This window comes from Variovorax sp. GW458-11-26-14-LB1 (assembly GCF_059423965.1).
In genome coordinates, this window is record NZ_JBWKYW010000018.1 from 1 (window position 1) to 54691 (window position 54691).

Annotated in this window: 59 protein-coding genes (1 of these 59 cut by a window edge); 39 read left to right on the forward strand and 20 right to left on the reverse strand. The window is 67.9% G+C overall.

Features of this window, described 5'->3' with window-relative positions; genetic code table 11:
- Nucleotides 1–127: 127 nt before the first annotated feature.
- A complete protein-coding gene (locus AC07YS_RS14065) occupies nt 128–592 on the reverse strand; it encodes a GNAT family N-acetyltransferase (protein WP_495268238.1) in 465 nt (154 codons plus the stop codon).
- Between the two features lie 123 nt (nt 593–715).
- Here AC07YS_RS14065 and AC07YS_RS14070 point away from each other — a divergent pair, with 123 nt between their 5' ends.
- Nucleotides 716–1744, forward strand: a complete 1029-nt coding sequence (locus AC07YS_RS14070) for an aldo/keto reductase (protein ID WP_495268239.1) — start codon at nt 716–718, stop codon at nt 1742–1744.
- Between the two features lie 6 nt (nt 1745–1750).
- Here the strand turns inward: AC07YS_RS14070 and AC07YS_RS14075 are convergent, their stop codons facing one another.
- Nucleotides 1751–2644, reverse strand: a complete 894-nt coding sequence (locus AC07YS_RS14075) for a LysR substrate-binding domain-containing protein (protein ID WP_070060857.1) — start codon at nt 2642–2644, stop codon at nt 1751–1753.
- Between the two features lie 77 nt (nt 2645–2721).
- Between AC07YS_RS14075 and AC07YS_RS14080 the strand changes: the two genes are divergently transcribed.
- The gene (locus tag AC07YS_RS14080) at nt 2722–3897 is read left to right on the forward strand and encodes an NAD(P)/FAD-dependent oxidoreductase (RefSeq protein WP_495268240.1); all 1176 of its coding nucleotides are present in this window, start codon (nt 2722–2724) and stop codon (nt 3895–3897) included.
- Here the strand turns inward: AC07YS_RS14080 and AC07YS_RS14085 are convergent.
- Nucleotides 3894–4988: an oxidoreductase gene (locus AC07YS_RS14085; RefSeq protein WP_495268241.1), complete on the reverse strand. Its 1095-nt coding sequence runs from the start codon at nt 4986–4988 to the stop codon at nt 3894–3896. The two genes, AC07YS_RS14080 and AC07YS_RS14085, sit on opposite strands and share 4 nt — an antisense overlap.
- Nucleotides 4985–5389, reverse strand: coding sequence for a RidA family protein (locus AC07YS_RS14090; RefSeq protein WP_495268242.1), 405 nt, complete (start codon nt 5387–5389; stop codon nt 4985–4987). Before AC07YS_RS14090 ends, AC07YS_RS14085 begins: the two co-directional genes overlap by 4 nt.
- 139 nt (nt 5390–5528) lie before the next feature.
- Between AC07YS_RS14090 and AC07YS_RS14095 the strand changes: the two genes are divergently transcribed.
- Complete coding sequence (locus AC07YS_RS14095) at nt 5529–6431, forward strand: LysR substrate-binding domain-containing protein (RefSeq protein ID WP_495268243.1); 903 nt, start codon at nt 5529–5531, stop codon at nt 6429–6431.
- An 8-nt stretch (nt 6432–6439) separates the two neighbouring features.
- Nucleotides 6440–7735: an acetyl-CoA hydrolase/transferase family protein gene (locus AC07YS_RS14100; RefSeq protein ID WP_495268244.1), complete on the forward strand. Its 1296-nt coding sequence runs from the start codon at nt 6440–6442 to the stop codon at nt 7733–7735.
- Nucleotides 7736–7754: 19 nt separating this feature from the next.
- Here AC07YS_RS14100 and msrA read toward each other — a convergent pair whose 3' ends face one another.
- The 4 genes from msrA to AC07YS_RS14120 form a co-directional block, all read right to left on the reverse strand.
- Nucleotides 7755–8459, reverse strand: a complete 705-nt coding sequence (msrA, locus tag AC07YS_RS14105) for a peptide-methionine (S)-S-oxide reductase MsrA (protein WP_495268245.1) — start codon at nt 8457–8459, stop codon at nt 7755–7757.
- An 85-nt stretch (nt 8460–8544) separates the two neighbouring features.
- A complete protein-coding gene (locus AC07YS_RS14110) occupies nt 8545–8796 on the reverse strand; it encodes a pentapeptide MXKDX repeat protein (RefSeq protein ID WP_159271664.1) in 252 nt (83 codons plus the stop codon).
- Between the two features lie 108 nt (nt 8797–8904).
- Nucleotides 8905–9699 carry a molybdopterin-dependent oxidoreductase gene (locus AC07YS_RS14115; protein WP_495268246.1) on the reverse strand — a complete coding sequence of 265 codons (795 nt, stop codon included), beginning with the start codon at nt 9697–9699 and terminating at the stop codon, nt 8905–8907.
- On the reverse strand, nt 9696–10319 hold the full coding sequence (locus AC07YS_RS14120) for a cytochrome b/b6 domain-containing protein (protein ID WP_495268247.1): 624 nt from the start codon (nt 10317–10319) through the stop codon (nt 9696–9698). Before AC07YS_RS14120 ends, AC07YS_RS14115 begins: the two co-directional genes overlap by 4 nt.
- Nucleotides 10320–10416: 97 nt before the next feature.
- Between AC07YS_RS14120 and AC07YS_RS14125 the strand changes: the two genes are divergently transcribed.
- From AC07YS_RS14125 to AC07YS_RS14135, 3 genes are all read left to right on the forward strand, one after another.
- Nucleotides 10417–11145 carry a response regulator transcription factor gene (locus AC07YS_RS14125; RefSeq protein WP_495268248.1) on the forward strand — a complete coding sequence of 243 codons (729 nt, stop codon included), beginning with the start codon at nt 10417–10419 and terminating at the stop codon, nt 11143–11145.
- A gap of 79 nt (nt 11146–11224) precedes the next feature.
- Nucleotides 11225–12700 carry a sensor histidine kinase gene (locus tag AC07YS_RS14130; RefSeq protein ID WP_495268296.1) on the forward strand — a complete coding sequence of 492 codons (1476 nt, stop codon included), beginning with the start codon at nt 11225–11227 and terminating at the stop codon, nt 12698–12700.
- 99 nt (nt 12701–12799) lie between these two features.
- A complete protein-coding gene (locus AC07YS_RS14135; protein WP_495268249.1) occupies nt 12800–13723 on the forward strand; it encodes a crotonase/enoyl-CoA hydratase family protein in 924 nt (307 codons plus the stop codon).
- Between the two features lie 22 nt (nt 13724–13745).
- On the opposite strand, the gene AC07YS_RS14140 is transcribed toward AC07YS_RS14135, so the two are convergent.
- The 3 genes from AC07YS_RS14140 to AC07YS_RS14150 are packed head-to-tail and all read right to left on the reverse strand — an operon-like array spanning nt 13746 to nt 16812.
- On the reverse strand, nt 13746–14657 hold the full coding sequence (locus AC07YS_RS14140) for a transglutaminase family protein (protein WP_223301327.1): 912 nt from the start codon (nt 14655–14657) through the stop codon (nt 13746–13748).
- Nucleotides 14658–14717: 60 nt separating this feature from the next.
- The gene (gene mnmC1 / locus AC07YS_RS14145; RefSeq protein WP_495268250.1) at nt 14718–16529 is read right to left on the reverse strand and encodes an FAD-dependent 5-carboxymethylaminomethyl-2-thiouridine(34) oxidoreductase MnmC1; all 1812 of its coding nucleotides are present in this window, start codon (nt 16527–16529) and stop codon (nt 14718–14720) included.
- A gap of 7 nt (nt 16530–16536) precedes the next feature.
- Complete coding sequence (locus AC07YS_RS14150; protein ID WP_013541095.1) at nt 16537–16812, reverse strand: oxidative damage protection protein; 276 nt, start codon at nt 16810–16812, stop codon at nt 16537–16539.
- A gap of 138 nt (nt 16813–16950) precedes the next feature.
- Between AC07YS_RS14150 and AC07YS_RS14155 the strand changes: the two genes are divergently transcribed.
- The 16 genes from AC07YS_RS14155 to AC07YS_RS14230 all read left to right on the forward strand — a co-directional run bounded on the left by AC07YS_RS14155 (nt 16951) and on the right by AC07YS_RS14230 (nt 32108).
- Nucleotides 16951–18000: a sulfate ABC transporter substrate-binding protein gene (locus AC07YS_RS14155; RefSeq protein WP_495268251.1), complete on the forward strand. Its 1050-nt coding sequence runs from the start codon at nt 16951–16953 to the stop codon at nt 17998–18000.
- Between the two features lie 99 nt (nt 18001–18099).
- Entirely contained in the window at nt 18100–18684 is a 585-nt protein-coding gene (gene ssuE, locus AC07YS_RS14160; RefSeq protein WP_070060842.1) for an NADPH-dependent FMN reductase, read from the forward strand.
- A gap of 122 nt (nt 18685–18806) precedes the next feature.
- The gene (locus AC07YS_RS14165; protein WP_159271669.1) at nt 18807–19844 is read left to right on the forward strand and encodes a sulfonate ABC transporter substrate-binding protein; all 1038 of its coding nucleotides are present in this window, start codon (nt 18807–18809) and stop codon (nt 19842–19844) included.
- 23 nt (nt 19845–19867) lie between these two features.
- Entirely contained in the window at nt 19868–20827 is a 960-nt protein-coding gene (locus AC07YS_RS14170) for a sulfonate ABC transporter substrate-binding protein (protein ID WP_495268252.1), read from the forward strand.
- Between the two features lie 152 nt (nt 20828–20979).
- Nucleotides 20980–22149 carry an FMNH2-dependent alkanesulfonate monooxygenase gene (gene ssuD / locus AC07YS_RS14175; protein ID WP_070060840.1) on the forward strand — a complete coding sequence of 390 codons (1170 nt, stop codon included), beginning with the start codon at nt 20980–20982 and terminating at the stop codon, nt 22147–22149.
- 8 nt (nt 22150–22157) lie between these two features.
- A complete protein-coding gene (gene ssuC, locus AC07YS_RS14180) occupies nt 22158–23018 on the forward strand; it encodes an aliphatic sulfonate ABC transporter permease SsuC (protein WP_062470015.1) in 861 nt (286 codons plus the stop codon).
- Nucleotides 23019–23029: 11 nt separating this feature from the next.
- On the forward strand, nt 23030–23989 hold the full coding sequence (locus tag AC07YS_RS14185; protein ID WP_495268253.1) for an aliphatic sulfonate ABC transporter substrate-binding protein: 960 nt from the start codon (nt 23030–23032) through the stop codon (nt 23987–23989).
- Between the two features lie 4 nt (nt 23990–23993).
- Entirely contained in the window at nt 23994–24824 is an 831-nt protein-coding gene (locus AC07YS_RS14190; RefSeq protein WP_095745458.1) for an ATP-binding cassette domain-containing protein, read from the forward strand.
- 37 nt (nt 24825–24861) lie between these two features.
- Nucleotides 24862–26151 (forward strand): O-acetylhomoserine aminocarboxypropyltransferase/cysteine synthase family protein, encoded by a 1290-nt coding sequence (locus AC07YS_RS14195; protein ID WP_495268254.1) that lies wholly within the window; start codon nt 24862–24864, stop codon nt 26149–26151.
- 16 nt (nt 26152–26167) lie between these two features.
- On the forward strand, nt 26168–26764 hold the full coding sequence (locus AC07YS_RS14200) for a malonic semialdehyde reductase (RefSeq protein WP_307635720.1): 597 nt from the start codon (nt 26168–26170) through the stop codon (nt 26762–26764).
- A 52-nt stretch (nt 26765–26816) separates the two neighbouring features.
- The gene (locus AC07YS_RS14205; RefSeq protein ID WP_007829250.1) at nt 26817–27032 is read left to right on the forward strand and encodes a TOBE domain-containing protein; all 216 of its coding nucleotides are present in this window, start codon (nt 26817–26819) and stop codon (nt 27030–27032) included.
- 467 nt (nt 27033–27499) lie between these two features.
- Nucleotides 27500–27982 carry a rhodanese-like domain-containing protein gene (locus AC07YS_RS14210; RefSeq protein WP_492697103.1) on the forward strand — a complete coding sequence of 161 codons (483 nt, stop codon included), beginning with the start codon at nt 27500–27502 and terminating at the stop codon, nt 27980–27982.
- 37 nt (nt 27983–28019) lie between these two features.
- Nucleotides 28020–28940 carry a serine O-acetyltransferase EpsC gene (epsC, locus tag AC07YS_RS14215; RefSeq protein WP_070060834.1) on the forward strand — a complete coding sequence of 307 codons (921 nt, stop codon included), beginning with the start codon at nt 28020–28022 and terminating at the stop codon, nt 28938–28940.
- Nucleotides 28937–29206, forward strand: a complete 270-nt coding sequence (locus tag AC07YS_RS14220; protein WP_062470032.1) for a helix-turn-helix domain-containing protein — start codon at nt 28937–28939, stop codon at nt 29204–29206. Before epsC ends, AC07YS_RS14220 begins: the two co-directional genes overlap by 4 nt.
- Nucleotides 29207–29270: 64 nt before the next feature.
- Nucleotides 29271–30203, forward strand: a complete 933-nt coding sequence (locus AC07YS_RS14225; RefSeq protein ID WP_042579703.1) for a family 2A encapsulin nanocompartment shell protein — start codon at nt 29271–29273, stop codon at nt 30201–30203.
- Between the two features lie 66 nt (nt 30204–30269).
- On the forward strand, nt 30270–32108 hold the full coding sequence (locus tag AC07YS_RS14230; protein WP_495268297.1) for a family 2A encapsulin nanocompartment cargo protein cysteine desulfurase: 1839 nt from the start codon (nt 30270–30272) through the stop codon (nt 32106–32108).
- Nucleotides 32109–32114: 6 nt separating this feature from the next.
- Here the strand turns inward: AC07YS_RS14230 and AC07YS_RS14235 are convergent, their stop codons facing one another.
- Complete coding sequence (locus AC07YS_RS14235) at nt 32115–33083, reverse strand: alpha/beta hydrolase family protein (protein WP_495268255.1); 969 nt, start codon at nt 33081–33083, stop codon at nt 32115–32117.
- A 132-nt stretch (nt 33084–33215) separates the two neighbouring features.
- Here AC07YS_RS14235 and AC07YS_RS14240 point away from each other — a divergent pair, with 132 nt between their 5' ends.
- Nucleotides 33216–34577, forward strand: a complete 1362-nt coding sequence (locus AC07YS_RS14240; protein WP_495268256.1) for an NAD(P)/FAD-dependent oxidoreductase — start codon at nt 33216–33218, stop codon at nt 34575–34577.
- A gap of 31 nt (nt 34578–34608) precedes the next feature.
- On the opposite strand, the gene AC07YS_RS14245 is transcribed toward AC07YS_RS14240, so the two are convergent.
- The 4 genes from AC07YS_RS14245 to AC07YS_RS14260 all read right to left on the reverse strand — a co-directional run bounded on the left by AC07YS_RS14245 (nt 34609) and on the right by AC07YS_RS14260 (nt 38552).
- Entirely contained in the window at nt 34609–35310 is a 702-nt protein-coding gene (locus AC07YS_RS14245) for an aspartate/glutamate racemase family protein (protein ID WP_495268257.1), read from the reverse strand.
- 14 nt (nt 35311–35324) lie between these two features.
- Entirely contained in the window at nt 35325–36257 is a 933-nt protein-coding gene (gene panE, locus AC07YS_RS14250) for a 2-dehydropantoate 2-reductase (RefSeq protein WP_495268258.1), read from the reverse strand.
- 65 nt (nt 36258–36322) lie between these two features.
- Nucleotides 36323–37549, reverse strand: coding sequence for an N-methyl-L-tryptophan oxidase (solA, locus tag AC07YS_RS14255; protein ID WP_495268259.1), 1227 nt, complete (start codon nt 37547–37549; stop codon nt 36323–36325).
- 19 nt (nt 37550–37568) lie between these two features.
- Nucleotides 37569–38552 carry an aliphatic sulfonate ABC transporter substrate-binding protein gene (locus AC07YS_RS14260; RefSeq protein WP_495268260.1) on the reverse strand — a complete coding sequence of 328 codons (984 nt, stop codon included), beginning with the start codon at nt 38550–38552 and terminating at the stop codon, nt 37569–37571.
- Between the two features lie 226 nt (nt 38553–38778).
- Here AC07YS_RS14260 and AC07YS_RS14265 point away from each other — a divergent pair, with 226 nt between their 5' ends.
- Genes AC07YS_RS14265 through AC07YS_RS14280 form a run of 4 tightly spaced genes read left to right on the forward strand, consistent with a single transcriptional unit; the run spans nt 38779 to nt 41706 of the window.
- Nucleotides 38779–39621 carry a transporter substrate-binding domain-containing protein gene (locus AC07YS_RS14265; protein WP_492676912.1) on the forward strand — a complete coding sequence of 281 codons (843 nt, stop codon included), beginning with the start codon at nt 38779–38781 and terminating at the stop codon, nt 39619–39621.
- Between the two features lie 31 nt (nt 39622–39652).
- Nucleotides 39653–40369 (forward strand): amino acid ABC transporter permease, encoded by a 717-nt coding sequence (locus AC07YS_RS14270; RefSeq protein ID WP_495268261.1) that lies wholly within the window; start codon nt 39653–39655, stop codon nt 40367–40369.
- Complete coding sequence (locus AC07YS_RS14275) at nt 40366–41100, forward strand: amino acid ABC transporter permease (RefSeq protein ID WP_495268262.1); 735 nt, start codon at nt 40366–40368, stop codon at nt 41098–41100. The genes AC07YS_RS14270 and AC07YS_RS14275 overlap by 4 nt, the downstream gene beginning before the upstream one ends.
- A gap of 48 nt (nt 41101–41148) precedes the next feature.
- Nucleotides 41149–41706 carry an NADPH-dependent FMN reductase gene (locus AC07YS_RS14280; protein WP_062470062.1) on the forward strand — a complete coding sequence of 186 codons (558 nt, stop codon included), beginning with the start codon at nt 41149–41151 and terminating at the stop codon, nt 41704–41706.
- 123 nt (nt 41707–41829) lie between these two features.
- Here the strand turns inward: AC07YS_RS14280 and AC07YS_RS14285 are convergent, their stop codons facing one another.
- From AC07YS_RS14285 to AC07YS_RS14295, 3 genes are read right to left on the reverse strand one after another with little or no spacing between them, the layout of a single operon-like run.
- A complete protein-coding gene (locus tag AC07YS_RS14285; RefSeq protein WP_495268263.1) occupies nt 41830–42156 on the reverse strand; it encodes a DMT family transporter in 327 nt (108 codons plus the stop codon).
- Nucleotides 42153–42752: a DUF3501 family protein gene (locus tag AC07YS_RS14290; protein ID WP_495268264.1), complete on the reverse strand. Its 600-nt coding sequence runs from the start codon at nt 42750–42752 to the stop codon at nt 42153–42155. The genes AC07YS_RS14285 and AC07YS_RS14290 overlap by 4 nt, the downstream gene beginning before the upstream one ends.
- Before the next feature lies 1 nt (nt 42753).
- Nucleotides 42754–43749, reverse strand: coding sequence for an SLAC1 anion channel family protein (locus AC07YS_RS14295; protein ID WP_495268265.1), 996 nt, complete (start codon nt 43747–43749; stop codon nt 42754–42756).
- Between the two features lie 222 nt (nt 43750–43971).
- On the opposite strand from AC07YS_RS14295, the gene AC07YS_RS14300 reads away from it, so the two are divergent.
- Entirely contained in the window at nt 43972–44925 is a 954-nt protein-coding gene (locus tag AC07YS_RS14300) for a GlxA family transcriptional regulator (protein ID WP_495268266.1), read from the forward strand.
- A gap of 164 nt (nt 44926–45089) precedes the next feature.
- Here the strand turns inward: AC07YS_RS14300 and AC07YS_RS14305 are convergent, their stop codons facing one another.
- On the reverse strand, nt 45090–45737 hold the full coding sequence (locus AC07YS_RS14305) for an FMN-dependent NADH-azoreductase (RefSeq protein WP_487846851.1): 648 nt from the start codon (nt 45735–45737) through the stop codon (nt 45090–45092).
- 135 nt (nt 45738–45872) lie between these two features.
- Here AC07YS_RS14305 and AC07YS_RS14310 point away from each other — a divergent pair, with 135 nt between their 5' ends.
- From AC07YS_RS14310 to macB, 10 genes are all read left to right on the forward strand, one after another.
- Complete coding sequence (locus AC07YS_RS14310) at nt 45873–46841, forward strand: LysR family transcriptional regulator (RefSeq protein ID WP_495268267.1); 969 nt, start codon at nt 45873–45875, stop codon at nt 46839–46841.
- A 78-nt stretch (nt 46842–46919) separates the two neighbouring features.
- On the forward strand, nt 46920–47561 hold the full coding sequence (locus AC07YS_RS14315) for a peroxiredoxin (RefSeq protein ID WP_062470070.1): 642 nt from the start codon (nt 46920–46922) through the stop codon (nt 47559–47561).
- Nucleotides 47562–47583: 22 nt separating this feature from the next.
- Complete coding sequence (locus AC07YS_RS14320; protein WP_056580397.1) at nt 47584–48159, forward strand: RBBP9/YdeN family alpha/beta hydrolase; 576 nt, start codon at nt 47584–47586, stop codon at nt 48157–48159.
- Nucleotides 48156–49172 carry a sulfate ABC transporter substrate-binding protein gene (locus AC07YS_RS14325; RefSeq protein ID WP_062470072.1) on the forward strand — a complete coding sequence of 339 codons (1017 nt, stop codon included), beginning with the start codon at nt 48156–48158 and terminating at the stop codon, nt 49170–49172. Before AC07YS_RS14320 ends, AC07YS_RS14325 begins: the two co-directional genes overlap by 4 nt.
- Nucleotides 49173–50060 carry a sulfate ABC transporter permease subunit CysT gene (cysT, locus tag AC07YS_RS14330; RefSeq protein ID WP_495268268.1) on the forward strand — a complete coding sequence of 296 codons (888 nt, stop codon included), beginning with the start codon at nt 49173–49175 and terminating at the stop codon, nt 50058–50060.
- A gap of 1 nt (nt 50061) precedes the next feature.
- Nucleotides 50062–50964: a sulfate ABC transporter permease subunit CysW gene (gene cysW, locus AC07YS_RS14335; RefSeq protein ID WP_492727024.1), complete on the forward strand. Its 903-nt coding sequence runs from the start codon at nt 50062–50064 to the stop codon at nt 50962–50964.
- 20 nt (nt 50965–50984) lie between these two features.
- On the forward strand, nt 50985–52082 hold the full coding sequence (locus AC07YS_RS14340; protein WP_062470081.1) for a sulfate/molybdate ABC transporter ATP-binding protein: 1098 nt from the start codon (nt 50985–50987) through the stop codon (nt 52080–52082).
- Nucleotides 52079–52582, forward strand: a complete 504-nt coding sequence (locus AC07YS_RS14345) for a disulfide bond formation protein B (RefSeq protein ID WP_062470083.1) — start codon at nt 52079–52081, stop codon at nt 52580–52582. Before AC07YS_RS14340 ends, AC07YS_RS14345 begins: the two co-directional genes overlap by 4 nt.
- 201 nt (nt 52583–52783) lie before the next feature.
- Nucleotides 52784–53944: a macrolide transporter subunit MacA gene (gene macA / locus AC07YS_RS14350; RefSeq protein WP_495268269.1), complete on the forward strand. Its 1161-nt coding sequence runs from the start codon at nt 52784–52786 to the stop codon at nt 53942–53944.
- Nucleotides 53941–54691, forward strand: the 5' portion of a protein-coding gene (gene macB, locus AC07YS_RS14355; RefSeq protein ID WP_495268270.1) for a macrolide ABC transporter ATP-binding protein/permease MacB. The gene runs 1232 nt beyond the window's last position; only the first 751 of its 1983 coding nucleotides appear in the window; it begins with the start codon at nt 53941–53943; its stop codon lies off the right edge, out of view. Before macA ends, macB begins: the two co-directional genes overlap by 4 nt.

The following is a 54691-nucleotide window of genomic DNA, read 5'->3' on the forward strand; positions in this document are numbered from 1 at the left end:
GCCGCAACCTGACAACCCCAGCAGCAGGGCGCAGCCCGCTGTGAACATGAGCCGGCGAAGAATCCCTCTTGTCTGCATGTGGTGTTCCTTGTTGGTGAGAACCGTGGTGGCGGAAGCCGGGGCGATCTTAGGGGGTATGGGCTGCCGCCGTCTTCTGCATGAACACACTCAACGGATCGTCCGGATAGTCCCCGAAGCGCTCGCGCCGCGCATACCCCGCACGCGCATAGAAGGCCAGCGCCTCGGGCTGGCTCACGCCCGTCTCCAGCCGGAACATCGCGCATCCGCGCGCTGCCGCTTCGGCTTCGAGAAAGCCCAGCACCTTCGCCGCGACGCCTTGCCCGCGGTTCTGCGGGCGCACGTACATGCGCTTGAGTTCGCCGTAGCCGGGGTTCATGACGACGGCACCGCAGCCGATGGCCGTGCCGGCCGCATCGCGCGCGACGGCGAACAGCACATGGGCCGCCGACAGCGCGTCGATGTCGATGCCGTAGTGGCTCTCGGGCGGGTACAGCGGCTTCTGGTACGCATCGAGGTCGTCGATGAGCTGGATGACGTCGGGCTGGTTCGGGTTTTCGATCGAGATCTGCATCGTTCGATCGTAGCGAGCCGACGCGCTGCAAAGCCCGACGCGCGACGGGGTTCTGCGCGGCGGCCAACAATGGCCGCGTCATTCATCTTGTTCGTCTGTTCGTTCGATTCAAGGAGTAGAACTTTGGAATACCGTCATCTTGGCAAATCAGGTCTCAAGGTCCCCGTGTTGAGCTTCGGCACCGGCACCTTCGGCGGCAAGGGCGAGTTTTTCAGCGCATGGGGCAGCACCGACGTGGCCGAGGCGCGCACGCTGATCGACATCTGCATGGACGCTGGCGTGAACATGTTCGACAGCGCCGACATCTACTCGGGCGGCGCCGCCGAATCGGTGCTGGGCGAGGCGATCAAGGGCCGGCCGCGCGACCGGCTGCTGATCTCGACCAAGGCCACCTTCCGCAGCGGCGAGGGGCCGAACGACGTGGGCTCGTCGCGCCACTACCTCGTGCAGGCGGTCGATGCGTCGCTGAAGCGGCTGGGCACCGACTACATCGACCTGTTCCAGCTGCACGGCTTCGACGCCAGCACGCCGGTGGAAGAAACGCTGTCCACGCTCGACGACCTCGTGCGCGCGGGCAAGCTGCGCTATGTGGGCGCGTCGAACTTCTCGGGCTGGCACCTCATGAAGTCGCTGGCGGTGTCGGAGCAGCGCGGCTATGCGCGCTACGTGGCGCACCAGGCCTACTACTCGCTGGTCGGGCGCGAGTACGAATGGGAGCTGATGCCGCTGGCGCAAGACCAGGGCGTGGGCGCGGTGGTCTGGAGCCCGCTGGGCTGGGGCCGGCTCACGGGCAAGATCCGCCGCGGCCAGCCGCTGCCCGCCAACAGCCGCCTGCACGTGACGGCCGACATGGGCCCGCCGGTGCCCGACGAGCTGCTGTACCGCGTGGTGGAGGCGCTCGAAAAAGTCGGCGCCGAAGTCGGCAAGACGGTGCCGCAGGTCGCGCTCAACTGGCTGCTGCAACGCCCGACGGTGTCCAGCGTGGTGGTCGGTGCGCGCGACGAGGCGCAGCTGCGCCAGAACCTCGGCGCGGTGGGCTGGAGCCTCACGCCCGCGCAGGTCGCCGAGCTCGACGCGGCCAGCGCGACGACGCGCACGTACCCGTACTGGCACCAGCAGGGCTTCCAGGAACGCAACCCGAACCCCGTCTGACCGGGCTCAGTCGGGTGTCAGCCCCAGCACCCACTGCTTGAACTGCTCCAGCGCCCCGGAGGCCGGCCGGCCTTCGGGGTAGGCGAAGTAGTAGCCCTGGTGCACGTCCAGGTGCCGGTCCACCGGGATCACGAGTTCGCCGGTGCGCAGCTCCTGCTCGACCAGGATGCGCGGCGCCAGCCCCACGCCCATGCCCGCCGCCGCGGCGGCCACCACCATGGTGAACAGCTCGTAGCGCGGCCCGCGCGAGGCGTGCACCGTGTACTCCCATTCCTGCTGCGCGTACCAGTCGCGCCAGGCATGGGCGCGCGTGCTCAGGTGCACGTGGCGACAGCGCTCGAAGCCGGCTTCGTCCCACCGGGCCTGCGCGTCGCGGAACGCGGGGCTGCAGATGGGCACCATCTCGCCTTCGGAAAAGATCAGCCCGCCGCGCGTGTTCGGCCAGAACTGGTCGCCGAAGTAGATCGCCGCGTCGTAGGCGTTTTCCTGGAACGAGAAGGGCTGCGAGCGCGCCGACAGGTTCACCGTGATGTTCGGGTGCAGCCGGCTGAAATCGGGCAGCCGCGGAATGAGCCATTGCGTGGCAAAGGTCGGCACCACGGCCAGTTCGAGCACGAAGCCCATCTCGTGGCCGGCGCTGATTTCCAGCGTGTCGCGGCGGATCTGGTCGAGGTGGCGGCGGATGCGCGCGGCGTACTCGCGGCCCACGTCGGTGAGCGTGAGCCGCTTGCGCACGCGCGAGAACAGCGGCACGCCCAGGCGCTGCTCCAGCATCGCCACCTGGCGCCCGACCGCGCTTTGCGTGAGCGCCAGCTCGGTCGCCGCGCGGGTGAAGCTCCCCAGGCGCGCCGAGGCCTCGAAGGCCTGCAGCGCGCCGAGGTTGGGAATGTCTTTTCTCATCGCGCTATTCTGGCGGGAGCGTGCGCGGCCCGGGCAACGGCCCGGGCCCGCACATCGAAGACACGGAAAGGCATCTCATGCGGCGTGTGGCGATCATCGGCGGCGGGGCCATCGGCTCGGCCATCGCGTACTTCCTGGGCGCCGACCCGACGGGCGAGGCCTTCGACATCACGGTGGTGGAGCGCGACTTCTCGTACCGGCAGGCCTCGTCGGCGCTGTCGGCCAGCTCGATCCGGCAGCAGTTTTCCACCGCCATCAACATCGAGATGTCGCTCTACGGCATCGAGTTTTTCCGCTCGCTGGGCGAGACCCTGCGCGTGGGCGACGACGACGCGCCGGACATCGGTCTGGTCGAGCCGGGCTACCTGTACCTGGCCTCGCCGGCGGGTGTCGAGGTGCTGCGCGAGAACCACGCGACGCAGAAGGCGCACGCGGTGGACGTGGCGCTGTTGACGCCCGAGGAACTGAAGGCGCGCTTCCCGTGGCTCTCGACCGAGGGCATCGCGCTCGCATCGCTCGGCCTTTCGGGCGAGGGTTGGTACGACGGCTACAGCCTGCTGCAGGCCTTTCGCAAGAAGGCGGTGTCGCAAGGCGTGCGCTATGTGCAGGCGCAGGCGACGGGCCTGCAGCGCGAGGGCCGCCGCGTCACCGGCGTGCAGCTCGACGGCGGCGACACGCTGCATGCGGACATTGTCGTCAACGCGGCGGGCGCGTGGGCGGGGCCGGTCGCGCAGTGGGCCGGCATCGCGCTGCCGGTGCACGGGCGACGCCGCAGCGTGTTCAGCTTTTCATGCCCGAGCACCTTGCCCGGTTGCCCGCTGGTCATCGACACCTCCGGCATCTGGCTGCGGCCCGAAGGCCGCCAGTTCATCTGCGGCTTTGCGCCGCCCGAAGGCCGGGACCCCGACGACGCGCCGCTCGAAGTCGACCACGAGGCCTTCGAAAGCTTCATCTGGCCGGCGCTGGCCGAACGCATCCCGGCCTTCGAGGCCGTCCGCATGACGGGCGCCTGGGCCGGCTACTACGAGATGAACGTGTTCGACCACAACGCGATCCTCGGCCAGCATCCCGACTGCGACAACCTCTACTTCGCGAACGGCTTCTCGGGCCACGGGCTGCAGCAGTGCCCGGCGGCGGGGCGCGGCATCGCGGAGCTGATCCGCTTCGGCGGCTACCGCAGCCTCGACCTGTCGCCGCTGTCGTTCGCGCGCATCCTGGAGAACCGGCCGCTGCGTGAGAAGAACATCATCTAGGGTTGCTGCTCCGCCGGCTTGATGTCCCCCACGGGCGACAGCAGCGCCGGGTCGAAGGTGGCGAGCGCGCGGCCTTCCTTCAACCGCTTCGGCCAGTCGGGGTTCGACAGCGCGCCGCGTCCCAGCGCCACGAAGTCGGCACCGCCCGCGAGCGCCGCTTCGGCGCGCCCCGGGTCGTGCAGGCCGCCGTTGGCGACGATCGCAAGGCCGGGCGCGTGGCGGCGCGCGAGCTGCAGCAGGCTCGGTCCTGCATCGCCGAAGGCCGGTCGCCAGGCTTCGAACTCGGTGACGTGCAGGTAGTCGATGCCGCTGTGCGCCAGGGCCCCGAACACCGTCGCCGCGCCGGCCTCGGCTTCCGGCCACTTGTGGCCGAAGTCGTTGACCTTGCCTTGCGAGATGCGCACGCCGACCGGCGCCGAGGCGCCCAGCATCTGCCGCACGGCGCGCGCCACCTCGACCGTGAGCCGCACGCGCTGCGCGAGGGCGCCGCCCCAGTGGTCGGTGCGCGTGTTGGTGTGGCCGCTCAGGAACTGGTCGAGCAGGTAGCCGTTCGCGCCGTGGATCTCCACGCCGTCGAAGCCCGCCACTTCCATCGCCAGCAGCGCAGCCCGGGCGAAGCCGCGAATCGCCTCGGCGATGTCGGCATCGGTCATCGCGCGGGGCACCGGGTACTCGCCTTCGCCGCGGTAGGCCGTCATCTGCGTGCCCAGTGGGCGAACGGCCGACGGCCCCGCCGTGTGGTCGCGAAAGCGGTTGAACTGCGACAGCGCGCCCGCATGCATGAGCTGCGCGATGGCGCGCCCGCCCGCGCCCTGGATCGCCTTCACCACCGGGCGCCACGCGCGGGCCTGTTCGCCGTCGCTCAAGCCGGGCTGGCGGGCATAGCCTTGCGCGTACGCCGCGTCGGTGTAGATGCCTTCGGTGATGACGAGCCCGAAGCCGCCCCGCGCAAAGCGCTCGTAGTAGCGAACCATGGTGCCGTTGGCGTGGCCCTCGGGCGAGGCGCTGACGCGCGTCATCGGCGCCACGGCGAGCCGGTTGGGCAGCTGCAGGCCGTGCAGCTTCGCCGGCGCGAGCAGCGGCGTGCTCATCGGGCGTCTCCGGGCGCGACGGCGATGGCCTCGATCTCGATCATCGCGTCGGGCGAGTACAGGCCCGAGACTTCCACGATGGTGTCGGCCGGGTAGGGCGCCGAGAACCACTGACGGCGCAGTTCGACGATCTTCGGAAAGTGCTTCATCGAGGTCAGGAAGATCGTCACCTTGACCACGCTGCCCAGGGTTGTGCCTGCGGCTCTCAGCACGCGGTCGAGGTTCTTGAAGGCCTGCTCGGCCTGGCGGTCGAAGTCGCCCTTGCCGACGATCTCGCCGTCGTCGCCGATCGCGGCCTGGCCGGACACGAAGACCAGGTTGCCGAGCTGGATGGCCTGCGACAGCAGGAAGGGGGCGTAGGGGTCGGGTTGCGTGTGGATCTGCTTGGGTTGGAGTTGCATGACAGGTGCCTTTGATGGTGAATTTCAGATCAGCCGTGGAAGTGGTTTCTTCCCGCGACCACTGAAATTTAGGGATGAAGAGGGCGTCCGACAAAGGCTTATTTTTCAGACGATGGATGAGTTGAGATAATCTGTCCGCATGCGAAGACTTCCTCCCCTGGGCGCATTGCGCGTGTTCGAGGCCGCGGCCCGCCGGCTGAGCTTCAAGGCCGCCGCCGACGAACTGCATGTCACGCCCACCGCCGTGAGTCACCAGATCAAGCAGCTCGAGGAAACGCTCGAGGTGCGCCTGTTCGAACGCGGCACGCGGCAGGTGCACCTGACGGCCGCCGGGCATCAGCTGTTTCCCGCGCTGCGCGACGGCTTCGACAGCTTCGAGCGCGCCGTCGACGGCGTGCGCCGCCTGAAGGGCACGCGGATCGCCACGCTGTCGTCCACGGTCGGGTTCATGGCCCGGCGGCTGGCGCCGCGCGCGGGCACCTTTCGCGACCTGCACCCCGAATGGACGCTGCGGCTGGACGCCACCAACCAGGTCGTCGACCTCGACACCGAGGCCGACGCGGCGATCCGCTACGGCAACGGCCGCTACGCCGACCTGGTCGTGGAGCCGCTGTTCCAGGACCACTACGCGCCGGTCTGCAGCCCCGCGCTGGCGGTCGCGGCGCGGCAGGACCTGAAGGCCGTCTCGCTGATCCATTTCGAATGGGGGCGGGCGGGGCGCGACGAGACGCTGGCGCCCGTGTGGCGCACCTGGCTTGCGCGCGCGGGCCGAACCGACGTCGATGCGCAGGCCGGCCTGTCGTTCACCGAAGAGATCCACGCGGTGCAGGCCACGGTCGCGGGGCAGGGCGTCGGCCTGCTGAGCCTGGCGCTGGTGGCCGACGAGCTGGCGTCGGGCCTGCTGGTGCAGCCCTTCGCGTTGTCGGTGGAGAGCTACCGCTACGACCTGGTCTACAGCCCGCGCGCCGCCAGTCGGCCCGCCACGGCCGTGCTGCGCGACTGGGTACACCGCGAGTTCGGCGGCGGCGAAAAGAAGGCATAGTGGCAGGCATGACTGCCCAGACCCTGTACGCGCAAAAGCGCGTTTCCGCCGCCGATGCCGTGCGCCAGGTGCGCAACGGCGACATGATCATCGTGCCCACGGGCGTCGGCGAGCCGCCCTCGCTGCTCACGGCCTTGTCCGAGCAGCGCCGCGACTTCCGCGACGTGAAGGTGGCGCAGATCCTGGCGATGCGCAAGTACGCCTACATCGACCCTGAGACGGTCGAGCACGTGCGCCACGTCGCGCTGTTCTTCGGCGGCGCCACGCGCGCGGGCGGGCAGGCCGGCTGGATCGACTTCATTCCGAACTACTTCTCCGAGATCCCGGCGCAGATCGAGCGCGGGCAGATCGCGGCCGACGTGGTGTTCAGCATGGCCTCGCCGATGGACGCGCACGGCTACTTCGCGCTGAGCCTGGGCCCCGACTACACGATGGCCGCCGTGGCGAAGGCCCGCGCGGTCGTGCTCGAGGTGAACCCCAACGTGCCCTACGCACATGGCAACTGCCACGTGCACATCTCGCAGGTGGCGGCATTGGTGGAAAGCAGCGAGCCCGTGATGGAAGTCGGCCTGCCCAAGATCGGCCCGGTGCAGGAAGCCATCGGCAAGCACGTGGCCGACCTGATCGACGACGGCGCCACCTTGCAGATCGGCTACGGCGGCATCCCTGATGCGGTGGTGATGCAGCTCACGGGCAAGCGCGACCTGGGCATCCACACCGAGATGATCGGCGACGGCATTCTCACGCTGGTGGAAAGCGGCGCGGTCACCAACCGCCGCAAGAACTACCTGCCGGGCAAGTCGGTCGCGACCTTCGCGCTGGGCTCCAGCAAGCTGTACCGTTTCATGGACCGCAACCCGGGGCTGGAGATGCACCCGGTGAACTTCACCAACGACCCGGCGCTGGCGGGGCTGAACGACAACCTCATCGCCATCAACGCCACCATGCAGATCGACCTGCTGGGCCAGTGCGGCTCCGAGAGCCTGGGCCACGCGCCGTACTCGGGCACCGGCGGGCAGTCGGACTTCGTGCGCGCGGCCAACCGCTCGCGCGGCGGCAAGGCCTTCATCGTGCTGCCTTCGACGGCCAAGGACGACACCATCTCGCGCATCGTGCCCTCGCTCTCACCGGGCACGCACGTGAGCACGAGCAAGAACGACATCAACTACGTCGTCACCGAATACGGCGTGGCGCAGCTGCGCGGCAAGTCGGCCAAGCAGCGCGCGCAGGAGCTGATCGCGATTGCGCACCCGAACTTCCGGGCGGAGCTGACGGAGCAGGCGAAGCGCGCGAAGCTGCTGTGAGCGTGGCGCAGAGCGCTGCTCAGCTGGCCTTGGTCGCGCGCACCAGCGACGGCGTGGCCTTGTAGCTCTCGGGGAAGAGCTTCTTCAGGTCGTCGATCTTCGGCAGGTCGTTGATCGCGATGTAGGGCTGGTTCGGGTGCAGCGTGAGGTAGTCCTGGTGGTAGTCCTCGGCCGCATAGAAGGGCTTGGACACCTCGACCGTGGTTGCCAGCGGCTTGCTGCCGAAGGTCTTGGCCTGGTTCAGCTGGGCGATGTAGGCGTTGGCGATGCGGGCCTGTTCGGCGTTTTCGGCGAACACGGTGGAGCGGTACTGCGGGCCGGTGTCGGGGCCCTGGCGGTTGAGCTGGGTCGGGTCGTGCGCCACCGAGAAGTAGATCTGCAGCAGCTTGCCGTAGCTGACCTTGCGCGGGTCGTAGCTGATGCGCACCGCTTCGGCATGGCCGGTGCGCCCGGAGCCGACCTCGTTGTAGCGCGCGGTGCGGGCCTCGCCGCCCGCGTAGCCCGAGAGCGCATTGCTCACGCCCTCGACGCGCTGGAACACGCCCTGCACACCCCAGAAGCAGCCGCCCGCGAACACGGCGGTGGCGGTGGTGGCGCCCGCAGGTACGGTGAGGTCGACCGTGGGCGCGGGCACGCGGTGCGCGGTCTCAGCGAAGGAAGGGGCTGCGTGCCAGGCGAAGGCGGCAACGGCGAGCGCGCCGGCGGCGATGGCGAAGGATTTCATGGCGATCTTTCGTAGGGAGCGCAGGAGGAACAGTGATCTCGATCCCGCCGGCCGTCAATGGCGGCGGGGCCGGGCAGACGGCGGCTTACTTCTTCATCTCGTCTTTGCCCATCGCGTCCTTCTTCATTTCGTCTTTGCCCATGGCATCTTTCTTCATGCCATCTTTGGCCATGCCGTCCTTCTTCATGGCGTCCTTGCCCATGGCGTCTTTCTTCATCCCGTCCTTGGCCATGCTGTCCTTCTTCATGCCGTCCTTGGCCATGTCGTCCGCGGCCAAGGCCGAGGCGCCGGCGAAGGCCATGCAGGTGGCGAGGAGGGTGGCGGTGAGCTTGTTCATGTCGGTCTTCCTGAGTTGAGGTTGGGTCTTGTTGTCGAGATCGGCCTGGTTCCGTGTCGGAATTCGGCCTCGCGCTTTCTTCGGCAGTCGAGCGGCTGCGGCGGCCCCTCAGCTCCCTCCGAACCAGTTGTAGCCCTGGTCTTCCCAGTAGCCACCGGGATAGGTGTTCGTCACGTACATCGCCTGGATGTGCTTGGGGTTCTTGTAGCCAAGCTTGGTCGGCATGCGCAGCTTCATCGGGAAGCCGTACTTCGGCGGCAGCGGCTGGCCGTCGTAGCTCAGCGCCAGCAGCGTCTGCGGGTGCAGCGCGGTCGGCATGTCGATGCTGGTGTGGTAGTCGTCCGCGCACTGGAAGCCGATGTACTTCGCGCTCAGGTCCGCGCCGACGTGGCGCAGGAAATCGGCAAAACGCACGCCGCCCCATTTGCCGATGGCGCTCCAGCCTTCCACGCAGATGTGGCGCGTGATCTGGTCCTGCTGCGGCAGGGCGCGCAGCTCGGCGAGCGTCCAGCGGCGCTTGTCGGCGACCATGCCGCTCACTTCGAGCCGGTAGGTGGCCTCGTCGACTTCGCGGACCTCGTCCTCGCCGTAGTAGGCGTTGAACGGAAAGGGGCGCGTGATCTCGGCTTCGGTGTAGGTCGGCGCCAGCCGCGTCGGGCTGAAGAGCCAGCCCTGCACCTCGTCGTTGAAGCGCGAGACCTTCGAGAGCGCCGCTTCCACGTGGCTGTCATCGCTGATGCTGCAGCCGGTGAGCATCGACAGGCCGCCCAGCGTCAGCGAACGGCGCAGGAACAGGCGGCGCGAGGGGGCGTCGAGCCGGCGCTCGATGAGGGCGCGGGCTTCGCGCACCACGGCGTCGCCGTCGACACCGACCACCGGAGGGCGTTTGAAAAAGAGGCTCATGGGGTGTGGGGCGCGCGACCGCGCAGCATGGTGAGCAGGGTGCGGGGCACGAGCGCCACCATCACAAGGTGCACGGCAACGAAGGCCACCAGGGCCGCCATCGCCACGAAGTGGACGCGGCGCGCGGCTTCGTAGCCGCCCAGCAGCTCGCGCAGCAGCGGAAACTGCACCGACTTCCACAGCACCAGCCCCGACAGCACGATCGCGACGAGGTCGACGATCACGAACAGGTAGGCGAGCTTCTGCACATGGTTGTAGTGGCGCGGGTCGGCGTGCGAGAGTCTGCCGCCGAGCGCGGCCCGCGCATCGCGCCAGAGGCCGGCCGGCGTGAGCGGGAAGAACTTGCGCGCGAAGCGCCCGCTGGCAAGGTTCAGCACCAGGTAGACGAGCCCGTTGAACACCAGCAGCCACATCGCCGCGAAGTGCCACTGCAGCGCGCCGCCGAGCCAGCCGCCCAGCGTGATCGAGGCCGGGAAGCGAAAGGCAAGGAAGGGCGCCGCGTTGTAGATGCGCCAGCCGCTCGTCACCAGCACCAGCACGGCCAGCGCGTTGAGCCAGTGCGTGACGCGCATCCACAGCGGGTGGATCGGTCGGTGGTCAGTGGCGGGGCGTGTCTGCATGGGCCGGATTGTTGGGCGCACCCCCTCGCCGATTCATCACGCAAAGTTCAAAGATTCGTGATAACTCTGGGGGGCGTCTCGCGGGACAATCGCGGCCATGGACACCGCCAAACGCGTGCTGATCGTCGAGGACGACGCCCACATTGCCGAGCTGCTGCGCATGCACCTGCGCGACGAGGGCTACGCGGTCGAGCACGCCGCCGACGGCCACGCGGGCCTGCGCGCGCTGGAGCGCGGCCAGTGGGACGCGCTGGTGCTCGACCTCATGCTGCCCGGCATCGACGGCCTCGAGATCTGCCGCCGCGCCCGCGCCATGGCGCGCTACACGCCCATCATCATCGTGAGCGCGCGCTCCAGCGAAGTGCACCGCATCCTCGGGCTGGAGCTGGGCGCCGATGACTACCTGGCCAAGCCCTTCTCGGTGCTGGAACTGGTGGCGCGCGTGAAGGCGCTGCTGCGGCGCACCGACGCGCTGGCGCGCAACGCGCGGCTGGAGTCGGGCAGCCTCACGCTGGGCAACCTCGACATCGAGCCGCTGGCGCGCGAGGTGCGCGTCGACGGCAAGCCCATCGAGCTCACGCCGCGCGAGTTCGACCTGCTGTATTTCTTTGCGCGCCATCCCGGCAAGGTGTTCTCGCGGCTCGACCTGCTCAACCAGGTCTGGGGCTACCAGCACGACGGCTACGAGCACACGGTCAACACGCACATCAACCGGCTGCGCACCAAGGTCGAGGCCGACCCGGCCGCGCCGCGGCGCATCCTCACGGTGTGGGGGCGCGGCTACAAGCTCGCGGCCGATGAGGCCGCACCGAAGGGTGACGTATGAGCGCCGCGCCGGGCCGCCCCAAGCAAGCTCGCTCCCGCCTGGCGGGAAGGCGCGAAGCGCCAAGGGTGCTTCAATGACGATGGCCTGGGCCACGCTGTCGCGGCGCCTGTCGATCGCGTTCGCGGTGCTGCTGTTGGCCTGCTGCGGCGCCTCGGCGTGGCTGCAGATGCGCGCCGGCGCGCAGCATGCGCAAGAGGTGACGCAGCGGCTGTCGCTCGGGCTTGCGGCCCACATCGCGCAGAACACCGAACTCATGAAGCCCGGCGGCCTCGACCCGGTGGCGGTGAAAGACCTGTTCGACAAGCTCATGACCGTCAACCCCAGCGTCGAGGTCTACGTGCTGGGGCCCGACGGCCACATCGAGGCCCAGGCCGCGCCGCCTGGGCACCTCAAGCGCGACAAGGTGGCGCTCGGCCCCATCCGCCGGTTGCTGGCCGGCGAGCGGCTGCCCATCGCGGGCGACGACCCGCGCAGCCCCGACGGCGCCAAGGTCTTCAGCGCCGCACCGCTGCGCATGGGCGGGCGCGACGCCGGCTATGTGTACGTGGTGCTGCAGGGCGAAGACCACGACGCGCTGGCCGCCAACCTCTCGGCCGACACCGTGCTGCGCACCACGCTGTGGTCGATGGCACTGGTGGCGCTGCTGGGGCTCATCGCCGGGCTGGTGGCGTTCCGCCTCATCACCCGGCCGCTGCGTGAGCTGACCGCGGCGGTGCGGCGTTTCGAGGCCGAGGGCATCGCGGCGCTGGAGCGCGAGTCGCCGATGCCCGCGCCGCCGCGCCACGCCGACGACGAGATCGCGCAGCTGCAGCAGGCCTTTGCGCAGATGACGCGCCGCATCGCCGAGCAGTGGCGCGAACTCAGCCTGCAGGACCGCCAGCGCCGCGAACTTTTCGCCAACATCTCGCACGACCTGCGCACGCCGCTCACTTCGCTGCACGGCTACCTCGAGACGCTGCTGCTCAAGGCCGGCACGCTCAGCGAGGAAGAGCGCCGCCGCTACCTGGAGATTGCGCTCGGCCAGAGCCGCAAGGTGGGCCGGCTCGCGCAGGAGGTGTTCGAGCTGGCGCGGCTCGAGTACGGCGTGGTCAAGCCCGAGAAAGAAAACTTTGCGCTGGCCGACCTCGTGCAGGACGTGTTCCAGAAGTTCGAACTCGCGGCCGAGGCGCGGCACCAGCAGCTCAAGCCCGACATCGCGCCGAACCTGCCCGTGGTGTCGGCCGACCTCGGCATGATCGAGCGCGTGCTGACCAACCTGCTGGACAACGCCATCCGCCACACGCCGGCCGGCGGCGAGATCGAGGTGCGCCTGCGCCCGTCCGACGCCGGCGTGGCGGTGCAGGTGAGCGACACCGGCCCCGGCATTCCGGGCGAGCTGCAGAAGGGCCTGTTCACGCGGCCGGCCTTTGCCGACGGCGGTGCGCGCGGCGGCGGGCTCGGGCTGATGATCGTGCAGCGCATCCTGCAGCTGCACGGCAGCGACATCCGGCTCGTACCGCAGCCGGGCAAGGGCGCGGTGTTCCTGTTCCGGCTCGGGGGCGCCACAGCGCGCTGAAGGCGTTGAAGTCGGCGGTCGGCGGGTTTGCCAGCGGGCGGCGGGCGATGCTACAAGCGAAGCGGTATCACCCCCAAGAACAGAAGGAGACCACCGACCATGCCCGCTTTCGAGACCGTCCTGATCGACAAGGACCCGCAGCACCCGCGCATCGCGCGCCTCGTGCTCAACCGCCCCGAGAAGCTCAATGCCATCGGCGACAGCACGCCGACCGACATCCGCCGCGCGGTCGAATGGGCCGAGGCCGACGACGAGGTGCATGTGATCGTGGTCGAGGGCGCGGGCCGCGCCTTCTGCGCCGGCTACGACCTGGGCGACTACGCCGAAGGCCACGGCCGCGAAGGCAAGGCCGACCATCCCTGCCGGCAGGAGAAAACGCCGTGGGACCCGATGCTCGACTACGCCGCCATGAAGCGCAACACCGAAGACTTCATGTCGCTGTGGCGCTGCCGCAAGCCGACCATCGCCAAGGTGCACGGCTACGCGGTGGCCGGCGGCTCCGACATCGCGCTGTGCTGCGACCTGCTCACCATGGCCGACGACGCGCGCATCGGCTACATGCCCACGCGCGTGTGGGGCTGCCCGACCACCGCCATGTGGACCTACCGCCTCGGCGCATTGCGCGCCAAGCAGCTCATGTTCACCGGCGACACCATCACCGGCACGCAGGCGGCCGACTGGGGCCTGGCCAACTTCGCGGTGCCCGCGGCGCAGCTCGACGAGGCCACGCTGGCGCTCGCGCAGCGCATCGCGGGCGTGCCCAGTTCGCATCTCATGATGCACAAGATGGTCGTCAACCAGGTCTGGCACTCGATGGGGCTGGAGCAGACCCAGATGTTCGCCACCGTGTTCGACGGCATCACGCGTCACAACCCCGAAGGCATGTGGTTCCGCCGCCAGGCCGAGGCCGAAGGCTTCAAGAGCGCGGTGCAGTGGCGCGACAGCGGCCGGCCGATTCCTGAAGGCGACGAGGCCCGTGCGCGCATCGCCGAGCTCGAGGCGAAGCTGGCTGCGCGCGGCTGAGCGCGATGGTTCGCGCGGTGGCTCAGCCGCCCTTGCGGCGCTTCACCACCACCGTGGCCTCGAGGCCTTCATACGCCTCGGCGTCGCCGTACCAGCTGCCCGAGATGGGCGCCGCCAGCGCGGGGTCGCGCGCCACGCCCACGCGGATCAGCTGGCCGCTGCCCATGAGGTTGTTGGTGGGGTCGAAGGCCAGCCAGCCCGCGCCCGGCAGGTAAGCCTGCAGCCACGCGTGTGTGCTGCCGGCGCCGGTGACCGATTCGCCGGGCGCCTGCCCGGTGGCGTCGTTGTCGAGCGACGCGTCGTAGAGGTAGCCCGAGACGAAGCGCGTCGCGATGCCGAGACGGCGCGTGGCTTCCATCATCAGCAGCGCGTAGTCGCGGCAGCTGCCGCTGCCCAGCGCCAGCGTCTCCAGCGGCGTCTGCGTGCCTTCTTCGTCACGCGCCTTGTATTCGAAGCTCTGGCCGATGTGCGCGTTCATGCGCGTGAGCACGTCGCGCGTGCTGTTGGGCTGGTCGGTGTGCAGGAACTGGTGCGCCCAGCGGATCAGCGTGCCGTTGGCGTCGTCGTTGTGGTGCGGGCGCAGGTAGTGCTCCAGGTCCAGGCGCTCCTGCACCGAATAGGCAAAGGGCAGGAACTCGGCCGACGGGTCGAGCGTGAGCAGGTCGCGCTGCGACGGCGGCACGTGCTCGATGGTGAAGGAACAGACGATGCGCAGCTCGGTCGCCTCGCCCAGTGGCTGCACCAGCGCGACGGAGTTCGAGTACGGGTCTTGAATGAGCCGCGTGAGGGCCTGCGGGCTCACCTGCAGGTCGGTGGCGAGCACCCGCAGGTCGTGGCTGTCGCGTGGACGGAACATCACGCGGTGCAAGCCGAAGGTCACCGGCTTGTTGTAGCGGTAGACGGTGGTGTGGGTGATGTCGTACTGGATGGCCATGGCGCGCATTGTGCGGTGCGCGCGTGGCGCCGGGGAGCCGGGAAGCCCGTACGGGCCGATTCAGACCGATCCGGGCCAGAGCCGCTGCGTGCCCAGCGCCTTGGCGAGCGTCTCGGGCAAGGGCAGCGGCTCGCCGTGCCACTGCGCCGCCAGCAGCTCGGCGCACAGCGTGGCAAAGCTCAGGCCGCGCGAGCCCAGCGCGGTGCAGGCCCACAGGCCGTTGTCGGCCCCCGGGGCCAGCGGGCCAACGAGCGGCCGGCGGTCGCCCGAGGCGCAGCGCACGCCGACCCAGGCGTGGGCGTCTCCGCGTTCGAAGGCGGGCGCCAGCGCGGCGGCGGCGCCAGGATGCAGGCGCGCCAGTCGTTCGCGGTTGGCGAGGCTGTCTGCGTCGGTGGGGGCGAGATCGGTGCTGTCGCGGTCGAAGGTGGCGCCGATCAGCCACAGCGGCTGCGGCGCCTGGCCGTCGGGTACGCCGGCGATCAGGTGGCCGTCGCCGTTGATGGGGGTGACGGGCAGGGCGACGGGGGCCGCGCGGCCCCAGGTGACCTGGCCGCGCACGGGTTGCAGTGGCAGATCGGGTGCGAAGTGGTGCGATGCGAAGCCCGCGGCCACGACCACGCGGTCGGCTTCGGCGAGCAAGGCGCCGGCGTCGTCGAACAGCTGCCAACCGCCGTCCGTGCGTGCGAGGCGCACCACGTGGCAGTTGCCCCGGAATTCGACGCCCGGTTGGTCCAGCCACGCGGCGATCAGGCGGTGCGGCCGCACCCAGGCCGCGCGTGCATGCCAGAGCGCCGGCGTGTCGGGCGGCAGGCCGGCTGCTGCGAGCCGGTCGGGCTGTGCGGGCCAGGATTCGTTCGGCCCCTCCGCGCTCCAGCCGGGCGGCACGCGCACGTCGCCGTCGGGCCGGCGTTCGAGCGAGCCGTGCGCGCCCCAGTCGCGGCCGGGGTCGAGCCGCAGCGCCAGTTCGGTCCAGGTGGCGCGGATGCCAGCGCGCGTGAGCCGCGACAGCAAGGCGTCATCGGACGACACATGCGGTGCCAGCAGCCCGACCGGCAGGCCCGACGCGCCCGAGGCCGGTGCGTCGGCCGCGTCGAGCACCGTGACCCGCCAGCCGCGCCGCGCGAGGCTGGCCGCGACCGCAGCACCCGCGAGCCCGGCACCGATCACCGCGCAATGCCCGGGCGCGTCGACGCCTTCGCGCACCGGCTGGCGACGCCGCACCGTCCAGGCGGGCGCAAACGCGCCGCGCAGGCTGCCGGGGCCCGGGTCGAGCTGGAAGCCGTTCTGCGCCAGCGCGTGGCGCACCCCGTCATCCTCGGTGCGGGCCGCGAGGCCGGTGCCCTGGCGGGCGAAGCGCGACACCGCCTTGAGCGTGTCGGGCGAGGCCATCACCGGGCCGAAACTGTCGAGGAAGAGGCTGTCGGCCTCGAAGCGCTGGGCGCGCAGCACCGGCTGCAGCTCGCCCACGCACAGCGTGAGCAGCACGCGGCCGTCGTCGAAGGCCAGCCGGTGGAAGCCGGGCAGCAGCCCGGTCCATTGGTCGGCCAGCTCCGCAGCGAGCGGTGCCAGCGCCGGGTCGGCCTCAGCCGCGCGCAGCAGATCGCCGGCCGGCGCCGGATGGGCGTCGACCGCGACGTAATGCAGCAGGCGCGGCCGGTGCGGGTCGGCGCGCCAGGCCTGCCAGGTTGTCAGGAAATGAAGGCCCGGCCCGAAGCCGGTTTCGAGAATCCGCCATTGCGGGCGCCTGGACCAGGCGGCGGGCAGGCCGCAGCCGTCCAAAAACACACGGCGCGAAAGCGCCGGTGTGTCGTTGTCGAGGGGGGAGGTGTCGTCGCCGGAGCGCGCGCCGAGCGGGGTGCCGTCGGCGGCCACGCCGGACTCAGGCCGCGGGAGGGGGAACGTAGCCTTGCGCCACGTCGGCGCCTTCGCCGAAGAAGTGCTTTTCCATCTGGCGGGCCAGGTACTGCCGGGCGCGCAGGTCGGCCAGGTTCAGCCGGTTTTCATTGACCAGCATGGTCTGTTGCTTGAGCCAGGCGGCCCAGGCTTCCTTGCTGACGTTTTCCCACAGGCGCTTGCCCAGGTCGCCGGGGTACGGCGGAAAGTCGAGTCCTTCGGCCTCTTTGCCGAGCTTGATGCACTGAACCATGCGTGCCATTTGATTGCCTCTTGTGGGGGAAAGCGGTTGCTTAGTTGATTTGGCTATTAAGAACTGAAAACTTGGTCGTTCCAGTTCCTATATGTCGTATTCAGAATACGTGGCTTCATTGATATGCCTTTTTAAGAGCAAGACACCATGAGCCTTCGCCGCGACTTTATCAAGCTTTCCCTGGGTGCCGGCGTGGCCGGTGCCTTGGCCCTGTCGGCATTGCCGTCGTTTTCGCAGGGCGCGGCGGGGGCCAAGGGCCCCGTGACGCTGCTGAACGTGTCGTACGACCCGACCCGCGAGCTGTACGTGGACTACAACCAGGCCTTCGCCAAGTACTGGAAGGCCAAGACCGGCCAGGACGTGAGCATCAAGCAGTCTCACGGCGGCTCGGGCAAGCAGGCCCGCTCGATCATCGACGGCATCGATTCCGACGTGGCCACGCTGGCGCTGGGCGGCGACATCGACGCCCTGGCGACGCATGGCGGCCTCGTCAAGGCCGACTGGCAAAAGCGCCTGCCGCACAACTCGGCCCCCTACACCTCGACCATCGTGTTCCTGGTGAAGAAGGGCAACCCCAAGGGCCTGAAGGACTGGGACGACCTGGTCAAACCCGGCGTGCAGGTGATCACCCCCAACCCCAAGACTTCGGGCGGCGCCCGCTGGAACTACCTCGCGGCCTGGGAATTCGCCAAGCGCAAGTACGGCGGTGAAGCGAAGGCCAAGGAATTCGTCGGCAACCTGTACAAGAACGTGCCCGTGCTCGACACCGGCGCGCGCGGCTCGACCATCACCTTCGTGCAGCGCGGCGTGGGCGACGTGCTGCTGGCCTGGGAAAACGAAGCCTTCCTGGCGCTGAAGGAATTCGGCCCCGAGAAGTTCGAGATCGTCGTGCCGTCGATTTCCATCCTGGCCGAGCCCAGCGTGGCGGTGGTCGACAAGGTGGTCGACAAGAAGGGCACGCGCGCCGTGGCCGAGGAGTACTTGAAGTACCTGTACTCCGATGAAGGCCAGGACATCGCCGGCCGCAACTTCTACCGCCCGACGTCTGACAAGGCCAAGGCCAAGTACGACAAGCAGTTCCCCAAGCTCACGCTGGTGACCATCGACCAGGCCTTCGGTGGCTGGGCGAAGGCCGACAAGGAGCACTTCGCCGACGGCGGCTCCTTCGACCAGATCTACGCGCCCAAGCAGAAGTAAGCGCAGCTGTTCCGGAATCGATCGCTGGTGGCACCCCGTGGGAGGGCGCCGGGGATCGCTTCGCCCTGAATTTCTCCTGAAGCCCAACGAAAGTTTCTCGTGTCCGTTCTCCTGATTGCTGGCAGCCCCTCGGCCCCGTCCCGCTCCACCGCCTTGCTCGACGCGGTGGGCGAGCGGCTGGCCCAACGCCATGCGCGCATCGAGCGGCTCGCGATCCGCGACCTGCCGGCGCAGGCGCTGCTGCTGGCCGAGTGGGCGCATCCGGCCATCGAGCGTGCCATCGCCCAGGTGGCGGCGGCCCGCGTGATCGTGGTGGCCACGCCGGTCTACAAGGCGGCCTACAGCGGCGTGCTGAAGGTCTTTCTCGACCTGCTCTCGCAGAACGCGCTCAAGGGCAAGACGGTGCTGCCGCTGGCCACCGGCGGCAGCCCGCACCACATGCTCGCGCTCGACTACGCACTGCGCCCCGTGCTGCAGTCGCTGTCGGCGCGCCACATCCTGCCGGGCGTCTACGCGAGCGATTCGCAGATCGCGCTGACGCCCGAGAACGCCTACCAGGTGCACCACGACCTGGCGGAGCGCCTGAACGAAGCCGTCGAGGTGCTCGCGACCGAAGGCCTGAAGCTGCCGGCCACGCACGGCTTCGAGCCGGTGCCATTTTCCCGTGTGCGATGTAGCGTTTGACGACCGGGTTCCCCGCTGAACCCGGCCCCGGCCAGACCTTTTTCCGTTCCCCGTTTTTCGAAGCCGCCTGTGTGCGGCCGGGGGATCGCTTTGTCCCACGTTTTTGCACCAAGGAATTCCGCATGAACCCCGTCGCTCCCGAAGACTCCGTGTTCGAAGTCGCGCCGCGCTCCTTCTGGCAGGCGCTGCGCGACCTGGCCATCAGCGCCATCGTCGTCACCGCCATCGCGCTGATCGTGAGCTTCATCTCCGCCGCCTCGGCGCACGCCCAGACGCAGACGAAGGCCAGGGGCGAGCTGCGCATCGGCTACCAGAAGTCGGCCAGCCTGTTCGTGCTGCAGAAGGCGCAGGGCACGCTCGAGAAGAAGCTCTCGCCGCTGGGCTTCGGCGTGAAGTGGGTCGAGTTCCCGGCCGGGCCGCAGCTGCTCGAAGGGCTGAACGTCGGCGCGGTCGACGTGGGCTATGTCGGCGAGGCGCCGCCCATCTTCGCGCAGGCCGCGGGGGCGAAGTTCGTCTACTTCGGCTACGACCCGGCCGCACCGCGCGCCGAAGCCATCCTGGTCACCAAGGATTCGCCCATCCGCTCCGTGGCCGACCTCAAGGGCAAGAAGGTCGCGCTCAACAAGGGCAGCAACGTGCACTACCTGCTCGTGAAGCAGCTCGAGAAAAACGGCCTGAAGCTGTCCGACATCCAGCCCGTGTACCTCGCACCGGCCGATGGCCGCGCCGCCTTCGAGAGCAAGAACGTCGACGCCTGGGTGATCTGGGACCCGTTCCAGGCCGCCGCCGAGAAAGCCACCGGCGCCCGCGTGCTGGCCGATGGCGCACCGGACGTGGTCAACAACTACCAGTACTACCTGGGCGAGCGCGGCTTCGTGAAGAAGCACCCGCAGGTGATCGACGCGCTGTTCGCCGATTCGGTGGAGCAGGGCATCTGGCTCAAGAAGAACCTGCGCCAGGCCGCCGAGCTGATCGCGCCGCTGCAGGGCTTGCCCGTCGATGTGGTCGAGCTGGCGCTGCGCCGCTACGAATTCAACGTGAAGCCGATCACCGCCGCCGTCGCGGCCGACCAGCAGCAGATCGCCGACACCTTCTTCGCGCTGAAGCTCATTCCCAAGCCCATCAAGGTCAGCGACGCGGTCGTCACGGCCCAGCCCTGAACAGATTCGAAGGACCTCATTCCATGACCCGCATTGCCATTCCCCGCCGCCGCCTGCTCCAGGGCGCGGCCGCCGCCCTCGCGCTGCCGTCGTCGTTCGCCGCCCTGGCGCAGAGCCCCGCGCGCCAGTTGCGCATCGGCCACCAGAAGGGCTACCTGAGCGTGCTCAAGGCCCGCGGCACGCTCGAGAAGCGCCTCGCACCGCTGGGCGCCACCGTGAAGTGGACCGAGTTCACGGCCGGCCCGGTGCAGCTCGAGGCGCTGAACGTCGGCTCGATCGACTTCGGCGACGTCGGCGAAGCGCCGCCCATCTTCGCGCAGGCCGCCGGCGCGCCGCTGGCCTACGTGGGCGCCACGGTGCCGCGCCCGAAGACCGAGGCGGTGCTGGTGCCCAAGGGCTCAGCCATCCAGACCGTGGCCGACCTCAAGGGCAAGAAGATCGCGCTCAACAAGGGCTCGAACGTCCACTACTTCATCGTCAAGCTGTTCGAGAAGCATGGCCTGGCGTACAGCGACCTGCACCTGGTCTACCTGCCGCCGGCCGATGCGCGCGCCGCCTTCGAAAAAGGCTCGGTCGACGCCTGGGTGATCTGGGACCCGTTCCTGGCCGCCGCGCAGCAGTCGCTCGACGCACGCATCCTGGCCGACGCCGTGGGCGTGGTCGGCAACCGCGCCTACTACTTCTCGTCGCTCGACTACGTGGCGAAGAACGCCGACGTGCTGGCCATCGCGATCGAAGAGGTCAACAAGATCGACCAGTGGGGCGCCGCCCATCGCAACGAACTGGCGACCGAGCTGTCGGCCATTTGGGGCTTGCCCAAGGCCGTGGCCGACCTGTCGCAAGGCCGCACCGCCTATGGCACCGGCCCGATCACCAAGGCCATCCTGGCCGAGCAGCAGCAGATCGCCGACACCTTCTTCGCGCTCAAGCTGATTCCCAAAAAGATCAACGTGCTCGAAGCCGCCGGCGCGGGGATCGCGTGATGACCGCCGTGTTGTCGACTGCGCTGCACGACCGCGCCGGCCACGTGCTGGCCATCACGGCGCGCGCCTGGGGTGTCGTGTCTGCGGCGCGCCGCCTTCCTTTCCTGCTTGCCGTCTGAACGGGCAAGCCAACGAACGATCGAGAGTTTCCGATGCAGATCTTCTGGTTCCTCCCCACGCACGGCGACAGCCGTTACCTCGGCACGAGCGAAGGCGCGCGCGCCGTCGACCTGCCGTACCTGCAACAGATCGCCGGCGCGGCCGACCACCTCGGCTATGAAGGCGTGCTGATTCCCACCGGCCGCTCCTGCGAAGACCCGTGGGTGATCGCGTCCAGCCTGATCGGCGCGACGAAGAAGCTCAAGTTTCTGGTGGCGGTGCGCCCGGGCCTGCACCAGCCCAGCCTGGCCGCGCGCATGGCCGCGACCTTCGACCGGCTCTCGGGCGGGCGCCTGCTCGTGAACCTCGTCACCGGCGGCGACCAGGCCGAGCTGGAAGGCGACGGCGTGTACCTCGACCATGCGGCGCGCTACGAGCAGTCGGCCGAGTTCATCCGCATCTGGCGCGAGATCATCGCGCGCAGCCACGAGACCGGCACCTACGACTACGAAGGCAAGCACCTGAGCGTGAAGGGGGCGCGGCTACTGTTTCCGCCGGTGCAGAAGCCCTATCCGCCCGTGTGGTTCGGCGGCTCTTCTGCGGCGGCGCATGACCTCGCGGCCGAGCAGGTCGATGCCTACCTGACCTGGGGCGAGCCGCCCGCGGAAGTGTCGAAGAAGATCGCCGACGTGCGCGCCCGCGCCGAGCGCCAGGGCCGCAGCGTGCAGTTCGGCATCCGCCTGCACGTGATCGTGCGCGAGACCGAAGACGCCGCCTGGAAGGCCGCCGAAGAACTCATCAGCCGCGTCGACGACGAAACCGTCGCGCGCGCCCAGGCCGCCTTTGCGCGCATGGATTCCGAAGGCCAGCGCCGCATGGCCGCGCTGCACGCCGGCGGCGCCAAGCGCGGGCGCGCCGACCTGGAGATCGCGCCCAACCTCTGGGCCGGCGTGGGCCTGGTGCGCGGTGGCGCGGGAACGGCACTGGTCGGCGACGCCAAGACCGTGGCGGCGCGCATCGAGGAGTACGCGGCGCTGGGCATCGACAAGTTCATCTTCTCGGGCTACCCGCACCTCGAAGAGGCCTACCGCTTCGCCGAGCTGGTGTTCCCGCTGCTCTCGCGCAAGGCAAAGACGCAACTCGCAGGCGGCTCGCTGAGCGGCCCCTTCGGCGAAGTCGTCGCCAACCTCGACGCGCCCTCGCGCCTCGTCTCCCAAAGCTGAGGACACGCATGACCGAACAAGTACAGGAACTGCCGGCGGTGGCACCGGCATCGAACACCGCAGGGGACGCAGGCAGTGCGCTGCGAGGCTTCGGCCTCAACGTCGCGAAGCGGCTCATTCCGTGGCTGGTGCCCGTGGGGTTGATCGTCGTCTGGCAGATCGCCTCGTCGCTGGGCTGGCTCTCGACGCGCGTGCTGCCGGCACCGCTCGACGTGGTCAAGGCCGCATGGACGCTCACCGTGTCCGGCGAGCTCTGGACGCACGTGAAGGTCAGCGCGGGCCGCGCGCTTGCGGGGCTGGCCATCGGCGGCGGCGCGGGGCTCGCGCTGGGCCTGCTCACGGGCTCGGTGAAGTTCTTCGAGACGCTGCTCGACTCCACCATCCAGATGGTGCGCAACATCCCGGCGCTGGCGCTCATTCCGCTGGTGATCCTGTGGTTCGGCATCGACGAATCGGCCAAGCTCTTCTTGATCTCGGTGTCGGTGTTCTTCCCGATCTACCTGAACACCTTCCACGGCATCCGCAACGTCGACCCGCAGCTCATCGAGATGGGGCGCACCTACGGCCTGTCGCGCTGGCAGCTGTACCGCGAGGTGATCCTGCCGGGTGCGCTGTCGTCGATCCTCGTGGGGCTGCGCTTCTCGCTGGGCCTGATGTGGGTGATCCTCATCGTGGCCGAGACCATCTCGGCGCAGGCCGGCATCGGCTACCTCACGATGAACGCCCGCGAGTTCCTGCAGACCGACATCGTGCTCGTGGGCATCCTGCTGTACGCGCTGCTCGGCAAGCTGGCCGACCTGTTCGCACGCGGCCTGGAGCAATGGTGGCTGCGCTGGCACCCGGGCTACCAGAAGAAGCCGGCGAAGTGAGGGCAGGGCACATGAACCACCTCATCAATCGCCGCAACGCCCTGGTGACGCTGGGTGCGCTGAGCGCAGGTGCCGTGCTCGCACAGCAGCAACGGCCCGCCACGGTGCGCTTCGGCTACCAGAAGTCGTCCACGCTGATCGCGCTGTTGAAGGTGCAGGGCACGCTCGAGAAGCAGCTCGCGCCGCTCAACGTTGCGCTGAGCTGGCACGAATTCACCAGCGGCCTGCCATTGCTCGAGGCGCTGAACCTCGACAACCTGGACATCAGCGCCGACGTGGCCGACACCGTGCCCGTGTTCGCACAGGCCGCCGGCGCCGACCTGACCTTTCTGGCGCAGGAAGCACCATCGCCAGCCGCGCAGGCCATCGTCGTTCGCGACGAGTCACCGCTCAAGACCGTGGCCGATCTCAAGGGCCGGAAGGTCGGTTTCGCGAAGGCAGCCGGCGCGCACTACCTGCTGATCGCCGCGCTGGAGAAGGCCGGCCTCTCGTTCAAGGACATCGAGCCCGCCTACCTCACACCGGCCGACGGCCGCGCTGCTTTCGAGCGCGGCGCCATCGATGCCTGGGTGGTGTGGGACCCGTTCCTGGCCGCTGCCCAGCGCCAGTCGAAGGTGCGCATCCTGGCCGACGGCGCGGGCATTGCGTCGTACCAGCGCTACTACCTGGCGAGCACCAAGTTCGCGAAGGCGCGGCCCGACGTGCTGCGCGTGGTCTACGCCGAACTCGAGAAGACCGGTAAGTGGGTCAAGCAGCACCCGAAGGAAGCCGCGGCCTTGCTCGCGCCCGTGTGGGGGCTCGACGCCCCGACCATCGAGCAGGCCAACAGCCGCCGCAGCTACGCCGTGCGCCCGGTGGTAGCCGGTGGGCTGGCCGAACAGCAGCGCATCGCCGATGCCTTCTTCGCCGAGAAGCTGCTGCCCAGAAAAATCGATGCGCTGAACGTGGCGCTGTTCAACCCCGGGGCCTGAACTCATGAGTGCCGTTCTCAAAGACATCCAACCCCAAGCCATTGCCGGTGGCGTGCGCCTCGAGGCGCGCGGCCTGCACAAGCGCTATGGCGCGCGCGAGGTGCTGCGCAACACGCAGCTGACCATCGAGCCGGGCCAGTTCATCGCCATCGTGGGACGCAGCGGTTGCGGAAAGAGCACGCTGCTGCGGCTCATCGCGGGCCTCGAAGAAGCCACTTCCGGTGGCCTGTACACCGACGGCAAGGCCGTGAGCGGCCTGCACGACGACACGCGCATCATGTTCCAGGAAGCACGCCTGTTGCCCTGGCGCCGCGTGCTCGACAACGTGACGCTGGGCCTGCCGAACGATGCCAAGGCGCGCGGCAAGGAAGTGTTGGCGCAGGTCGGCCTGGCCGACCGCGAGAACGAATGGCCGGCGCGCCTGTCGGGCGGGCAGCGCCAGCGCGTGGCCCTGGCGCGCGCGCTGGTGCACCACCCGCGCCTGCTGCTGCTCGACGAGCCGCTGGGCGCGCTCGACGCGCTCACGCGCATCGAGATGCACCGCCTCATCGAGAACCTGTGGCAGCGCCACCGCTTCACCGCGCTGCTGGTGACGCACGACGTGCAGGAAGCCGTGGCGCTGGCCGACCGCGTGATCCTCATCGAGGACGGCCGCATCGCGCTCGACGAGAACATCGCGCTGGCCCGTCCGCGCTCGCAGGGCGACCCCGCCTTTGCCGCCATCGAGAAACGAATCCTCGACCGGGTGCTGCAGAAGTCCGAAGAGACCGATGTGGAAAGCACCGATGCCAGCTGGCTCACGCCTCAAGCCCATGCCTTGCGCTGGGCGATCTGAGTCGTTTCATTCATTCCCCCTTTTGAAAGGCAGTCGCATGTCGCAGAACTGGAAATTCGAAACCCTGTCGGTCCACGCCGGCTACTCGCCGGAGCCCACCACCCGCGCGGTCGCGCCACCGATCTACCAGACCGTGGCCTACGCCTTCGACAGCGCGCAGCACGGTGCGGACCTGTTCGACCTGAAGGTGCCGGGCAACATCTACACCCGCATCAACAACCCGACGCAGGACGTGCTGGAACAGCGCGTGGCCGCACTCGAAGGCGGCATCGCGGCGCTGGCGCTCGCCTCGGGGCAGGCGGCCGTGACCTATGCGATCCAGACCATCGCCGAGGCCGGTGACAACATCATCAGCAGCACGGCGCTCTACGGCGGCACATACAACCTGTTCGCCCACACGTTGCCGCAGTTCGGCATCACCACACGCTTCGCGGACCACCGCGACCCGAGCAGCTTCGAGAAGCTGTTCGACGAGCGCACCAAGGCGGTGTTCGTCGAGTCGCTGGGCAACCCGGCGGGCAACGTGACCGACATCGCGGCCATCGCCGAAATTGCGCACCGCCACGGCGTGCCGCTCATCGTCGACAACACCGTGCCTTCGCCGTACCTGAGCCGGCCCATCGAGCACGGCGCCGACATCGTGGTGCACTCGCTCACCAAGTACCTGGGCGGCCATGGCACCAGCATCGGTGGCGCCATCGTCGATTCGGGCAAGTTCCCGTGGGCCGAGCACAAGCAGCGCTTCAAGCGCCTGAACGAGCCCGACGTGAGCTACCACGGCGTGGTCTACACCGAGGCACTCGGCCCGGCCGCCTACATCGGCCGTGCGCGCGTGGTGCCGCTGCGCAACACGGGCGCGGCCATCTCGCCGTTCAACGCTTTCCTGATCCTGCAGGGCATCGAGACGCTGGCGCTGCGCATGGACCGCATCAGCAGCAATGCGCTGGCGGTGGCGCAGCACCTGAAGCAGAGCAAGGCCGTCAACTGGGTGAACTACGCCGCGCTTGAAGACCATGCCGACTACCCGCTGGCGAAGAAGTACTTCGGCGGCAAGTCCAGCGGCGTGCTGACCTTCGGCATCGGCGCAGGTCGCGAGGGTGGGGCGAAGTTCCTCGATGCGCTGAAGCTCTTCACGCGCCTGGTGAACATCGGCGACGTGCGCTCGCTGGCCACGCATCCCGCATCGACCACGCACCGGCAGCTGTCGCCCGAAGAGCTGGCCCGCGCTGGTGTCACGGAAGACACGGTGCGCCTGTCGGTGGGCATCGAGCACATCGACGACCTGATCGCCGACCTCGACCAGGCCCTGGCCGCCGCATCGAACTGACACAGTGTTCCAAGACATGACCACACTGCAAGCCATTCCCGACGCCGCGCTGGACCAGCTGTTTCGCAAGGCGCGCACCGTGCACGCCTTCAAGCCGGTGCCCGTGACCGACGCGCTGATCCACCAGCTGTATGACCTCGTGAAGTGGGGCCCGACCGCCTACAACGCCCAGCCTGCGCGCTACGTGTTCGTGCGCAGCGAGGAGGCCAAGGCGAAGCTGAAGCCGGCCGTGTCGGCGGGCAACACCGCGCAGACGCTGCAGGCTGGCGTGACGGTGATCGTGGCGCACGACACGCGCTTCTACGAACACCTGCCCACGCAGTTCCCGGCCTACGACGCCAAGCCCTTCTTCGAGAAGAGCGCCGAGGCCGCGCAGGCCACGGCCTTTCGCAACAGCAGCCTGCAGGGCGCCTACCTGATCCTGGCGGCGCGCGCGCTCGGGCTCGACGCGGGGCCGCAGTCGGGCTTCAACGCCGACCTGGTCGACAAGGCCTTCTTCCCCGATGGGCGCTATCGCGCGAACTTCCTCGTCAACCTCGGCGTGGCCGACCACGCCGGCACCTTCGAACGCGGGCCCCGGCTGGCGTTCGACGACGTGGCCGAGATCGTCTGAGCGCTGGCCGTTTTCACTCACAACCCCTGTCAACCCTGAAAGAGAAATCATCATGTCCATCCAAGCCATCAACGTCCGTAACCAGTTCAAGGGCAAGGTCCGCGAGATCATCCGCGGCGACGTCGTCTCCGAAGTCGATGTCGAAACCGCCTGGGGCATCGTCACCTCCGTCATCACCACGCGCTCGGTCGACGAGCTGCAGCTGAAGGTGGGCTCCGACGTGGTCGCACTCGTGAAGTCGACCGAAGTTTCGATCGCCAAGCTCTGACGGACCCTCGGGCTTTGCGATTCCCCGGTGCTGTCTTTGGTGCCGGGGTTTTTCACGTCTGGTGGTTCGGGGCGTGTGCCCAGGCCACCGGGTACTTCCCTCCGCGAATGTCCCCCGCCTTCGGCTCCTCCTTGATTTCGCTGCGGGAAGCACCCAGTGGCCTGGGCACAGGGCACGCTGTGGGTGTGCAGCCGATCAACAACTGCTCTGAACACGCTCACGTCGATGGGGTGCCTTGCGCAGCGAAATCAAGGAGGAGGGGCGAAGCCCCGGGGGACATTCGCGGAGCAAGGTACCCCGTCGGCGGGAGCGTTGCCCTGAAGCACCCAGACCCAGCACCCCATAGATCACAAGGTTGTTAAGAATCGACTTTTGAGTCGTTTGACCTTGGCCTTCGCACTCCTACAGTGGTGGTTATCGCCATCAAGGAAGATGGAATGACCAACGTACAACAGGAGCCGAACCGCATGTCCGTGGAAGTTGAAGATGTCATCGCCTTGCCGCCCGCCCTCGAACAGGCGCGTGCGCAAGCCATCGAAAAGAACTGGCCCTACGCTGGCGGCGTGACGCCCCCCGTGGCCTGGCAGCTGGTGCAGGACGGCCACGCCCTGCTCGTGGACGTGCGCTCCGGCGAAGAGCGCAAGTTCGTCGGCCACGTGCCCGACAGCCTGCACGTGGCCTGGGCCACGGGCACCGCGCTCACCCGCAACCCGCGCTTCGTGCGCGAGCTCGAGGCCAAGCTGGCCAAGGACGGCGGCAAGGAGGCCGTGGTGCTGCTGCTGTGCCGCAGCGGCAAGCGCTCCGCGCTGGCGGCCGAAGCCGCGGCCAAGGCCGGCTTCACGCAGGTGTTCAACGTGCTCGAAGGCTTCGAGGGCGAGATCGATGTGCAGCAGCATCGCGGCGGGTCCGACGGCTGGCGTTTCCATGGCCTGCCGTGGGTGCAGGACTGAACCCACACCGATAGAAACACACGGGAGGAAAACACACATGGCTCAATTCGAAGTGAGTGACATCGTGCGCGCCCTGCACGAGGTGCGCGACGAGTGGCGTGATTCGCAGCGCCGTTCGCGCGAGCCCGGGGCGCGCGAGTTTCCGTCGCGTGATGCGCTGGCGCAGATCGTCGAATCGCTCAAGGGCGCGCTCTTTCCGATGCGGCTGGGCCCACCGGATCTGCGCCACGAGAGCGAGGATTTCTACGTGGGCCACACGCTCGACGCCGCCTTGCAGGCGCTGCTGGTGCAGGCCCGGCTCGAGCTGAACTTCAACGCACGGCTGGCGCCGCGCCCCGCGAGCGAGATCGATGCTGCAGCCACCGAGGCTGTGCGCCAGTTCGCGAACGCGCTGCCGGGCCTGCGCCGACTGCTCGACAGCGACGTGCTCGCGGCCTACCAGGGCGACCCGGCGGCGCGCAGCGTCGACGAGGTGCTGCTGTGCTATCCGGGCGTGCTCGCGATGATCCATCACCGCCTCGCGCACCGGCTCTACGAGCTCGGCCTGCCGCTGCTCGCGCGCATCGTCGCCGAGCTCGCGCACGCGCAGACCGGCATCGACATCCACCCGGGCGCGACCATCGACGCAGGCTTCTTCATGGACCATGGCACCGGCGTCGTGATCGGTGAGACGGCCGTCATCGGCAAGCGCGTGCGGCTGTACCAGGCCGTCACGCTCGGCGCCAAGCGCTTCCCCACCGACGCCGAAGGCAACCTGCAGAAGGGCCTGCCACGGCATCCGGTGGTGGAGGACGACGTGGTCATCTACGCGGGCGCCACCATCCTGGGCCGCGTCACGCTCGGCAAGGGTGCGGTCATCGGCGGCAACGTGTGGATCACCGACGACGTGAAGCCCGGTGCCAGCGTCACGCAGGCCAGCCTGCAGAACAACAGCGCACCGAAGGCGGGCGGCGTATGAAAGCCTTTGTCGAAGACTTCGGCGTCACCGTGCGCCAGCTGCGCGAAGGGCAGGGCTGGTCGCAGGAAGAGCTGGCCGAGCGTTCCGATCTGAACCGCTCGTACGTGGGCGAGATCGAGCGCGGGCGCGTGATCCCGTCGATCGTCACGGCGCAGAAGCTGGCCACCGCGCTGGGCATCAACATCGTCAACCTGCTCGCGCGTTGCGAGCAACTGGAGCAGTCGCGCCTTGCACGGCGGATCAACTTGGCGGCTATAGCCTGTTGAGGGGAAACCCGTGGTCGCCAGACACTGGCGATCACTTTTTCCTCAACCCACGGAGCCTTGATCCATGAGTGCAACAGTCGGTGGTACCACCGCCCTTGGCGACAACGCCGCCCGCCAGCTAGCCAACGCCACCAAGACCGTTCCCCAACTGGAGACCATCAGCCCGCGCTGGCTGACGCACCTGCTGCAGTGGGTGCCGGTGGAGGCGGGCATCTACCGCGTCAACAAGGTCAAGAACCCCGAGTCGATCAAGGTCACCTGCACCTCGCGCGAAGAAGAGAACCAGCTGCCGCGCACCTTCGTCGACTACGAAGAGAACCCGCGCGAGCACTACCTCAATGCCGTGAGCACCGTGCTCGACGTGCACACCCGCATCTCCGACCTGTACAGCAGCCCGCACGATCAGATCAAGGAGCAGCTGCGCCTGACGATCGAGACGATCAAGGAGAACCAGGAGAGCGAGCTCATCAACAACCCCGACTACGGCCTGCTGGCCCAGGTGAGCGAAGAGCAGCGCATCTTCCCGCTGACCGGCGCGCCCACGCCCGACGACCTGGACGAGCTGCTGACCAAGGTGTGGAAGGAGCCCGCGTTCTTCCTCACGCACCCGCTGGCCATTGCCGCCTTCGGTCGTGAAGCCACGCGCCGCGGCACGCCGCCGCCCACGGTGAGCCTGTTCGGTTCGCAGTTCATCACCTGGCGCGGCATTCCGCTGATTCCGTCGAACAAGGTGCCGGTGGCCGACGGCAAGAGCAAGATCCTGCTGCTGCGCGTGGGCGACAAGCGCCAGGGCGTGGTGGGCCTGTTCCAGCCGGGCCTGTCGGGCGAACAGAGCCCAGGGTTGTCGGTGCGCTTCATGGGCATCAACAACCACGCGATCGCGTCGTACCTGATCTCGCTGTACTGCTCGCTCGCGGTGCTGACCACCGACGCGCTGGCCGTGCTCGACGACGTCGAGATCGGCAAGTACCACGACTATCCCGACACCTACAAGTAAGCCGCGGTGAGCAGCACACCCACGTTCCCGGGCGAGGCGCCGTTCGATCCGGCCGTTCTCGCGCGCATGGCCAGCGCCATGTTCTCCGCGCCGCCGGGCGCGCAGTTTCCCGCCAACGTCGCACCGCCGGGCTCGCCGCTGGTGAGCCCCGCCGGCTTCGGGCCGAGCGTGCCGGGCACGCCGATCCCGCAGGGGCAGATTCCGGGCGCCAATGTGCTGCCGGCATCGCCCACGCAGCTGCCGTCGCTCGCGAACCGCGCGCCGGCCTTGCTGCCGCATGCGGTGGCGGGCAACGGCGTGCCGGACACGGTGCTGTCGGTGGCGCCGGCCTTCGAGCCGCGCTCGGGCGGCGTGGTGCAGGGCGTGCCGCAGCAGGTGGGGGCGCCCGCGTCGCCGCAGGCGGCCTCCGCATCGCCGTTCTACTTCCTGAACAACAGCTACGGGCATCCGACGGCGGGCACCGCCAGCGATGGCTTTGCGATCCACGATCCGTTCGCGGGCCTTGCCGCGCCGACGGCGCAGCCCGCATTGCCACCGAGCCCACCTTCGGCGCCGGCCGGACGCGACGCGCAGTTCTACTTCGTCGATGCAGTGCGTCTGCCCAACGGCTTCGTCACACTGGCCAAGCCCGATCCGCGCGGTCCCGACGCGGTGCCGCTCGCCGGCAGCGGCCAGCATCCGCCGTTCGATGTGCACGCCGTGCGGCGCGACTTTCCGATCCTGCAGGAGCGCGTGAACGGCAAGCAGCTCGTGTGGTTCGACAACGCCGCCACCACGCACAAGCCGCAGTCGGTCATCGATCGCATCGCGTACTTCTACGAGCACGAGAACTCGAACATCCATCGCGCGGCGCATGAACTCGCCGCGCGCGCCACCGATGCCTACGAAGGCGCGCGGGAACGCGTGCGCAAGTTCATCAATGCGCCGGAAGTCGAAGAGGTGATCTTCGTGCGCGGCACCACCGAGGCGATCAACCTCGTGGCCAAGAGCTGGGGTGGCCAGCACGTGGGCGAGGGCGACGAGATCATCGTGTCGAACCTCGAGCACCACGCCAACATCGTGCCGTGGCAGCAGCTCGCCGCCGCCAAGGGCGCCAAGCTGCGCGTGATCCCGGTGGACGACTCGGGCCAGGTGCTGCTCGACGAATACCGCAAGCTCTTGAACGACCGCACGAAGATCGTCGCGGTCACGCAGGTCTCGAACGCACTGGGCACCGTGGTGCCGGTGAAGGAGATCGTCGAGCTGGCGCACCGCGCAGGCGCCAAGGCGCTGGTCGATGGCGCGCAGTCGGTCTCGCACATGCGCGTGGACGTGCAGGACCTCGGCGCCGACTTCTTCGTGTTCTCCGGCCACAAGGTGTTCGGCCCGACCGGCATCGGCGTGGTCTGGGGCAAGCGCGAGGTGCTCGAGGACATGCCCCCGTGGCAGGGCGGCGGCAACATGATTGCCGACGTGACCTTCGAGAAGACCGTGTTCCAGCCGATCCCGAACAAGTTCGAGGCCGGCACGGGCAACATCGCCGATGCCGTGGGCCTGGGCGCGGCCATCGACTACGTGAACAAGGTCGGCATCGAGAACATCGCGCGCTACGAGCACGACCTGCTGGTGTACGGCATGGCGCAACTGGGCGCGATTCCCGGCGTGCGGCTGATCGGCACGGCGGCCGACAAGGCGAGCGTGATGTCCTTCGTGCTCGACGGCTACACCACCGAGGAGGTGGGCCATGCGCTCAACGACGAGGGCATCGCGGTGCGCACGGGGCACCACTGCGCGCAGCCGATCCTGCGGCGCTTCGGCGTCGAGACCACGGTGCGACCGTCGCTGGCGTTCTACAACACCTTCGACGAGATCGACCGGCTGGTGACGGTGGTGCGGCGGCTCGCCGGCCAGCGGCGCACGCGCTGAGCCGGGTCAGGGCTTCGATGCCAGGTGCTGCCTGAAGAAGGCGAGCACCTTGGCATTGAAGTCGGCGTGGAAGGCGACGCGGTCGAAGCCACCGGCATCGCTGCAGATCTCCGGCAAGGCCTTGGCCATGGCCGGCGCGCAGGGTGCCAGGAAGGCGAAGTGTGCGGTGTTCGCGGGCACGTACCAGTCCGGCGCTGAAGGCAGGTTGCGGCGAACTGCTTCGACGTCGTCCAACGTCACCCCGTCGCCGCCGCGCGCGGAGGCCCAGAGCTGGACGGGCACTGTGACCTGCTTCAGCCCCTCGGCATCGAAAAAGCTCAACGGGTCGACGATCACCGCCGCCTTGATGCGCGCATCGCGCACCGGCGGCGCTGGCAGTTCCTGGCGCTGGATCTGGCCGCAGAACGGAATCTTCGACGCCGGCGTGCAAAAGCGCAGGCCCAGCTTGAAGTCGGGCACCGCGCCCGTTGCCACGAGGCCGGTGTAGCCGCCGCGCGAGAAGCCGAAGAAGCCGACCTGGTCGGCGGCGATTTTTGTATGGCCGGACCACGTCTTGAGCATGTGATCCGCCAGCCGGCGCATATCGACGGGCCGCGCGGCAAATGTCGAGAGATGGCCCCGGCGTTCCATGTCCTGGAAGTTGTCGTTCGGATGGTTGATGGCGGCGACCACGAAGCCCGCGTGGGCCAGCGCTGCCGCCGTGTCGTGGTGTCCGAGGAACGAGCCGCCCGAGCCGTGTGACATCAGCACCAGCGGCAGCCCTGTGCCGGCGATGGGGCAGTCCTTGCTGGCCGAGATGGCGATCAGGCCGAACGCGATCTCGCCGGGCGCCGCCTCGCAAGGCGTCCACATCGCGCCACGCAAGGCCGGCCCGTCCTTGTCGGCCGGCACCTCGATGAAGCTGAACCCCGCCGCATGGCTCCATGCGGCAGACACACAGAGGGCGGCGAGCAGGGCAAGGCGATGCAGGGTCATGGCGCGCAAGGGGTAGGGGGCTGAACGGGTCGCCAGTGTGCCGCCTCCGGCCCCGTGCCGCCAGCCCGTTTTGCGTCGTGCGATGCGGGCGCGCTATGCTCTGTCGCTGTCCATCACGCTGCTTGTCTTCGCATGTCCCAGCCTCAGGTTTCTTCTTCCGGTGCTCCTTCTTCTGCCAGCGATTCCTGCGATGTGTTCGTGATCGGCGGCGGCCCCGCGGGTTCGACCGTCGCGGCGCTGCTGGCGCAGCAGGGGCGCAGGGTGGTGCTGGTCGAGAAAGAACACCACCCGCGTTTTCACATCGGCGAATCGCTGCTGCCCGCGAACGTCGAGCTGTTCGACAGGCTCGGCGTGCGCGACCAGGTCGAGAAGATCGGCATGCCGAAGTTTGGCATCGAGTTCGTCTCGCCCGAACATGAGCACCGCAGCTACGTGGAGTTCGCCGAAGGCTGGGACAAGTCGCTCGACTCCGCCTGGCAGGTGCGCCGCTCCGAGCTCGACGAGCTGCTGTTCCGCAACGCCGCCACGCGCGGCGCCCAGGCCTTCGAAGGCTGCAAGGTGCGCGACGTGGCCTTCGACGCCGACGGCGCCACCGTGCAGGCCGTGATGGACGACGGCGCCAAACGCAGCTGGCGCGCGCGCTTCGTGGTCGACGCCACGGGCCGCGACACGCTGCTGGCCAACAAATTCCGCTGCAAGCAGAAGAACCCCGACCACAACAGCACCGCGCTGTTCGGCCACTTCACGAATGCCGAGCGGCTCGAGGGCAAGAAGGAAGGCAACATCAGCATCTGCTGGTTTCCGCACGGCTGGTTCTGGTTCATTCCGCTGGCCGACGGCACGACCAGCGTGGGCGCGGTGTGCTGGCCCTACTACCTGAAGACGCGCGAAAAATCGCTGAAGGAATTCTTCTACGACACCATCGCCCTGTGCCCGGTGCTGGCCGACCGCCTGAACAACGCCACGCTGGTCGACGACGCGGTGCACGCCACGGGCAATTTCTCGTACTCGAGCACGCACGCCACGGGCGACAACTACCTGCTGCTGGGCGACGCCTTCACCTTCATCGACCCGATGTTCTCCTCGGGCGTGTACCTGGCGATGCACAGCGCCTTTGACGGCGCCGAGCTGGTGGCCACCGCACTCGACCAGCCGACAGAGCTGGCCCGCGCCCGCGAAGGCTTCGAGGCCATGATGCGCAAGGGCCCGCGCGAGTACTCGTGGTTCATCTACCGCGTGACCAACCCGACCATCCGCGACATGTTCATGTACCCCGGCAACCCGTTCCGGGTGAAGGAAGCGCTGATGTCGCTGCTGGCCGGCGACATCTACAAGGGCACGCCGATGTGGGGCGCGCTGCGCATGTTCAAGGTGCTGTACTACGGCATCTCCCTCGCCAACTTCCGCCGCACCTGGGCGGGCTGGAAGCGCCACCGCTTCAACATCCGCGACATGGGGGCGTTGAAGGGGGAGACGATCCTCAAGTCGGACTAGGAGCGCCGAGATGCGGGTTCGCGTCGCGGGGCTACCAGCCCGTCAGGCCGGTACCGGCGGATGCCCACGCGGTGTTCGATGCGCGCAACGTCGCCACCGCGTGCGCCACCCCCAGTTGCGGGCTGCTGAGTACCTCGACACCCAAATCCGCCAGCAACCCCGTCACCGGCGCCATCGACGCCTGCGCCAGCACGATCACGTCGGTGCCGTCGGCTGCGGCGCGGATCGATTCAGCCAGCGTGGCGATGTAGCGCGCGATGTCGCCCGACTGGAAATGCACCCAGGCATCCTCGACCAGCAGCGTGCTGGCGCGGATGCCGACGCCGGCCTGCCGCGCGGCGGAAAGCACGAGCGACAGGGTCGGGTCGATGGTGCTTTCGACGGCACCGACGATCAGCACGCGCGGGCCGTTGCGCACGGCGCGGTCGGCCATGGCGCGGTCGATGCGCAGGGCCGCAAAGGCGCCGCCGGTGGCGGTCTTTTCGGCGATGCCGCCGATGGTCGAGCAGGTGCACACGACGACGGAGGCGCCGTCCGAGGCGGCGTCGCGCATGGCCTCGTGGACGCGCGCCACCAGGCCGGCGTGGTCGACGCCCAGCGTGCGCGCATCGGCGAGCAGCTCTTCCATCACCAGGTGCTGCACGCGCAGCTCGGGCGCGATCTCGCGGGCCAGGCTGCCGAAGGTCTGCACATGCACCTGTGCGGTATGGAGGAAGGCGAGCGTGTCGGCCATGACGTGGCTGCCGTTCAACCGGCCTCGCGGGCGCGCCGGAACTCGTAGGCCTTCAGGTGCACGTAGGCCGTGCGCAGCACCGACGGCGTGGCCGATGCGCTGCGCGGCGCGCGGGCCAGCAGGTCGCCCAGGATGTGGTCGGCCTCGACGCGCGCGCCGCGGGCCATGTCCTTGTACATGGATGCGGTCATGGGCGAGCCGGCGGTCGTGACCACCGCGCGGCCGCGCGTGAGGGCGCCGGGCCGAGGGGCAAAGCCGTTGTGGGCGGCGATGGCGCAGCACTCGTCGAAGATCGCGAGCGCCACGTCTTCGCCGCCTGCCGCCACGATGTCGCCGATGGAGGCGTGCATCAGGCTCGTGAGGCCCGCGGCCGAGGCGATGAAGACCCACTTCTCCCACATGTCCTGCGCGATGGTCTCGCTCGCGGTGGCCGTGAAGTTCGCGCCGGCGAACTGGGCCGCGATGGCGTCGATGCGCGGCGAGCGGCCACCGGCGCGTTCGCCGTAGCTCAGGCTGTGCATGTCGTTCAGGTGCTGCACGCGGCCCTCGTCGTCGAGCGTGGCGGAGATCATGCACAGGCCGCCGAGCACGCGCGCCTCGCCGAAGCGCGCGACCAGCCGGTCGATGTGGCCCAGGCCGTTGAGCAGCGGAAAGATGACGGTGTCGGGTCCGACGGCGGGCGCGAACGAATCCATGGTGGCGTCGAGGTCGTAGGCCTTGCAGCCGACCACGACCACGTCGTACGGGCCGCCGATCTGCTCGGCCAGCACATGCTTCGGCGTGGGCAGGTCGAGGTCGCCGAAGGGGCTGCGCACCACGAGTCCGGTCGTGGCCAGCTGGGCCGCGCGGCCGGGACGCAGTAGAAAGGTCACATCGCGGCCTGCCGCGAGCAGGCGTGCGCCGAAGTAACCACCGAGTGCTCCCGCACCCACCATCAGGAATCGCATCGCGCGCTGCCTCCGAAGAAACTGAAGATCGGAAGCGATGATGCCCCGGATCGCGCGCGGGCGCCTCAGGGGTGTTGCGAGGTCGCCAGCCGCTCGCGGGCAAAGGGCCGCAGGTCGAGGCCGTGCGCGCTTTCGCGCCCCAGCACGCGGTCGGCGATGGCGTCGCCCAGCCCGGCCGAGTGCTTGAAGCCGTGGCCCGAGCAGGCCGAGACGATCAGCACGTTCGGCAGGCCGTCGAGCGCGTCGATCACGAAGCGGCGGTCGGGCGTGACGGTGTACATGCAGGCGCGGGCCTTGAGCGCGTGCCCCGCGATCTGCGGAAAGCGCCCGGCCACGCGGTGGCGGTACATGGCGGCGCTTTCTTCGGCGCTCACCTCGCGGTCGAGCGCGTCGGGCGTGGTGGCGTCGACGTACTGCTCGGTGGCGACCTTCAGCGCGGGCTGCGACGCGTCGGAGGCCGGAAAACCGTACATGTAGTCTTCCTGCGCGTCGCCGAACATCCAGATGAAGATGGGAAAGCGTCCGGGCGCGAAGTCGGCCGCGGCGGCGGGGCCGGTGTCGAACCAGTGCATCACCTGGCGGTGCACCGAGAAGTGGGCCTGCCAGTCGGTGCGCGCCTGCCGGCCAAGGAATTCGGGCAGCCAGGCGCCGGCCGCGACCACGACCTGGTCGGCGGTGAAGCTCGCGGTTTCGGTGCGCACGCGCACGGTGTCGCCGTTGCCCACGGGCTCGACGCCCAGCACGCGCTCGCCGGTGCGGGTCTGTGCGCCGTCGGCGCGGGCCACGGCGAGCTGGGCGGCGATGGCGTCTTCGGGGCGCACGAAGCCGGCGTCGCGCTCGAGGTAGCCGATCTCGTCGCCCTGCAGGTGAAACTGCGGGTAGCGCGCGCGGATGCCGGCGGCGTCGAGCACCTCGTGCGCGATGCCGAAGCGCTCGGCGCAGGCGATGGTGCGGCGCACGAAGTCGGACTTGCCGTGGTGTTCGGCCACGCGGTCGCGCGGCGCGAGGATGAGGCCACCGGTGGTGGTCATCAGCGGTCGGCCGGTGCGCGCCTCGAGCTCGCGCCAGATGGCGTGCGAGCGGTGCACCAGCGGCACGTACTCGTCGCCTTCGCCGACGGCCAGCCGCGTGATGCGCGAATCGCCGTGCGAGGAGCCGCGGTCGTGCGGCGGTGCGAACTGGTCGATGCCGAGCACGCGCGCGCCGCGTTGCGAGAGCTGGTAGAGGGTGGCCGCGCCGAGGGCGCCCAGGCCGATGACGATCGCGTCGTAATGAGTAGGAGAACGGGTCACGGGGCGAGAGGTTTCGTCGTCACACAAGGTTCAGGTCGAGAAACGCATCCTTCACCGCGATGGGCTGGGGAATGAGCTTCAGCTGCGCGAACACGTCGGCCAGGCCCTGCTGTTCACGGGCGATGGCGGGCGTGAGCGCCACGACGCCATAGTGCCGCCGTTCGGTCGCCAACGCCAGCACCTTGGGCTCGACCTTCAGCTGCGGCGCGAGCGTGGCCACCACCTCGCCGGGGTGGGCCTGGGCCCAGTCGTTGGCCTTGCGCAGCTCGGCAAACACGGTGCGCAGCGTGTCGGTGTTGGCGCGCGCGAAGGCGGGCTGCGCGAAGTGGTAGGTGCGGTTGCCGCTCAGGCCGGTGCCGTCGAACAGCAGGCGCGACTCGGTCGCCACCTGCGCGCCGGCCAGGAACGGGTCCCACAGGCCGATGGCCGCGACGCTGCCCGATTGGTAGGCGGCCACGGTGTCGGAGGCCGTGACGATGTAGACCGGCTCGATGTCTTCGTAGCGCAGGCCGGCCGCTTCGAGCGCGCGGATCAGCACGTACTGCGTGTTGTAGCCGCGGCCGGTGACGACCTTCTTGCCCCTGAGGTCGCGCACGTTGCGGATCGGCGAGTCGCGCGGCACCAGGAAGCCGACGCCGCCGGGGTAGGGGCTTTCGGCCGCGAGGTAGACCAGGCCCTTGCCGCTGGCTTGCTGGAACACGCCGATGCCGTCGGAGGCATGGCCGAAGTCGATGGCACCGGCCGCCAGCGCTTCCGACAGCTGGCTGCCGCCGAGGAACTCGCGCCACTCGACGCTCACGCCGGCCGGTGCGAGCGCCTTCTCGAGCTGGCCCGTGCCCTTGAGGATGTTGAGCGTGTTGAACTTCTGGTAGCCGATGCGCAGCGTGCGGGCGCGCGTCTGGGCGAACAGCGGAGCCGACGCGGCCACGGCGGCGGCACCGATGCCGGCGCGAAGCAGAAGGCGCCGGGAGACGGCGGGCGAGGAAGAGCGTGGGAAGTGCATGGGAAGAGCGGGGCCGCGTCGCGCGGCCGAAGAAGAAAAAAGCAGTCAGTCGGAAGGCAGAGGCTGGCCACTCTAGGGATCGACGCCTTCGTGCGCCACGAAGCTTTTGTCATTTGTTCATGCGCAACTCATCGCTGCATATGCAAGCGGAAATTGCTTCGTTGGCGCCGCACGCAGCGCTGCCTAGAGTCGCGCTCTCTTTTTCCACTTCCCGCGAAGCGCAGGCATGACCCGCAACACCCACTCTTTCACCGTGACCAGCCTGGCCCTGGCAATCGGCGCTCTCACCACCCTGGGCAACATCGCCTGGGCCGACAAGCTCGACGACATCCGCAAGGCCGGCGTGCTGCGCGTGGCCGCGTTCGACGGCAACCCGCCCTTCGGCTACATCGATCCGGCCAGCAAGAAGCAGGTGGGCCACGACATCGACCTGGCGACCGAGTTCGCGAAGAGCCTGGGCGTGAAGATCGAGCTGGTGCCGACCAACCCGGCCAACCGCATCCCGCTGCTCACCTCGGGCAAGGCCGACGTGGTGTTCGCCAGCTTCACCATCACCGACGAGCGTGCCAAGGCGGTGGACTTCACCACGCCGTACTTCCTGGTCGGCCAGCAGTTCCTGGCGAAGAAGGGCGTGCTGAAGGAGGCGGCGCAGATCAAGGACATCCGCATCGGCACCGAGAAGGGCACGACCATGGAGTCGAACCTGCGCAAGAACTACCCCGACGCCAAGGTCGTGCTCTACGACGATTCGCCCTTTGCGCTGGCCGCGCTGCGCAACGGCAACGTGCAGGCCATCACCAACGACGGCGTGAAGCTCACGGCGCAGTGGAACGCGATTCCCGACAAGGAGAAGTACGAGATCCCGGCGATCACGGTGTCGAAGGAATACCTCGGCGCGGCCGTGGCCAAGGGCGAGACGCGCCTGCTCGAGACGCTCAACGCCTGGCTGGTCGACAGCGAGAAGAACGGCCGCGCCGTGGCGATCTACGACACCTGGTTCGGCCCGAACAGCAAGGCGCCGCTGCCGCGCCTGCTGAAGATCGGCGACCAGCGCGTGGCTGCCAATTGATGGGGCACGCAGCGACCGGATCGATGCGGCCTTGAGCGATTTCCTGCGCGAGCACCTGCTCGCGCCCCATTACCTCGGCTGGCTGCTCGACGGCTGGCTCGTGACCGTGGGCGCCTCGCTGCTGGTGGCGGCGGGCGCCACGCTGCTGGGTGTCGTCGTGGCGGCGGGGCGCTCGTCGAGCCGGCCCGCGTGGCTGCGTGTGAGCGGCGCGTACGTCTCGCTGTTTCGCAACACGCCGCTGCTGGTGCAGCTCTTCTTCTGGTACTTCGGCGCGCCCAGCCTGCTGCCCGAGGCGCTGCGCGAAGGGCTCCTGGCGGGGCGCTTCATTTCCTTCGAGCTTCTGTCGGCGTTGCTCGGCCTCACGCTGTATGCGGCCGCCTACGTGGGTGAGGACATCCGCTCGGGCATCCGCGGCGTGCCCGAGGGGCAGACGCTGGCGGCGCAGGCGCTGGGCTTCACGCGCGCGCAGGTGCTGGCGCAGGTGGTGCTGCCGCAGGCGCTGCGCATCGCGTTGCCGCCGCTGCTGGGGCAGTACATGAACATCGTCAAGAACACCTCGCTCGCGATGGCCGTGGGGCTGGTCGAGTTGTCGTACGCCTCGCGCCAGGTCGAGGCGGAAACCTTCAAGACCTTCCAGGCCTTCGGCGTGGCGACGTTGCTCTACGTCGTGACCATCGGCGCGATCGAGCTGCTGGCGGCGTGGGCTGCGCGTCGGCAATCGCAGCTGCCGGGGAGGGTGACGGCATGAGCGACGCGCTGCACATGCTGTGGGACAGCCTGCCGTACCTGCTATGGGGCGCCTTTCCGCAGGGCGAGCTGGGCGGTGCGGCGCTCACGGTGCTGCTCAGCGCCGGCTCGGGCATCGCGTCGGCGCTACTCGGCTTGGCGTGGGGCATCGGGCTGGCCATGGCGCGGGGGCCGCTGAAGCGCGTGCTGACGCTGGGCCTGGCCTTCCTGCGCGCGATCCCGGTGCTGATGCTGATCTTCTGGACCTACTTCCTGCTGCCGTTCGCGCTGGGCGTGAGCGTGCCGGGCGTGCTGTCGGTGATGTGCGCGCTGTCGCTGGTGGGCGGCGCCTACCTGGCGCACGCGGTGCATGCGGGCATCCGCGGCATCGGTGCGGGGCAGTGGGCGGCGGGGCTGTCGCTCGGGCTCACGCGCTGGGGCACGCTGCGCCACGTCGTGCTGCCGCAGGCGCTGCGGATGATGCTGCCGTCGTTCGTCAACCAGTGGGTCACGCTCGTGAAGGACAGCTCGCTGGCGTACGTGGTGGGCGTGGGCGAGCTGTCGTTCGTGGCTTCGCAGGTGAACGCGCGCACCATGGTCTATCCGGCGGAGATCTTCGTGCTGGTGGGCGCGATCTACTGGCTGCTGTGCACCGGGCTGGACCGGCTGGCCCACGGGGTCGTGCGCCGCGCGCAGGCGGCTGCGCCGGTTGTCATGAACTTTTCTGGAAAAGGTCTTGAGCGCTTCGCATAATCGTCCCGGTCATTCCGACAGCCTTTTCCATTTCAAGGAGTTCCACCCATGGCACAGACCCGGATCGCCGTCATCGTCGGCAGCCTGCGCAAGGATTCGTTCAACCACAAGCTGGCCCTGGCGCTGGCGCATCTCGCGCCGTCGGACTTCACGTTCGAGACCCTGCGCATCGACGACCTGCCGCTGTACAACCAGGACGACGACGGCAACCAGGCCGCGCAGGTGAAGCGCCTCAAGAGCGAAGTCGCGGCGGCTCAGGGCGTGCTGTTCGTCACGCCCGAATACAACCGCTCGATCCCCGGCGTCCTGAAGAATGCCATCGACCACGCTTCGCGCCCCTACGGTCAGAGCGTGTGGGCCGGCAAGCCGACCGGCGTGCTCGGCATCTCGGTGGGCGCCATCGGCACCGCGCTGGCGCAGCAGCACCTGCGCAACATCCTGGCGTATCTCGACGCGCCCACGATGGGCGGCCCCGAGGTGTTCCTGCAGGCCAAGGAAGGCCTGTTCGACGACAAGGGCCACATCGGCAACGAAGGCACGCAGAAGTTCCTGCAGGGCTGGATGGACAAGTACGTCGCCTGGGTCAAGGCCCATTCGGCAGCCTGAACGCAAGGCAATCGCCCATGAAAAAACCGCCCCACGGGGCGGTTTTTTCGTTCCGGTGTCGGAGCCATCTAGCTGTTGCACAAGATTCCTCGCCCCTCAGAACGAGGGGTTTCTTCGGGACCGCTAGTGGAGCGATTTAAGCCCGACCACGCCCATGACAATGAGTCCAATGCAAAGCAGCCGGAGTGCCGAAGCCGACTCTCCCAAGAGAACCATGCCCACAATCGCTGTTCCGACCGCACCGATGCCTGTCCACACGGCGTAGGCAGAACCGACTGGCAAATGCCTCAGCGAGAAGGTGAGCAGTGACAGGCTGCCGAGAAGCGAAGCGATCGTGCCTGCCAACACCCAAGGGCGGTCGAATCTTGTGGCCGATTTCAGCCCGACGGCAAATAGGATTTCGAGTCCCCCAGCAGAAAAAAGCGCTACCCATGCGGTCATCGCATTCATGATTGGGCCCATTCGGCTGCGAGTCGCATGCGCAAGATCAAAGGCACAGAAGCAACACGATGCTTTGAGCGACCAACGTGAAAGGACACCTTGCTGCTGAACAGGCAGAAGTGAGCGGCCTGTTGGTCCGTCAAGTGAAATCCGACATACAGGACGAGCTCAGATGCTGTGCCGTGCTCAAACGCGCGTTTACTGAGTTGGCCTCTTACAGCATGCCCACAGAAAACCAGATCCGCTGCCTGCTCGGCATCGGTTTGTTGGGCACGTCGAGAAGCTGAGGAAACTTCTTGTTGACCAGTCGTGGGATCGAATGTGATGCGCGCCATCAGTTCGTTGCGTGCAGGAGCCATCGCAACGTAGTTGCTGATTTCATTCCCAATCGCTTCTTCTCGGAGTCCTTGTGCATGCAAGGCTTCCTGGCCCTGCAGCCAAAGCGACTCCTTGGTTTCGAAGCTGACGGCGTATGGAGGCCTTGTCGGCAAGCTGTGAGCGGCTCGGAGATCAAGAAGCCGTTGGCTGTGCGTACTGCGTGCCTGCTCAAACTGCCTTCGTGGCAGGGGCTGTGACCCTCTCGGTGAGCGCTGAGTTTCGGTCACTTCAGTTCGCAAGGAGCTTGCCGTTCAAGACGATACGGAAGGTCCGCACAGTCAGTAGCGACAGAGCCGCGGTGAGCAGAATCAGCAAGCCCCAGGCAAGCCACGTCAGGGGCTGTGATGACTGCACGGACGCATATTTGAGTGCAGCGTTGACGAGCGCGGCAAGGGGGAAGCTGATGGCCCACCAAGCGGGACCGAACGCAATGCCCGGCCGAAACACTTTGGGAGCCAGAACCAGGAACAGGAAGAGGCCGAAATAAAAGAGCATTGCGGCGAAGGCGTCGACTTCGCCTGTGAGATTGGTGTAGGCGAGGAAGCCAACCTCAAACGGAGCCACGAGAATCATCAGAGAAGGCGTCATGGCCGCAGCGAGCGGCTCTCGCTGCACGAGTCTCACAACGATCATCGTGAACATCACCAAGGCGAGGGCCGTGCCAATGCCGGCAGCGACACGCAAAGTCTCGGCGGAGCCCGGTAGATCGGTGTAGGCGAAGGTCACGGCAATGTCCAGCGCGGCAACACCGGGAATCAACCAGGCAGGCACGGCGTGCGAGGGGTCACCCCCGCCGGATAGCAGCCGGGAAACGACGACGTAGCTCACCAGGAGTGTCGTGACGGTGCCAACGATCCACAACACCAGTCCCACCTGCCCGAAGTAGTGGCCCAGTACGGCCGACTGCAGCAACAGCGAGATGGTGATTGTTCCGAAGAAGTTGCCAGCGATGGGGTGGCGGAACTCGGCCAGGACAGCGTCGGGATGCTTCACCAGCTTGAAAAGATACGCGACCGTGATGGCCAGAAAAACGAGGCTGGAAAAGATGCTCAGGGCATCCGCGACTTGCGGGCCAAAGCCAAGAGACCGGGTGGCCAGGCGCCAACCCAGTGCAAGGCCTGAGAGGCCCATGACAGCTCCGAAAAGGTTGACAGGAAGATTTCGGATGGAACCAGTTACTGCAGGGCGGGACTGCTGTTCAGCAGAGAGGAGATCGGCGGTCATTTGTTGCTCCGTATGTTGGCGGAAAATGCCATGTGCGAAAGTTTCCGCCAACAGGCGAGGGCGCGGGCTGCAGTCCTCCGTTCTTTTCTGCCAATGTTCAAGCAGATACAGCCGACCTCGTTACAGCATGGTCAAACCCCGTGGCTTGAATTGCCAATCCCGTGAGATCCCGCCAAACTTCCGGCACGGCGCGCCCATGGCGTGCATGACGGAGCCACCCCGATGCGTATCGCCATCCTTGCTTTCCCACGTGTTCAGCTGCTTGATGTTGTCGGCCCGGCTGACATCTTTGCCGAGGCTTCGAGGCAGCTGGGAGATCCGCGCGCGTACCGCGTGCAAGTCATCGCCCCAGATGAAGGGGCACTCAAGAGCAGCAGCGGGCTGCGTCTGATGATCGATGCCACGATTGCCAGCCATCGAGGTGCGATCGACACGTTGCTGGTTGCGGGCAGTCCAGATGTGCACAGCGTGACGGGCAACGAAGCGCTCAAGACGTGGCTTCGGCAGCAATGTGGGAGGGTGCGACGCATCGGGTCGGTTTGCAGCGGCGCCTTTGTGTTGGCAGCAGCCGGTCTTCTGAGCGGAAAGAAGGTGGCCACGCACTGGAATGCAGCAGACCGACTTGCCGCGGACTATCCAACTACAGACGTTGACGCTGACGCAATATTCGTGAGAGATGGGAATCTCTACACGTCGGCGGGCGTATCTGCTGGAATGGATCTCGCGCTCGCTCTGGTCGAGGAAGATCATGGGCGCGATCTGGCACTTCGCGTGGCTCGCGAGATGGTGATGTTTCTGAAGCGCCCCGGGGGCCAGTCCCAGTTCAGTGCGCACCTCGCGGCCCAGACCGCCGAGCGTTCCGCAATTCGTGAGATTCAAGACTTTGTCCTGGGCAACCTCCGGGCCGACCTCAGCGTGCCTGCGCTCGCCCTGCAAGCAAAGATGAGTAAGCGGAACTTTGCGCGGATTTTTCGACTTGAGGCTGGCATGACGCCTGCAGACTATGTCGAGAGCGTGCGAATCGACGCAGCGCGCAGGCGCATCGAGGAGTCAAACGTTTCGTTGAAGGGTTTGGCCGACGAAGTCGGCTATGCCAATGGGGACGGTCTTCGCCGGGCGTTTCACCGGCGGCTCGGGGTCGGACCTGCGGACTACCGCAAAAGATTCTCCAGCTGAAGCTCTTGGGTCTGCAGAAGGTAGCGCACAGTGAACGCTCGATTGGCCCAGACAGCTCTACGCTGCATAGGCTCAACCAAGCGGCAATGACATCCAGCTTCTTAAGCGACTGGTTCCGTTGGCTTTTGCATCAGCCAGACAAGTCCGTTCCGGCCGCGGAAGCTTCAGGCCGCTTGCGCGACGGTCGTCTGGTTCGCAGCTTCGGTCGTGGCCACGAGGATGTCGGCGCGGGCGGCGGCCAGTGCGGCGGCCTTGGGCGCGTCACCCATCGCGATGCCTTCGGCGCGCACGAAGCGCACGTCGGTGATGCCGAAGAAGCCGAAGATCACCTTCAGGTAGCTCTCCTGGTGCTCGGCCGCCTGGCCGCCTTCGGAGGTGGAGTAGATGCCGCCGCGGCTCGATGCCACGATCACGGTCTTGCCACCGGCCAGGCCGACGGGGCCCTTCTCGGTGTACTTGAAGGTGCGGCCGGCTTGCGCGAGGCGGTCGATCCAGGCCTTGAGCTGGGTCGGGATGGTGAAGTTGTACAGCGGGGCGCCGAGCACCACGACGTCGGCGGCCAGGAACTGGCTCACCAGCTTTTCCGACAGGGCGTTCTCGCGCAGTTGCGCTTCGGTCGGTTGGGCCTGCACGCCGGTCTTGATGCCGAGGGCGTCGACGCCGAAGTGCGAGGGCGCGTCCACGGCGAGGTCCAGGTACTCGACCTGGGTGTCGGGGTGGGCGGCGCGCCAGGCGGCGACGGTTTCGGCGGTCAGCTGGCGCGAGGTGGAGCCGGCGGCGAGGATGCTGGAGTCGATGTGGAGCAGCTTCATGTCAGTCAATCACTTTCTGTGCAAGGTGTCGGCGCTGAGAAGTGGCCGGCGTTGGGAGAATTCTATTTTTGATGTGAGTGACTGATAAGTGGCCAAAATTTGATCAGATCGTTCTGTTGGTAGGACAATAAAGCCATGCAAGACCTCAACGACATGGTGTTCTTCGCCGAGGTGGCCGAGCGGGGCGGCTTTGCCGCCGCCAGCCGGGCGCTGGGCATTCCCAAATCGCGGCTGTCGCGCCGCGTGGCCGAACTCGAGGAACGGCTGGGCGTGCAGCTGATGCAGCGCAGCACGCGGCGCCTGTCGCTCACGCCGGCCGGCGAGATCTACCTGCGGCATGCAGCCGCGATGCGCGATGCGGCGCAGGCCGCAGCCGAATCGGTGGCGCAGGTGCAGAACGAGCCGAGCGGGCTGGTGCGGCTGAGCGTTCCCATCACGATGGCGTACAGCGGGGTTGCGCAGCTGCTGCCGATGTTCATGGAGCGCTATCCGGCGGTGCGGGTCGACGTGCGCGTCATCAACCGTCCGGTGGACCTGATCGAGGAAGGCTTCGACATCGCATTGCGGGTGCGGCCCGTCGTGGAGGAAAGCGCCACGCTGGTGGCGAAGATCCTGGGCACCGGCCGCGGGGTGCTGGTGGCCAGTCCGGCGGTGATGCAGCGGCAGGGGCCGGTGGCAACGCTGGCCGACCTTGCGCGGCTGGACACCATGGCGATGTCGGTCAACGGCGAAGGCCGCAGCGAATGGCGGCTCAAGGGGCCGAACGGCGCGAGCCACGTGCATGTCCACACGCCGCGCTACGTGGCGGACGACATCGCGACGCTGCAGCTCGCCGCCATCGCAGGCATCGGCGCCACGCTGCTGCCGGGCTACATGTGCGCCGCCGACATCGAGGCGGGCCGGCTGGTGAGGCTGCTGGGCGACTGGGGCCCGGAGGAGGCCGTCGCGCACATTGTGTTCCCGCCGCGGCGGGCGCTAGTGCCGGCGGTGCGGCGATTGATCGATTTCCTGTTCGAACACCTGCAGGGCGTCGAGGGCGCGCCTTTGCTGAGACCGGACGGGAAACCCTGCGATTTACACCCCGATATGCGAAAAACGCCATAACCAAACAAGTAGATATTCGTTTGCCATTGAAGCAGCGGTTCGCACAATCCAGGGCTTCACCCCCTCCTTGGAGCGACCATGGCAACCCTGCGACTCGGCGACACCGCCCCCAATTTCACCCAGGACTCCAGCGAAGGCCCGATCGACTTCTACCAGTGGGCCGGCGATTCGTGGATCGTGTTCTTCTCGCACCCGGCCGATTTCACGCCCGTGTGCACCACCGAACTCGGCAAGACGGCGGCGCTGTCGGGCGAGTTCGCCAAGCGCGGCGTCAAGCCCATCGCGCTGAGCGTCGACCCGGCCACCAAGCACAAGGAGTGGATCGGCGACATCAACGAGACGCAGAACACCACCGTCAACTTCCCGATCATTGCGGACGCCGACCGCAAGGTGGCCGACCTGTACGACCTGATCCACCCGAACGCCTCGACCACGGCCACGGTGCGCAGCGTCTACATCATCGATCCCAAGAAGGTCATCCGCACCACCATCACCTACCCGGCGTCGACCGGCCGCAACTTCGACGAGATCCTGCGCGTCATCGACTCGCTGCAGCTCACCGACAGCCACAAGGTCGCCACGCCCGTGAACTGGAAGGACGGCGACGACGTCGTCATCGTGCCGAGCATCCAGGACCCGGCCGAGCTGGCCGAGCGCTTCCCCAAGGGCTTCAAGGCGGTCAAGCCTTACCTGCGCATCACGCCGCAGCCCAACAAGTAAGAAGCCGCAGGACCGCGCCGTCATGCAGACTCGTGTCGTCATCGTGCCCGGTTGGCGCGACTCCGGGCCCGGCCATTGGCAGAGCCTGTGGGAAGAACGCATTCCGGGCGCGGCGCGGGTGGCGCAGGACGACTGGGCCTCGCCCAAGCGCGACGCCTGGGTGCCCGCACTGGCCAAGCTGGTGCTCGAAAGCGAAGGCCCCGTGGTCATCGCGGCGCACAGCCTGGGCTGCATCGCCACGGCGCACCTGCCGCCCGAGGCCGCCGCCCGCATCCAGGGCGCGCTGCTGGTGGCGCCGGCCGACCCCGAGCGCCGCGCGGTGCTGTCCGACTTCGCCCCCGTGCCCTACGCGGCGCTGCCGTACCGCAGCATCGTGGTGGCGAGCAGCAACGATCCCTATTGCCCGATCCGCCTGGCGGGCGCCTATTCGCGCGCCTGGGGCAGCGAGTTCGTGCGCATGCAGAATGCGGGGCACATCAACATCGATTCGGGGCACGGAGACTGGCCGCTCGGCCTGGCCCTGCTGCAATCGTTGACCGACGAACCCGCCGCCTGGTCGGCGGGACGTGAATTTTCAGAAAACCTGGCAACCACATGACTTCCAGAATCAAGACCTTCGTCGCCGTGCTCGCGCTGGCGTCCTCCGCACTCGCTGGCAGCACCGCCTTCGCACAAGGCACCGGGCTGCTGAACGCCTCGTACGACGTGGCGCGCGAGTTCTACAAGGACTACAACGCGGCCTTCGTGGCGAACTACAAGAAGGCCACGGGCAAGGACGTCAAGATCGACCAGTCGCACGGCGGCTCCAGCGCCCAGGCGCGTGCAGTGGCCGACGGCCTCGACGCCGACGTGGTCACCATGAACACCTCGACCGACATCGACTTCCTGGCCAACGCCGGCGTGGTCGCCAAGGACTGGAACAAGAAGTTCCCCGAGAACGCATCGCCCACCACGTCCACCATGCTGCTGCTGGTGCGCAACGGCAACCCCAAGGGCATCAAGGACTGGGACGACCTGGTCAAGCCCGGCGTGCAGGTCGTGATCGTCAACCCCAAGACCGGCGGCAACGGTCGCTATGCCTACCTGGCCGCCTGGGGCTACATCAAGAAGAAGGGCGGCACCGACGCCCAGGCTGCCGAGTTCGTCGGCAAGCTGTTCAAGAACGTGCCGGTGCTGGCACGCGGCGGCCGCGACGCGACCACCGCCTTCCTGCAACGCAACATCGGCGACGCGCTGATCACCTTCGAATCCGAAGTGGTCTCGATCGACCGCGAATTCGGCACCGGCAAGGTCGACTCGGTCTACCCGTCGATCTCCATCGTGGCCGAGAACCCGGTCGCCATCGTCGAGCGCACCGTCAAGAAGAAGGGCACGGGCGAGCTGGCCAAGGCCTACCTCGACTGGCTGTACTCCGAAGAAGCGCAGGAAATCGCCGCCAAGCATGCGCTGCGCCCGCGTTCGCAGACCGTGCTCAAGAAGTACGCCTCGACCTTCAAGCCGCTGCAGCTGTTCACGGTGCAGGAACTGTTCGGCAGCCTGAGCGAAGCGCAGAAGGTGCACTTCAATGACGGCGGCCAGTTCGACAAGCTCTACACGCCCGGCGCGAAGTAAATGAGCGGCGCTGCTTCTTCGGCGCTCCCGGCAGCGGGAGCGCCTTTTTCACGTGCCAACCGGGCAGGGGGCGCCAAGCGCGTGCTGCCCGGTTTCCACATCACGCTCGGCTTCACGATCTTCTATCTGTGCCTGATCGTGCTGATCCCGCTGTCGGCGCTGGTCTTCAAGACCTTCACGATGACCTGGGAGCACTTCTGGGTGTCGGTGACCGCGCCGCGCGTGATGGCCTCGTACCGCCTGACCTTCGGCGCCTCGCTGATCGCGGCGATGGTGAACGCGGTGTTCGGCCTGCTGGTGGCCTGGGTGCTGGTGCGCTACAAGTTCCCGGGCAAGCGCATCGTCGATGCGCTGGTCGACCTGCCGTTCGCGCTGCCCACGGCCGTGGCCGGCATCTCGCTCACGGCGCTGCTGGCAGGCAACGGCTGGATCGGTCAGCTGCTTGAGCCGCACGGCATCAAGCTGGCGTTCACGCCGGCGGGCATCGTGATTGCGCTGATCTTCATCGGGCTGCCGTTCGTGGTGCGCACGGTGCAGCCGGTGCTCGAAGACACCGAGAAAGAACTCGAAGAAGCCGCGACCTCGCTCGGCGCCACGCGCCTGCAGACCTTCACCAAGGTGATTTTTCCGGCAATTGCGCCGGCATTGCTCACGGGCTTTGCCATGGCCTTCGCACGTGCCATCGGCGAGTACGGCTCCGTGATCTTCATCGCCGGCAACATGCCGATGATTTCCGAGATCACGCCGCTCATCATCATCGGCAAGCTGGAGCAGTACGACTACACGGGCGCCACCGCGGTTGCGCTGGTGATGCTGGTGCTGTCATTCATCCTGCTGCTGGTCATCAACGGCCTGCAGGCATGGCAACGCAAGCGCGCAGGAGCCTGACATGAGCGCACCTTCGAAAATCATCCGCCGCGCGCAGGCCGGCACCACCGAGTCGGCCTGGGTCCGCTGGACGCTGATCGGCATCGCCCTGGCGTTCATGTTCCTGTTCCTCGTGCTGCCGCTGGCGGCCGTGGCCGTCGAGGCGCTGCGCAAGGGCCTGAACGTCTACCTCGAGGCGCTGAAGGAACCCGATGCGTGGAGCGCCATCCGCCTCACGCTGATCACCGCGGCCATCGCGGTGCCGATGAACCTCGTCTTCGGCGTGGCCGCAGCGTGGGCCATCGCCAAGTTCGAGTTCCGCGGCAAGGCCTTCCTCACCACGCTGATCGACCTGCCGTTCGCGGTGTCGCCGGTGGTGGCGGGCCTGATCTACGTGCTGGTGTTCGGCGCGCAGGGCTGGTTCGGACCGTGGCTGGCGGAGCACGACATCAAGATCATCTTCGCCGTGCCCGGCATCGTGCTGGCCACCGTGTTCGTGACCTTTCCCTTCATTGCGCGCGAACTCATTCCGCTGATGCAGGCGCAGGGCACCGACGAGGAACAGGCCGCCATCGTGCTCGGCGCGACCGGCTGGCAGACCTTCCGGCGCGTGACCTTGCCCAACATCAAGTGGGGCCTGCTGTACGGCGTGATCCTGTGCAACGCGCGCGCCATGGGCGAGTTCGGCGCGGTGTCGGTGGTGTCGGGCCACATCCGCGGCCAGACCAACACGATGCCGCTGCACGTCGAGGTGCTCTACAACGAATACCAGTCGGTGGCCGCCTTCGCGGTGGCCTCGCTGCTGGCGATCCTGGCGCTGGTCACCCTGGTGATCAAGTCGGTCATCGAGTGGCGCCATGAGCGCGAAATGAAAGCCATCGCCGAGCTGCCGCCCGAGCGTCCCCCCGAGCCTTCGGCGGCCTGAGAAGACGAGAGAACAAGACCATGAGCATCGAAATCCGCAACATCAGCAAGCAGTTCGGCGACTTCCGCGCGCTGAACAACGTGAACCTCGACGTCGAGTCGGGCGAACTGGTCGCGCTGCTCGGCCCTTCGGGCTGCGGCAAGACCACGCTGCTGCGCATCATCGCGGGCCTGGAAACGGCCGACACCGGCAGCATCCATTTCTCGGGCGAAGACACGACCGACGTGCACGTGCGCGAGCGCCAGGTCGGCTTCGTGTTCCAGCACTACGCGCTGTTCCGCCACATGACCGTGTTCGAGAACGTGGCCTTCGGCCTGCGCGTGAAGCCGCGCAAGGAGCGCCCGAGCGACGCGCAGATCAAGGCCAAGGTGACCGACCTGCTCAAGCTGGTGCAGCTCGACTGGCTGGCCGACCGCTACCCGTCGCAGCTGTCCGGCGGCCAGCGCCAGCGCATCGCGCTGGCTCGCGCGCTGGCGGTGGAGCCCAAGGTGCTGCTGCTGGACGAACCCTTCGGCGCGCTCGACGCCAAGGTGCGCAAGGAACTGCGCCGCTGGCTGCGCCGGCTGCACGACGAGCTGCACGTCACCTCGATCTTCGTCACGCACGACCAGGAAGAAGCACTCGAAGTGGCCGACCGCGTGGTGGTCATCAACAAGGGCCGCATCGAGCAGGTCGGCTCGCCGCAGGACGTGTGGGACAAGCCCGCGAGCCCGTTCGTCTACGGCTTCCTGGGCGACGTGAACCTGTTCCACGGACGGGCCGACAACGGCGCCGTGCAACTGGACGGCATGCGCATCGACTCGCCCGAGCACAGCAGCGCGCGCGACGCCAAGGCGCTGGCCTACGTGCGCCCGCATGACCTGGATGTGACACGCTACGTGTCGGGTGCCACGGGCATCGTTGCCACGCTGTCGCGCGCGATCGTGGTCGGACCGATCGCGCGGCTGGAACTTGAGCCCACCGAAACGAATCCAGATAATCCGGGCTCCGGAACCATCATCGAAGCGCAACTCCCTGCGCAACAGTTCCGCGACCTGGGCTTGAAGGAAGGCGACACCGTCGTCGCCAACCCCCGCAAGGCCAGGGTGTTCGTAGAAGAAGATTGGGTATCTCCTTGATCCATTGGTACTTCGGCGCGCCGCGCCGCGCGCTCGGGCTGATCTGCCTGGCCTGTGTCCTCATGCTGGCCTTCGGGCTGTATCTGCAGCACGTGGTCGGGCTCGAACCCTGCCCGATGTGCATCGTGCAGCGCTATGCGCTGATGCTGGTGGCGCTGTTCACCGGCCTGGCGGCGCTGTTCAACAGCCGCGGCCTGCAGGTGACGGGCGGGGTGCTGGCGCTGGCGGCGGCGGTGGGCGGCGCCTACACGGCGGCGCAGCAGAGCTGGCTGCAGTGGTATCCGCCCGAGGTCGTCTCGTGCGGGCGTGACCTGTACGGGATGATCGAGACTTTCCCGCTCAAGCGCGCGCTGCCGATGATCTTCCGCGGCGGCGGCGACTGTTCCAAGATCGACTGGTCGCTGTTCGGCCTGACGCTGGCGAACTGGTCGTTCATCGCGTTCACGGTGCTGGCGCTGTTGCTGCTCACCTTGCTCTTGCGCCGGCGCACCGCGCGCTGAGTTCTTTTTCAGTAGTCTCTTGCGGCGTGGCCCGCTGTCCTTCGAGGGCAGCGGGCCACGCCGTTTTCAGGGGTCGCTGCGCAGGCCCGTGCAAAAAGCCCGTCAAAACGCATGCTTTAGCAGGCCTTCAGCAACCGGGGCTAGGATGAACCGCATCCCTTCCCGGGCTTCGCCGCCCGTTTCATCCCACTTCTTCACTGCATGCCCACCACTCCTTCGCGACGATCGCGCAAGCTCCTTGTCGGCCTGGCCTTGCTTGTCGTGCTGGCCATCGCGGCCTTCTTCTGGCTGAGCCCGCCGAAGAAAAGCGACTACCTCACCGCCACCGTGCAGCGCAGCGACCTGGAGAACGCGGTGCTCGCCACCGGCGTGCTGCAGGCCCTCAAGCAGGTCGAGGTGGGCGCGCAGGTGTCCGGCCAGCTCAAGTCGCTGAAGGTGGTGCTCGGCCAGACGGTGAAGAAGGGCGACTGGCTGGCCGAGATCGACCCCGTCATCTCGCAGAACACGCTCGCGCAGGAACAGGCCAAGCTGGAGAACCTGCAGGCCCAGAAGCTCGCCAAGGAAGTGCGCGTGAAGCAGGCCGAGCTCACCTGGGCGCGCCAGCGCGAGATGCTGGCGCAGGACGCCGCCGCGCGCCAGGACCTGGAAGGCGCCGACACCGAGCTGCGCGCGCTGCGCGCCGACGCCGTCTCGCTCGACGCGCAGATCCGCCAGCAGAAGCTGGCCCTGGCCTCGGCGCAGACCAACCTGTCGTACACGCGCATCGTCGCGCCCATCGACGGCGACGTGGTGTCCATCAGTACGCTCGAAGGCCAGACCGTGGTGGCCTCGTTCCAGGTGCCCACGCTCATGAAGCTGGCCGACCTGTCGACCATGACCGTGAAGGCGCAGGTGTCCGAGGCCGACGTGGTGCGCGTGAAGGCCGGCCAGCCGGTGTACTTCACCATCCTGGGCGACCCCGACACGCGCTACCACGGCACGCTGCGCGCGGTGCAGCCTTCGCCCGAGAAGATCAACAACGCCGTCTTCTTCAACGCGCTGTTCGACGTGCCCAACCCCGAGCGCACGCTGCGCGTCGACATGACGGCGCAGGTCGCCATCCTGCTGGGCGAGGCCAAGCAGGCGCTGACCGTGCCGCTCACCGCGCTCGGCACGCGCGACAAGGACGGCCGCCACGAAGTGCGCGTGCTCCTGCCCGACCAGCGCGTGGAAAAGCGGCAGGTGCGCGTGGGCATCAGCAACAACTTCCAGGCCCAGGTGCTCGAAGGCCTGAAGGAGGGCGACAACGTCATCACCGGCGACGCTTCGGCGCTGGAGAAGACCGACGGCAATGACGGCGGCAACCGGAGGCCGCGCCAGTGACGCAGCCGCTGCTGACCCTGCGCGGCATCGGCCGCAGCTTTCCCTCGGGCGAGCAGGAGGTCCAGGTGCTGAAGGATGTCGACCTGGACATCGGCCACGGCGAAATGCTGGCCATCGTCGGCGCCTCGGGCTCGGGCAAGTCGACGCTCATGAACATCCTCGGTTGCCTCGACCGGCCGACCACCGGCACCTACACCGTGTCGGGCCAGGACGTCGGCACGCTCGACAGCGACGCGCTCGCCGCGCTGCGGCGCGAGCACTTCGGCTTCATCTTCCAGCGCTACCACCTCATGCAGCACCTGACGGCCACCGGCAACGTCGAGGTGCCCGCCGTCTATGCCGGCACCGAGGGCTCGGCGCGCGACGCGCGGGCGCGGCAACTGCTCGCGCGCCTGGGCCTGGAAGACCGCACCGAGCACCGGCCGAGCCAGCTCTCGGGCGGCCAGCAGCAGCGCGTGAGCATCGCGCGCGCGCTCATGAACGGCGGGCAGGTCATCCTGGCCGACGAGCCCACCGGTGCGCTCGACAGCAAGAGCGGCCAGGAGGTCATCGGCATCCTGCGCGAGCTGCATGCGCAGGGGCACACGATCATCATCGTGACGCACGACATGCAGGTGGCGCGCTGCACCGAACGCATCATCGAGATCGCCGACGGTGCGATCGTGGGCGACCGGCCCAACGTGCCGACCGTGGCCGCACCCGCACAGACGGTGGGCGACGGCACCCCCACGCCGCCCGCCATGACCC

Bases quoted from the DNA above. Each gene is read 5' to 3' on its own strand.
- AC07YS_RS14065 (WP_495268238.1), bottom strand. From the start codon at position 592: ATGCAGATCTCGATCGAAAACCCGAACCAGCCCGACGTCATCCAGCTC.
- AC07YS_RS14075 (WP_070060857.1), bottom strand. From the start codon at position 2,644: ATGAGAAAAGACATTCCCAACCTCGGCGCGCTGCAGGCCTTCGAGGCC.
- AC07YS_RS14080 (WP_495268240.1), top strand. From the start codon at position 2,722: ATGCGGCGTGTGGCGATCATCGGCGGCGGGGCCATCGGCTCGGCCATC.
- AC07YS_RS14085 (WP_495268241.1), bottom strand. From the start codon at position 4,988: ATGAGCACGCCGCTGCTCGCGCCGGCGAAGCTGCACGGCCTGCAGCTG.
- AC07YS_RS14090 (WP_495268242.1), bottom strand. From the start codon at position 5,389: ATGCAACTCCAACCCAAGCAGATCCACACGCAACCCGACCCCTACGCC.
- AC07YS_RS14095 (WP_495268243.1), top strand. From the start codon at position 5,529: ATGCGAAGACTTCCTCCCCTGGGCGCATTGCGCGTGTTCGAGGCCGCG.
- AC07YS_RS14100 (WP_495268244.1), top strand. From the start codon at position 6,440: ATGACTGCCCAGACCCTGTACGCGCAAAAGCGCGTTTCCGCCGCCGAT.
- msrA (WP_495268245.1), bottom strand. From the start codon at position 8,459: ATGAAATCCTTCGCCATCGCCGCCGGCGCGCTCGCCGTTGCCGCCTTC.
- AC07YS_RS14110 (WP_159271664.1), bottom strand. From the start codon at position 8,796: ATGAACAAGCTCACCGCCACCCTCCTCGCCACCTGCATGGCCTTCGCC.
- AC07YS_RS14115 (WP_495268246.1), bottom strand. From the start codon at position 9,699: ATGAGCCTCTTTTTCAAACGCCCTCCGGTGGTCGGTGTCGACGGCGAC.
- AC07YS_RS14120 (WP_495268247.1), bottom strand. From the start codon at position 10,319: ATGCAGACACGCCCCGCCACTGACCACCGACCGATCCACCCGCTGTGG.
- AC07YS_RS14125 (WP_495268248.1), top strand. From the start codon at position 10,417: ATGGACACCGCCAAACGCGTGCTGATCGTCGAGGACGACGCCCACATT.
- AC07YS_RS14130 (WP_495268296.1), top strand. From the start codon at position 11,225: ATGGCCTGGGCCACGCTGTCGCGGCGCCTGTCGATCGCGTTCGCGGTG.
- AC07YS_RS14135 (WP_495268249.1), top strand. From the start codon at position 12,800: ATGCCCGCTTTCGAGACCGTCCTGATCGACAAGGACCCGCAGCACCCG.
- AC07YS_RS14140 (WP_223301327.1), bottom strand. From the start codon at position 14,657: ATGGCCATCCAGTACGACATCACCCACACCACCGTCTACCGCTACAAC.
- AC07YS_RS14150 (WP_013541095.1), bottom strand. From the start codon at position 16,812: ATGGCACGCATGGTTCAGTGCATCAAGCTCGGCAAAGAGGCCGAAGGA.
- AC07YS_RS14155 (WP_495268251.1), top strand. From the start codon at position 16,951: ATGAGCCTTCGCCGCGACTTTATCAAGCTTTCCCTGGGTGCCGGCGTG.
- AC07YS_RS14165 (WP_159271669.1), top strand. From the start codon at position 18,807: ATGAACCCCGTCGCTCCCGAAGACTCCGTGTTCGAAGTCGCGCCGCGC.
- AC07YS_RS14170 (WP_495268252.1), top strand. From the start codon at position 19,868: ATGACCCGCATTGCCATTCCCCGCCGCCGCCTGCTCCAGGGCGCGGCC.
- ssuD (WP_070060840.1), top strand. From the start codon at position 20,980: ATGCAGATCTTCTGGTTCCTCCCCACGCACGGCGACAGCCGTTACCTC.
- ssuC (WP_062470015.1), top strand. From the start codon at position 22,158: ATGACCGAACAAGTACAGGAACTGCCGGCGGTGGCACCGGCATCGAAC.
- AC07YS_RS14185 (WP_495268253.1), top strand. From the start codon at position 23,030: ATGAACCACCTCATCAATCGCCGCAACGCCCTGGTGACGCTGGGTGCG.
- AC07YS_RS14190 (WP_095745458.1), top strand. From the start codon at position 23,994: ATGAGTGCCGTTCTCAAAGACATCCAACCCCAAGCCATTGCCGGTGGC.
- AC07YS_RS14195 (WP_495268254.1), top strand. From the start codon at position 24,862: ATGTCGCAGAACTGGAAATTCGAAACCCTGTCGGTCCACGCCGGCTAC.
- AC07YS_RS14200 (WP_307635720.1), top strand. From the start codon at position 26,168: ATGACCACACTGCAAGCCATTCCCGACGCCGCGCTGGACCAGCTGTTT.
- AC07YS_RS14205 (WP_007829250.1), top strand. From the start codon at position 26,817: ATGTCCATCCAAGCCATCAACGTCCGTAACCAGTTCAAGGGCAAGGTC.
- AC07YS_RS14210 (WP_492697103.1), top strand. From the start codon at position 27,500: ATGTCCGTGGAAGTTGAAGATGTCATCGCCTTGCCGCCCGCCCTCGAA.
- epsC (WP_070060834.1), top strand. From the start codon at position 28,020: ATGGCTCAATTCGAAGTGAGTGACATCGTGCGCGCCCTGCACGAGGTG.
- AC07YS_RS14220 (WP_062470032.1), top strand. From the start codon at position 28,937: ATGAAAGCCTTTGTCGAAGACTTCGGCGTCACCGTGCGCCAGCTGCGC.
- AC07YS_RS14225 (WP_042579703.1), top strand. From the start codon at position 29,271: ATGAGTGCAACAGTCGGTGGTACCACCGCCCTTGGCGACAACGCCGCC.
- AC07YS_RS14230 (WP_495268297.1), top strand. From the start codon at position 30,270: ATGGCCAGCGCCATGTTCTCCGCGCCGCCGGGCGCGCAGTTTCCCGCC.
- AC07YS_RS14235 (WP_495268255.1), bottom strand. From the start codon at position 33,083: ATGACCCTGCATCGCCTTGCCCTGCTCGCCGCCCTCTGTGTGTCTGCC.
- AC07YS_RS14240 (WP_495268256.1), top strand. From the start codon at position 33,216: ATGTCCCAGCCTCAGGTTTCTTCTTCCGGTGCTCCTTCTTCTGCCAGC.
- AC07YS_RS14245 (WP_495268257.1), bottom strand. From the start codon at position 35,310: ATGGCCGACACGCTCGCCTTCCTCCATACCGCACAGGTGCATGTGCAG.
- panE (WP_495268258.1), bottom strand. From the start codon at position 36,257: ATGCGATTCCTGATGGTGGGTGCGGGAGCACTCGGTGGTTACTTCGGC.
- AC07YS_RS14260 (WP_495268260.1), bottom strand. From the start codon at position 38,552: ATGCACTTCCCACGCTCTTCCTCGCCCGCCGTCTCCCGGCGCCTTCTG.
- AC07YS_RS14265 (WP_492676912.1), top strand. From the start codon at position 38,779: ATGACCCGCAACACCCACTCTTTCACCGTGACCAGCCTGGCCCTGGCA.
- AC07YS_RS14275 (WP_495268262.1), top strand. From the start codon at position 40,366: ATGAGCGACGCGCTGCACATGCTGTGGGACAGCCTGCCGTACCTGCTA.
- AC07YS_RS14280 (WP_062470062.1), top strand. From the start codon at position 41,149: ATGGCACAGACCCGGATCGCCGTCATCGTCGGCAGCCTGCGCAAGGAT.
- AC07YS_RS14285 (WP_495268263.1), bottom strand. From the start codon at position 42,156: ATGAATGCGATGACCGCATGGGTAGCGCTTTTTTCTGCTGGGGGACTC.
- AC07YS_RS14295 (WP_495268265.1), bottom strand. From the start codon at position 43,749: ATGACCGCCGATCTCCTCTCTGCTGAACAGCAGTCCCGCCCTGCAGTA.
- AC07YS_RS14300 (WP_495268266.1), top strand. From the start codon at position 43,972: ATGCGTATCGCCATCCTTGCTTTCCCACGTGTTCAGCTGCTTGATGTT.
- AC07YS_RS14305 (WP_487846851.1), bottom strand. From the start codon at position 45,737: ATGAAGCTGCTCCACATCGACTCCAGCATCCTCGCCGCCGGCTCCACC.
- AC07YS_RS14310 (WP_495268267.1), top strand. From the start codon at position 45,873: ATGCAAGACCTCAACGACATGGTGTTCTTCGCCGAGGTGGCCGAGCGG.
- AC07YS_RS14315 (WP_062470070.1), top strand. From the start codon at position 46,920: ATGGCAACCCTGCGACTCGGCGACACCGCCCCCAATTTCACCCAGGAC.
- AC07YS_RS14320 (WP_056580397.1), top strand. From the start codon at position 47,584: ATGCAGACTCGTGTCGTCATCGTGCCCGGTTGGCGCGACTCCGGGCCC.
- AC07YS_RS14325 (WP_062470072.1), top strand. From the start codon at position 48,156: ATGACTTCCAGAATCAAGACCTTCGTCGCCGTGCTCGCGCTGGCGTCC.
- cysT (WP_495268268.1), top strand. From the start codon at position 49,173: ATGAGCGGCGCTGCTTCTTCGGCGCTCCCGGCAGCGGGAGCGCCTTTT.
- cysW (WP_492727024.1), top strand. From the start codon at position 50,062: ATGAGCGCACCTTCGAAAATCATCCGCCGCGCGCAGGCCGGCACCACC.
- AC07YS_RS14340 (WP_062470081.1), top strand. From the start codon at position 50,985: ATGAGCATCGAAATCCGCAACATCAGCAAGCAGTTCGGCGACTTCCGC.
- macA (WP_495268269.1), top strand. From the start codon at position 52,784: ATGCCCACCACTCCTTCGCGACGATCGCGCAAGCTCCTTGTCGGCCTG.